At 63.4% G+C, this 56,941-nt stretch carries 47 protein-coding genes and 1 pseudogene (1 of these 48 running past the window's edge); 30 read left to right on the plus strand and 18 right to left on the minus strand.

The genetic code is table 11. The features are described from left to right. Positions 1-611, plus strand: the final stretch of a protein-coding gene (locus LXM55_RS25075; protein ID WP_233322846.1) for a D-arabinono-1,4-lactone oxidase. 784 nt of this gene lie to the left of the window's left edge; the window shows 611 of its 1,395 coding nt (coding positions 785-1,395); the start codon falls outside the window, past its left edge; its stop codon occupies positions 609-611. 85 nt (positions 612-696) lie between these two features. Next, complete coding sequence (locus LXM55_RS25080; RefSeq protein ID WP_233323003.1) at positions 697-1,905, plus strand: DSD1 family PLP-dependent enzyme; 1,209 nt, start codon at positions 697-699, stop codon at positions 1,903-1,905. Positions 1,906-1,967: 62 nt separating this feature from the next. Here LXM55_RS25080 and LXM55_RS25085 read toward each other — a convergent pair whose 3' ends face one another. Then, positions 1,968-2,912 carry a SphA family protein gene (locus LXM55_RS25085; RefSeq protein WP_233322847.1) on the minus strand — a complete coding sequence of 315 codons (945 nt, stop codon included), beginning with the start codon at positions 2,910-2,912 and terminating at the stop codon, positions 1,968-1,970. A 259-nt stretch (positions 2,913-3,171) separates the two neighbouring features. On the opposite strand from LXM55_RS25085, the gene LXM55_RS25090 reads away from it, so the two are divergent. The 3 genes and pseudogenes from LXM55_RS25090 (at position 3,172) to LXM55_RS25100 (ending at position 6,257) form a co-directional block, all read left to right on the plus strand. Then, positions 3,172-4,209, plus strand: coding sequence for an AraC family transcriptional regulator (locus tag LXM55_RS25090; protein WP_233322848.1), 1,038 nt, complete (start codon positions 3,172-3,174; stop codon positions 4,207-4,209). A 175-nt stretch (positions 4,210-4,384) separates the two neighbouring features. Continuing rightward, complete coding sequence (locus tag LXM55_RS25095; protein WP_233322849.1) at positions 4,385-5,272, plus strand: Dyp-type peroxidase; 888 nt, start codon at positions 4,385-4,387, stop codon at positions 5,270-5,272. A 17-nt stretch (positions 5,273-5,289) separates the two neighbouring features. Further along, positions 5,290-6,257, plus strand: a pseudogene (locus LXM55_RS25100) (Gfo/Idh/MocA family protein). A gap of 61 nt (positions 6,258-6,318) precedes the next feature. Here LXM55_RS25100 and LXM55_RS25105 read toward each other — a convergent pair. Further along, positions 6,319-6,675, minus strand: coding sequence for a type II toxin-antitoxin system RelE/ParE family toxin (locus tag LXM55_RS25105; RefSeq protein WP_233323004.1), 357 nt, complete (start codon positions 6,673-6,675; stop codon positions 6,319-6,321). Between the two features lies 1 nt (position 6,676). After that, the gene (locus LXM55_RS25110) at positions 6,677-6,967 is read right to left on the minus strand and encodes a type II toxin-antitoxin system ParD family antitoxin (protein ID WP_207166156.1); all 291 of its coding nucleotides are present in this window, start codon (positions 6,965-6,967) and stop codon (positions 6,677-6,679) included. A gap of 180 nt (positions 6,968-7,147) precedes the next feature. Here LXM55_RS25110 and lexA point away from each other — a divergent pair, with 180 nt between their 5' ends. From lexA to LXM55_RS25145, 7 genes are all read left to right on the plus strand, one after another. Beyond that, positions 7,148-7,765, plus strand: a complete 618-nt coding sequence (gene lexA, locus LXM55_RS25115; RefSeq protein WP_233322850.1) for a transcriptional repressor LexA — start codon at positions 7,148-7,150, stop codon at positions 7,763-7,765. Then, positions 7,765-8,382, plus strand: coding sequence for a translesion DNA synthesis-associated protein ImuA (gene imuA, locus LXM55_RS25120; RefSeq protein ID WP_233322851.1), 618 nt, complete (start codon positions 7,765-7,767; stop codon positions 8,380-8,382). The genes lexA and imuA overlap by 1 nt, the downstream gene beginning before the upstream one ends. A 7-nt stretch (positions 8,383-8,389) precedes the next feature. Further along, a complete protein-coding gene (locus LXM55_RS25125; RefSeq protein ID WP_233322852.1) occupies positions 8,390-9,805 on the plus strand; it encodes a Y-family DNA polymerase in 1,416 nt (471 codons plus the stop codon). Continuing rightward, complete coding sequence (locus LXM55_RS25130) at positions 9,802-12,879, plus strand: error-prone DNA polymerase (protein WP_233322853.1); 3,078 nt, start codon at positions 9,802-9,804, stop codon at positions 12,877-12,879. The genes LXM55_RS25125 and LXM55_RS25130 overlap by 4 nt, the downstream gene beginning before the upstream one ends. Before the next feature lie 277 nt (positions 12,880-13,156). Further along, complete coding sequence (locus tag LXM55_RS25135) at positions 13,157-13,816, plus strand: CsgG/HfaB family protein (RefSeq protein ID WP_233323005.1); 660 nt, start codon at positions 13,157-13,159, stop codon at positions 13,814-13,816. 28 nt (positions 13,817-13,844) lie between these two features. Next, positions 13,845-14,216, plus strand: coding sequence for a DUF4810 domain-containing protein (locus LXM55_RS25140; RefSeq protein ID WP_233322854.1), 372 nt, complete (start codon positions 13,845-13,847; stop codon positions 14,214-14,216). Next, a complete protein-coding gene (locus LXM55_RS25145; RefSeq protein WP_233322855.1) occupies positions 14,213-14,872 on the plus strand; it encodes a DUF799 domain-containing protein in 660 nt (219 codons plus the stop codon). The genes LXM55_RS25140 and LXM55_RS25145 overlap by 4 nt, the downstream gene beginning before the upstream one ends. 85 nt (positions 14,873-14,957) lie before the next feature. Here the strand turns inward: LXM55_RS25145 and LXM55_RS25150 are convergent, their stop codons facing one another. Beyond that, positions 14,958-15,101 carry a hypothetical protein gene (locus LXM55_RS25150; protein WP_233322856.1) on the minus strand — a complete coding sequence of 48 codons (144 nt, stop codon included), beginning with the start codon at positions 15,099-15,101 and terminating at the stop codon, positions 14,958-14,960. 30 nt (positions 15,102-15,131) lie between these two features. Here LXM55_RS25150 and LXM55_RS25155 point away from each other — a divergent pair, with 30 nt between their 5' ends. The 3 genes from LXM55_RS25155 (at position 15,132) to LXM55_RS25165 (ending at position 20,863) form a co-directional block, all read left to right on the plus strand. Then, the gene (locus LXM55_RS25155) at positions 15,132-17,246 is read left to right on the plus strand and encodes a hybrid sensor histidine kinase/response regulator (protein ID WP_233322857.1); all 2,115 of its coding nucleotides are present in this window, start codon (positions 15,132-15,134) and stop codon (positions 17,244-17,246) included. A 581-nt stretch (positions 17,247-17,827) separates the two neighbouring features. After that, the gene (locus LXM55_RS25160) at positions 17,828-20,494 is read left to right on the plus strand and encodes an ATP-binding cassette domain-containing protein (protein WP_233322858.1); all 2,667 of its coding nucleotides are present in this window, start codon (positions 17,828-17,830) and stop codon (positions 20,492-20,494) included. 135 nt (positions 20,495-20,629) lie between these two features. After that, positions 20,630-20,863: a DUF465 domain-containing protein gene (locus tag LXM55_RS25165; protein ID WP_233322859.1), complete on the plus strand. Its 234-nt coding sequence runs from the start codon at positions 20,630-20,632 to the stop codon at positions 20,861-20,863. Positions 20,864-21,010: 147 nt separating this feature from the next. Here LXM55_RS25165 and LXM55_RS25170 read toward each other — a convergent pair whose 3' ends face one another. Together LXM55_RS25170 and LXM55_RS25175 are read right to left on the minus strand one after the other, a co-directional pair. Further along, positions 21,011-22,114, minus strand: coding sequence for an SMP-30/gluconolactonase/LRE family protein (locus tag LXM55_RS25170; RefSeq protein ID WP_233322860.1), 1,104 nt, complete (start codon positions 22,112-22,114; stop codon positions 21,011-21,013). A gap of 25 nt (positions 22,115-22,139) precedes the next feature. Next, positions 22,140-23,315, minus strand: a complete 1,176-nt coding sequence (locus LXM55_RS25175) for an SRPBCC family protein (protein ID WP_233322861.1) — start codon at positions 23,313-23,315, stop codon at positions 22,140-22,142. Positions 23,316-23,469: 154 nt separating this feature from the next. On the opposite strand from LXM55_RS25175, the gene LXM55_RS25180 reads away from it, so the two are divergent. From LXM55_RS25180 to LXM55_RS25200, 5 genes are all read left to right on the plus strand, one after another. After that, on the plus strand, positions 23,470-23,943 hold the full coding sequence (locus tag LXM55_RS25180) for a hypothetical protein (RefSeq protein WP_233322862.1): 474 nt from the start codon (positions 23,470-23,472) through the stop codon (positions 23,941-23,943). Between the two features lie 82 nt (positions 23,944-24,025). After that, positions 24,026-24,394 carry a DUF3969 family protein gene (locus LXM55_RS25185; RefSeq protein ID WP_233322863.1) on the plus strand — a complete coding sequence of 123 codons (369 nt, stop codon included), beginning with the start codon at positions 24,026-24,028 and terminating at the stop codon, positions 24,392-24,394. Positions 24,395-24,695: 301 nt separating this feature from the next. After that, positions 24,696-25,256, plus strand: coding sequence for a fimbrial protein (locus tag LXM55_RS25190; protein WP_233322864.1), 561 nt, complete (start codon positions 24,696-24,698; stop codon positions 25,254-25,256). An 80-nt stretch (positions 25,257-25,336) separates the two neighbouring features. Further along, positions 25,337-26,068 carry a fimbrial biogenesis chaperone gene (locus LXM55_RS25195; protein WP_233322865.1) on the plus strand — a complete coding sequence of 244 codons (732 nt, stop codon included), beginning with the start codon at positions 25,337-25,339 and terminating at the stop codon, positions 26,066-26,068. Between the two features lie 58 nt (positions 26,069-26,126). Further along, the gene (locus tag LXM55_RS25200; RefSeq protein ID WP_233322866.1) at positions 26,127-28,592 is read left to right on the plus strand and encodes a fimbria/pilus outer membrane usher protein; all 2,466 of its coding nucleotides are present in this window, start codon (positions 26,127-26,129) and stop codon (positions 28,590-28,592) included. Between the two features lie 70 nt (positions 28,593-28,662). On the opposite strand, the gene LXM55_RS25205 is transcribed toward LXM55_RS25200, so the two are convergent. After that, positions 28,663-32,259 carry an ATP-binding protein gene (locus tag LXM55_RS25205; protein WP_267924572.1) on the minus strand — a complete coding sequence of 1,199 codons (3,597 nt, stop codon included), beginning with the start codon at positions 32,257-32,259 and terminating at the stop codon, positions 28,663-28,665. 10 nt (positions 32,260-32,269) lie between these two features. Beyond that, positions 32,270-32,893, minus strand: coding sequence for a response regulator transcription factor (locus LXM55_RS25210; protein WP_233322868.1), 624 nt, complete (start codon positions 32,891-32,893; stop codon positions 32,270-32,272). Between the two features lie 567 nt (positions 32,894-33,460). Here LXM55_RS25210 and LXM55_RS25215 point away from each other — a divergent pair. The 8 genes from LXM55_RS25215 to LXM55_RS25250 all read left to right on the plus strand — a co-directional run bounded on the left by LXM55_RS25215 (position 33,461) and on the right by LXM55_RS25250 (position 42,095). Continuing rightward, entirely contained in the window at positions 33,461-34,078 is a 618-nt protein-coding gene (locus LXM55_RS25215) for a fimbrial protein (RefSeq protein WP_233322869.1), read from the plus strand. Positions 34,079-34,327: 249 nt separating this feature from the next. Next, positions 34,328-36,781: a fimbria/pilus outer membrane usher protein gene (locus tag LXM55_RS25220; RefSeq protein WP_233322870.1), complete on the plus strand. Its 2,454-nt coding sequence runs from the start codon at positions 34,328-34,330 to the stop codon at positions 36,779-36,781. A 14-nt stretch (positions 36,782-36,795) separates the two neighbouring features. Continuing rightward, positions 36,796-37,530, plus strand: coding sequence for a fimbrial biogenesis chaperone (locus LXM55_RS25225; RefSeq protein ID WP_233322871.1), 735 nt, complete (start codon positions 36,796-36,798; stop codon positions 37,528-37,530). A 48-nt stretch (positions 37,531-37,578) separates the two neighbouring features. After that, positions 37,579-38,091: a fimbrial protein gene (locus tag LXM55_RS25230; RefSeq protein WP_233322872.1), complete on the plus strand. Its 513-nt coding sequence runs from the start codon at positions 37,579-37,581 to the stop codon at positions 38,089-38,091. Continuing rightward, positions 38,088-38,597 (plus strand): fimbrial protein, encoded by a 510-nt coding sequence (locus tag LXM55_RS25235; RefSeq protein ID WP_233322873.1) that lies wholly within the window; start codon positions 38,088-38,090, stop codon positions 38,595-38,597. Before LXM55_RS25230 ends, LXM55_RS25235 begins: the two co-directional genes overlap by 4 nt. 17 nt (positions 38,598-38,614) lie before the next feature. Further along, positions 38,615-39,484, plus strand: a complete 870-nt coding sequence (locus LXM55_RS25240; protein WP_442799786.1) for an MrpH family fimbial adhesin — start codon at positions 38,615-38,617, stop codon at positions 39,482-39,484. 285 nt (positions 39,485-39,769) lie between these two features. Further along, a complete protein-coding gene (locus LXM55_RS25245) occupies positions 39,770-40,729 on the plus strand; it encodes a fimbrial protein (protein ID WP_233322875.1) in 960 nt (319 codons plus the stop codon). A 190-nt stretch (positions 40,730-40,919) separates the two neighbouring features. Beyond that, entirely contained in the window at positions 40,920-42,095 is a 1,176-nt protein-coding gene (locus LXM55_RS25250) for an EAL domain-containing protein (RefSeq protein ID WP_233322876.1), read from the plus strand. Positions 42,096-42,117: 22 nt separating this feature from the next. On the opposite strand, the gene LXM55_RS25255 is transcribed toward LXM55_RS25250, so the two are convergent. Both LXM55_RS25255 and LXM55_RS25260 read right to left on the minus strand, forming a co-directional pair. Beyond that, positions 42,118-42,744 (minus strand): response regulator transcription factor, encoded by a 627-nt coding sequence (locus tag LXM55_RS25255; protein ID WP_233322877.1) that lies wholly within the window; start codon positions 42,742-42,744, stop codon positions 42,118-42,120. A 372-nt stretch (positions 42,745-43,116) separates the two neighbouring features. Continuing rightward, entirely contained in the window at positions 43,117-43,590 is a 474-nt protein-coding gene (locus LXM55_RS25260; RefSeq protein WP_233322878.1) for a hypothetical protein, read from the minus strand. A 201-nt stretch (positions 43,591-43,791) separates the two neighbouring features. Here LXM55_RS25260 and LXM55_RS25265 point away from each other — a divergent pair, with 201 nt between their 5' ends. Beyond that, complete coding sequence (locus LXM55_RS25265; RefSeq protein ID WP_233322879.1) at positions 43,792-44,697, plus strand: LysR family transcriptional regulator; 906 nt, start codon at positions 43,792-43,794, stop codon at positions 44,695-44,697. Between the two features lie 131 nt (positions 44,698-44,828). Here LXM55_RS25265 and LXM55_RS25270 read toward each other — a convergent pair whose 3' ends face one another. The 5 genes from LXM55_RS25270 to LXM55_RS25295 all read right to left on the minus strand — a co-directional run bounded on the left by LXM55_RS25270 (position 44,829) and on the right by LXM55_RS25295 (position 50,880). Beyond that, the gene (locus LXM55_RS25270; protein WP_233322880.1) at positions 44,829-46,187 is read right to left on the minus strand and encodes an OprD family outer membrane porin; all 1,359 of its coding nucleotides are present in this window, start codon (positions 46,185-46,187) and stop codon (positions 44,829-44,831) included. A 116-nt stretch (positions 46,188-46,303) separates the two neighbouring features. Continuing rightward, a complete protein-coding gene (locus LXM55_RS25275) occupies positions 46,304-47,653 on the minus strand; it encodes a citrate-proton symporter (protein WP_233322881.1) in 1,350 nt (449 codons plus the stop codon). Positions 47,654-47,740: 87 nt separating this feature from the next. Then, positions 47,741-49,135, minus strand: a complete 1,395-nt coding sequence (locus LXM55_RS25280; RefSeq protein ID WP_233322882.1) for an amidase — start codon at positions 49,133-49,135, stop codon at positions 47,741-47,743. Between the two features lie 853 nt (positions 49,136-49,988). Further along, on the minus strand, positions 49,989-50,258 hold the full coding sequence (locus LXM55_RS25290) for a hypothetical protein (RefSeq protein WP_233322884.1): 270 nt from the start codon (positions 50,256-50,258) through the stop codon (positions 49,989-49,991). Between the two features lie 349 nt (positions 50,259-50,607). Next, a complete protein-coding gene (locus LXM55_RS25295) occupies positions 50,608-50,880 on the minus strand; it encodes a hypothetical protein (RefSeq protein ID WP_233322885.1) in 273 nt (90 codons plus the stop codon). A gap of 199 nt (positions 50,881-51,079) precedes the next feature. Between LXM55_RS25295 and LXM55_RS25300 the strand changes: the two genes are divergently transcribed. Continuing rightward, a complete protein-coding gene (locus LXM55_RS25300) occupies positions 51,080-53,713 on the plus strand; it encodes an MGH1-like glycoside hydrolase domain-containing protein (protein ID WP_233322886.1) in 2,634 nt (877 codons plus the stop codon). A gap of 50 nt (positions 53,714-53,763) precedes the next feature. Here LXM55_RS25300 and LXM55_RS25305 read toward each other — a convergent pair whose 3' ends face one another. The 3 genes from LXM55_RS25305 to LXM55_RS25315 all read right to left on the minus strand — a co-directional run bounded on the left by LXM55_RS25305 (position 53,764) and on the right by LXM55_RS25315 (position 56,816). Then, positions 53,764-55,482, minus strand: a complete 1,719-nt coding sequence (locus LXM55_RS25305) for a hydrogenase maturation protein (RefSeq protein WP_233322887.1) — start codon at positions 55,480-55,482, stop codon at positions 53,764-53,766. A gap of 257 nt (positions 55,483-55,739) precedes the next feature. Further along, positions 55,740-56,054: an SCP2 sterol-binding domain-containing protein gene (locus tag LXM55_RS25310; RefSeq protein ID WP_233322888.1), complete on the minus strand. Its 315-nt coding sequence runs from the start codon at positions 56,052-56,054 to the stop codon at positions 55,740-55,742. 51 nt (positions 56,055-56,105) lie between these two features. After that, the gene (locus LXM55_RS25315; protein WP_233322889.1) at positions 56,106-56,816 is read right to left on the minus strand and encodes a histidine phosphatase family protein; all 711 of its coding nucleotides are present in this window, start codon (positions 56,814-56,816) and stop codon (positions 56,106-56,108) included. Between the last annotated feature and the right edge of the window lie 125 nt (positions 56,817-56,941).

The following is a 56,941-nucleotide window of genomic DNA, read 5'->3' on the forward strand; positions in this document are numbered from 1 at the left end:
AAACGACTGAGCTGCCGACCCCGCCCACCGACCCGGCCGAGGAGGGCGGCAACGAGTTCGTCAGCCTGATCGAGAACCTCGACAAGTACGTCAGCGACTTCCCCGAGACCCGCAGCCACCTGCTCAACAGCCTGCGCTGGCTGGCCCGGTTTGATCCGCGAGTGGGCGATTCCTATCAGGTCTACGCCAATGTGCGCAGCGTGCGCTTCAACGAAATGGAGTACTCGGTGCCGGCGCACCTGGGGCCGCAGTGCCTGCGCGAGATCCTCGCGCTGATCCGCGACAAGGACCTGCGCACCTGGTTTCCCATCGAGTACCGCTACGTCAAGGCCGACGACATTCCCCTGAGCATGTTCGAGGGGCGCGACAGCTGTTCGATCTCGGTGCACCAGCACTACAGCATGGACCACCACAATTTCTTCGCCGCGGTGGAACCGATTTTCTGGAAGTACCAGGGGCGTCCGCACTGGGGCAAGCACCACAGCCTCAATGCCCGCACCCTGCAGGGGCTGTACCCGCAATGGCAGGCTTTTGCCAGGGTGCGCCAGGCGCTGGACCCGCAAGGCAAATTCATCAACGCCCACCTGGCCTCGGTGCTGGGCGTGGCGTGAACAGGAGATCAGACACATGAACCGTCGTCATTTCATGGCCGGCACCCTGGGGGCCGGGGTATTGCTGGCCGGTGTCGGCGCCTGGCTGCGGCCCGGCGACCGGGGCGCGCCCTACAACGCGTATTTCGCCGGGCTCAATCGCGAGCTCAAGGCCAACGGGCCGATGCGGCCGGTGATGCTGATCGACCTCGATCGCCTGGATCACAACATCGATGTGGTGATGCAATCGGTGCGACGCGGCGGCAAGCACCTGCGCCTGGTGGAAAAATCCCTGCCGTCGCCGGGGTTGCTGGCCTACATCGCCCAGCGTGCCGGCACCCGGCGCCTGATGTCGTTCCACCAGCCGTTTCTCAACCACGACGCCGAGGTGTTTGCCGACGCCGATATCCTCCTGGGCAAACCCCTGCCGGTCCGCGCCGCCGAGCTGTTCTACCAGCAGCTCAAGGGCCCGTTCGACCCGCGCCGGCAACTGCAATGGCTGCTCGATACCCCAGAGCGCTTGCAGCAGTACCTGGCGCTGGCTCAGGGCCTGGGCACGCGCCTGCGCATCAACATCGAACTGGATGTGGGCCTGCACCGTGGCGGCGTGGCGGACAACGCCGTGCTGGGGCAGATGCTGGCGCTGATCAGCGCCCACCCGCAGCACCTGGAGTTTGCCGGGTTCATGGGCTACGACCCGTTTGTCGACATGGGCGTGCCGGGGATTCTGGGCTCGCCGCAAAGCCTGTTCGAGCAGGTCATGGCGCGCTACAACGGCTTTGCCGATTTCACCCGCCAGCAGTACCCGGCGCTGTGGCACGCCGACCTGACCCTGAACACCGCTGGCAGCCCCAGCTATCGCCGGCACGAACAGGAACGCCTGAGCAGCGAGGTGTCGGTGGGTACTGCGCTGCTCAAGCCCAGCCACTACGACCTGGCGTCCCTGGAGCAGCACGTGCCGGCGGCGTTTATCGCCACCCCGGTGCTCAAGAGCACTGGCCCGGTGCGGATCCCGGCCCTGGACGACAAGTCGCGGCTGTTGTCCTGGTGGGACCGCAACCAGCGCCAGACCTTCTTTATCTATGGCGGCCACTGGCTGGCGGATCTCGAAGCGCCGGCGGGCTTGCAGAGCAACGACCTGTTCGGTCGCAGTTCCAACCAGGAGATGGTCAACGGTTCCCGCGCCGTGGGCTTGCAAGTGGACGACCAGGTGTTCCTGCGCCCGCAGCAGAGCGAAGCGGTGCTGCTGCAATTTGGCGACCTGCTGGCGCTGCGAGGCGGGCGCATTGTCGAACGCTGGCCGGTGTACCTGTAGCCGCTGCCGAGCCCTGGCGGTCTCCCGCCGAACCCGCAGCGGCGTCTAGACGGCCGCAGGCCTCACAGGGCAAAGGGAATGGTCAGCTTGGCCCAGAGCATGTCGCCCTCGGGGCGGTTTTCCACGTCGAACTCCTTGGCCCAGCGGATCTCGGCGCTGGCGTATTTGAGGAAGCGCAGGTGCAGCGCCGGGCCGATGGCGAACACCTGCCCGCGCACCCCGTCACTCACGTCCTCGCCCATGAAGGTCACGGTCTTGCCGTATTGCTTGTCGTCGGTGGTCTGCTTCAGGTAGTAGCCGTTGAGCCCCAGGCTCAGGTCGTCGGTCAGGCGGTAGCTGGCCGAATAGTCGAAGTGGAAGATCTGCCCGGAACGGTAGTGGGTATCGCGGTTTTCCTGGTTGAAGCTGTAGGTGCTCTTGAACGACAGCTCGGTGCGTTCGCTGGGCAGCCAGGTCATGGAAAACAGCGGCTTGTAGGTGGTGAAGTTGTTGCTGGTGTTGGCCAGGCGGTCGGCATCGTACTGGCCGGTGGGCAGGGTCACTTCCACGGCCGCGCCGAGGGTCAGGTTGGGGCCCATGTCCCAGAGGATGATCGGCGCGAAGGTGGTGTCGCCCATGCTTTCGCGGCGGTCGCTCTGGCCGTACAGCGACACTTGCTGGCGCAGGTAGGGCTGGGCCACGTAGCCCCCCAGGCGCCCGCCCAGGACCCGCAGCGGGCTCAGGTAATCCAGGCGCGGGATGATCGCGTCGGACGTGATCCTGACCTCCTGGACCTTGCCGCCCAGGGAGCTGATATCGAGCTTCCTGGCCTGGTAGTGGTTGTAGTAGAGGTTGAAGGCGAACATGTGCTCCGGGAGCTGGTCGGGGCTCAGGGGCAGCACGTAGAAGCCGTCGGTGCCGGGGCCGATATTGTCGACCCCGGATTCGCTGGCCAGGGCATTCAGGCTGGCGCAGGTGGCCAGGGCCACGCCCAGGGGCAGGGAGCGGGTAAGGCGGGTAGGGTGCATGGTTGGGCTCATTCTTATTGTTAGTGGGGGCGCGGCGGCAGGGGCACCGCCCGCGCCATAGAAATAAGCCCTGGGCCGGGCACGGGGCAGGGTATTGGCGGACAGGGAGGGGGACTTTGTCGGACACTTTGCAATGCTTTGTTACATTCCCCCGTAAAACCCCAGGCATCGGGATATGCTTGGGCCACCGGTGAAGCCTTGGCGCCGGTGCAGGCAGACCATAAAAACAGCCGCCTAAGCGGCCCGGAAGCCCACTCCCATGCAGATCAAAGCCGCCGACCCCCACGACCAGCTGGCCCTGGTTTCACCCTTCCTGTTGCAGACCCTGGCGGACGTCGCCGAGGCCAAGGGCGTCAGCGCCGAGCGCTTGTGCCGTGGCCTGGGCTTTACCCTGGACGACCTGCAGGACCCGACGCTGCGCATCTCCTACCGCCAGGCGGTGGCGATGATCGAGCGCGCGCTGGCGGCGCTGCCGCAGCAGGGCCTGGGGCTGTGGGTCGGCAGCCGCAATGTGCTGGGCACCCTGGGCCTGCTGGGCCATGCGCTGTCGTTGTGCCGGACCCTGGGCGACGCCTTCGAGCTGGGCATCCGTCACCAGCACACCTCGGGCACCATCGTCACGGCCGATGTCGGGCGTCAGGGCGAGGAGTTCTTTGTCGAGCTGCAGTGCCGCCTGCCTTACGGCGAGGTGCAGATCTTTGCCGCCGAAGAGTTCTTCGCCAGCCTGCTGATCTACGGCCGGGCCCTGGTGAGCCCGGTGTTCCAGGCATTGCGCGTGGAGTTCATGCACGCCGCGCCGGCCTACACCGAGCTCTATCAGCAGTTGCTGGGCCCCCAGGTGCGCTTTGGCTGCCTGCACGCACGCATGGTGATCGAGGCCCGCTGGCTGCAGATGCCCTTGCCCAACCATCACCCGGTGGCGCTGCGTCAGGCGCTCAAGCTGCTGGAGCTGGAAAGCGCCCAGGTGCACCAGAAGATGGACCTGATCCAGGCGGTGGAGCGGGCCTTGTCCCGGGACCTGCGGGCCGGCAGCCATATCGAGCAGGTGGCGGGGGATTTGAACATGAGCGGGCGCACCCTGCGCCGGCGCCTGACCGAACACGGCCTGACCTTCGAAGCCCTGCTGGAGCGGGTGCGCCAGGCGCGGACCCTGAACCTTTTGGGTAACCCGGAGCTGTCCATCGAGCGCATTACCGAAGAGGTCGGCTACAGTGATGTGCGCAGTTTTCGCCGGGCCTTCAAGCGCTGGACCGGGCTCAGCCCCAGCGCCTTTCGCGAAGAGTCGGTGGCGCATTGAGGGCCGTGCCTCCCTGTCGCCGCTGCCGAGCCTCTGGCGTCCTCAAGATCCCTGCGTCTGCTGCGTCGGCCCAAGCCGTTCGCAGCCTGCGGCAGCGGCGACAAGGCTTGTCTGTATCAACGCTGACGCCGGCAGCCCACAGCGGTAAACTCCCTGCCTTTATTCAGGAGTTCCCATGAGTTACTACCAGCCCGGCATCCTTGCTGCACCCGTTCCGTCCCAGGCCCGTCACCTGTTCTTTGCCCTCGAATCCATCGAGGCGTTGCCCCAGGCACTCGACCAGTTGCTGGCGCGGGTGGATGGCGCAACGGCGGTGGCGGGCCTGGGGGCCTCGCTGGTCAAGGCCCTGGGCGCCCGGGTGCAAGGGCTCAAGGCGTTCCCGGCGCTGACCGGCGTTGGCGTCGACAACCCGTCGACCCAGCACGCCCTGTGGGTCTGGCTGCACGGTGATGATCGCGGCGAGCTGCTGCACCGCAGCAACGAATTGGCGGCCGCCCTGGCCCCGGCCTTGCGCCTGGTGGCGATGAACGAGACCTTCCGCCACAAGACCGGCCACGACCTCACCGGTTACGAAGACGGCACCGAAAACCCTGAAGATGAAGCCGCCGCGGCCGCCGCCCTGGCCGAAGGCGAAGACGGCCTGCGCGGTGGCAGCTTTGCCGCGATCCAGCAGTGGCAGCACGACTTCAAGGGCTTTGCCGCGATGCACCAGCAAGAGCGCGACCACATCATCGGCCGGCGCCTGAGCGACAACGAAGAGCTGGATGACGCGCCGGAGTCGGCCCACGTCAAGCGCACCGCCCAGGAAAGCTTCACCCCGGAAGCCTTTATCGTGCGCCGCTCGATGCCCTGGGTCGAAGGTGAGAACGGCGGCCTGATGTTCCTCGCCTTCGGTCACACGCTGAACGCCTTCGAAGTCCAACTGCGGCGCATGAGCGGCCTGGAGGACGGCATCGTCGACGGCCTGTACCGCATGAGCCGGCCGATCACCGGCGGCTACTACTGGTGCCCGCCGCTGCACAACGGCCAGCTCGACCTGCGCGCGCTGCAAAGCGCGAAATGAACAGCGAGGCCGGGCCGCTGACGACCGTGCGCTGGGGCATGATCGGGTGCGGCAGCGCACGATGCGCAAGAGCGGCCCGGCCTTCTACAAGGTCCCGGGTTCGGCGCTGGTGGCGGTGATGGGCCGCCGCGCCGAGGCGGTGCGCGACTATGCCCGGCGCCACGGCATTGCCCGCTGGTAGACCGATGCCCAGGCCCTGATCGACGACCCCGAGGTGGACGCGGTGTACATCGCCACGCCCCCCGACAGCCATTACGCCTACAGCCTGCAAGTGGCCGCCGCTGGCAAGCATTGCTGCGTGGAAAAGCCCATGGCCCTGCATGCCGGGCAGAGCCGGGCCATGCAGCAGGCGTTCCAGCAGGCCGGGTTGCACCTGTTCGTTGCCTATTACCGGCGTTCCCTGCCGCGCTTTGCGCAGGTGCGGCAATGGCTGGCAGATGGCCGCATCGGTGAGGTCCGGCACCTGCACTGGAGCCTGAGCAAGGCCGCTTCCGAGGCAGATCGCAGCGGCGCGGCCAACTGGCGTACCGACCCACGGATTGCCGGTGGCGGTTACTTCGCCGACCTGGCCAGCCATGGCCTGGACCTGTTCCAGTACCTTGTGGGCGACATCGTCGAGGTGGCCGGCATCAGCACCCGCCAGGCCGGGCTGTATGCCGCCGAGGACGCGGTCAGCGCCAGCTGGCGCTTCGCCTGCGGGGCACTGGGCAGCGGCGCCTGGAATTTCGTCGCCGACCGCCGGGTGGACCGGGTGGAGATCATCGGCAGCCGGGGGCGCATCACCTTTTCCGTGTTCGACGAGCATCCGCTGCAACTCGAAGCCGAAGAGCCCCTGAGCCTGGTCATCGAGCACCCCGAGCACATCCAGTGGCATCACGTGCAGGGCATGAACGCCCATATCCGCGGCGACGCAGTGCACCCGGCCCAGGCCAGCGAGGCGCTGAAGACCGATTGGGTCATGGATCGGATTCTGCAGCGCGGCTGATCCAATGGCGGCGGTCTTTCGGGCGGCTTTGCCGGCAAGCCGGCTCCTGCGGGGGCGCCGATCATTGGGCAGGCAGGTGCAACTGAACGTCCATGGCGTCATGCAGCAACCTGACCACTTCGATCAGGCGGTCATCGATCACTCGATAAAACAGGACATGTCGTGGCTTCTTGACCTGGGTTTGAGGGGGGCGGGAGTGTTGGCGGGAATAGAACAGGTGGTAGCTGCGAAGGCCCGGTGCGATGTCGTCACGCTCGTGGCTACCAACGTGCCGAGGGTTGCTGGCGAGATCGTGCAGGGCTCGCAGGATCAGGGCCTGATAGCGGACCCGGGCCGCTTCGCCAAAGTGCTTTTGGGAAAACCGCAGTGCGTCGACGATGTCGGTTCGGGCTGCATTGGAAATCCGGTACTGGACCACCTCAGTGTTTCTCTTGATCCGTGGCGACGGCTTCCAGTCCCAGCTCATCCAGGTAGTGCTGCAGGTTTTCTTCCCGCACCTGGCTGAAGCGTCCTTGTTGCAGGTCCGCGATACCGATCGCAGCGGCTTGGCGCAATGCCTCGATTTTCGCGGCTTCCTCGGCAACCCGTTGTTCCAGCAGACGCAAACCTTCGCGCATGACCTCGCTGGCGTTCTGGTAGCGACCGGATTTGACCAGGTTGTTGATGAGCTGCTCTTGATGGGCGGTGAGGACAACGTTTCGCGTTGGCATGCCGTGCTCCTGGGCTGGGCGTGTGAGGAAAGGCGTTGGCATATTATGCCAACTGGCAGCCGGATTCAGCCTCGAAGGGGGCTTGACGACAAGTGGCTGTGGGCGTTCATCGACATCGACGATGGTTTTCTGGCAGGACTGATTGGCGGTTCTTGTCAGATAAATCCGAGAGGAGTACAAATGTACTCCATGACGACTTTATCTCCCCGCCGCAGTGCCATCCTGACCTTTATCCGCGAACGCATCGCCGATCACGGCCAGCCCCCGAGCCTCGCTGAAATCAGCCAGGCCTTCGGTTTCGCCTCGCGCAGCGTGGCGCGCAAGCATGTGCTGGCGCTGACCGAGGCCGGGTTCATCGAGGTCAACCCGCATCAGGCCCGGGGCATTCGCCTGCTCAATCAGCCGCGGCGCCCGGAGCTGCTGGAAATCCCGGTGCTGGGGCGGGTGGCCGCCGGTGCGCCGATTGGCGTCGATGCCGACATACACGGCCAGTTGTGGCTGGACCCGGGGATGTTCTCCCGCACTCCGGATTACCTGCTGCGGGTCCAGGGCGATTCGATGATCGATGACGGCATCCTCGACGGTGACCTGGTGGCGGTGCGCCGCAGCAGCGAGGTGCGCAACGGCCAGACCGTGATCGCCCGCCTGGACGGCGAGGTGACCATCAAGCGTTTCGAGCGCAAGGGCCAGAGCATCCGCCTGCTGCCGCGCAACCCGGCCTACCAGCCGATCGAGGTCAGCGCCGACCACGAGCTGTTCATCGAAGGCGTGTTCTGCGGCCTGGTGAGGCCCGGCTGATGGGCGCCGTGGTCGCACTGGATACCTTGTTCAATGGCGGACAGGTATGGAAAGGCCGCCCGGCGGCCGCGCCGGCCAGCCTGCAGCCGACGGGGCACGCCGCCCTGGATGCGGTGCTGCCCACGGGCGGCTGGCCGGAGGCGGCGCTGACGGAAATCCTCATCGCCGCCCAGGGCCTGGGCGAGCTGCAGTTGCTGTGGCCGAGCCTGGCGCGGCTGACCGCGGCGGGGGAGCGGGTGGTGCTGGTGGCGCCACCCTTCGTGCCCTATCCCCAGGCCTGGCAGAACGCCGGGGTGGATGTGCGCCAGCTGTCGATCATCCAGGCCGGGGAGCGCGATGCCTTGTGGGCCGCCGAGCAGTGCCTGCGTTCCGGCAGTTGCGGCGCGGTGCTGTGCTGGCCGCAGCAGGCTGACGACCGCGCCCTGCGGCGCTTGCAGGTGGCGGCGGAAAGTGGCCAGACCCTGGCCTTCGCCTACCGGCCCCTGGACGCTGCGCACAACCCGTCGCCGGCGGCCCTGAGGATCAGCGTGCAGGGCCGCCCCGTGCAGTTGCGGGTGCTCAAGTGCCGGGGCGGGCTGGCCCATCCGGCCCCGATTGCCTGGCCCGCCGGGCACTGAGGTTGGCATGCGTTGGGTGTGTATCCTGTTCCCGCAATTGGCGCTGGACGCGGTGCTGCGTCAGCGCGCCGAACCCGAGGCGCCCCTGGCGCTGCTCAGTGGCACCCCGCAGCGCCGGGTGATCCAGGCGGTGAATGGCGCCGCCCGCGAGCTGGGCCTGCGCCCGGGGCAATCGCTGACCGCCGCCCAGGCCCTGACCAAGGCCTTTGCCAGCGCCGAATACGACCCCCGGCAGATCGAGCACTGGCAGCAGTTCCTCGCCGCCTGGGCCTATGGCTTCAGCTCCCAGGTCAGCGTGGCCTACCCGCGCACCCTGGTGCTGGAGATCGAATCCAGCCTGGGGTTGTTCGGCCCCTGGCCGCAGTTGGAGGCGCGCCTGCGCCGGGAGTTGCAGGCCCTGGGCTTTCGCCACCGGATCGTCGCCGCGCCGAACCCGGCGGCGGCACGGGTCCTGGCCAATGCCTATGACGGCTTGGCGGTGGTCGATCCCCAGGCCCTGCAGCAGGCCCTGGGGCCGATGCCCATCGAGCGCCTGGGGCTGGCGGCGGAGAACGCCACGGCCCTGTCGCGCATGGGCGTGCGCAGCTTCGAACAGCTGCGCGATTTGCCTCGGCAAAGCCTGGCCCGGCGTTTCGACGGCGCCTTGCTCAAGCACCTGGATACCCTGCTCGGCGAGCGCCCGCTGGGGCTGGCCTTCTACCAGCCGCCGGACCGTTTTGACCTGCGCATCGAGCTGAATTTCGATGTGCTGTCCCATCAGGCGCTGCTGTTTCCCCTGCGCCGGCTGACCGCCGACCTGGCGGCCTTTCTCTGTGGCCGTGACAGCGGGGTGCAGCGTTTCGCCCTGCACCTGGAACATGCCGAAGGCGCCGACACCCTGATCCCGGTGGGGCTGCTCAGCGCCGAGCGCGACCCGGCGATGCTGTTTGAGCTGGCCCGTGGGCGCCTGGAGCAGATCCAGGTGCCGGCGCCGGTGCGCAACCTGCGGCTGGTGGCCGAGGACCTGCCGCTGTTCGTGCCCCAGCACACTGAACTGTTCGACCCGCGTCCGCAGCAGAACCTGCCCTGGGAACAGTTGCGCGAGCGCCTGCGGGCACGCCTGGGAGATGACGCGGTGCAGGGCCTGGGGCATCGCGCCGATCACCGGCCGGAGCACAGTTGGCAGGCCCGGGCGGACGCGCGACCGTGCCCGGCCAACCCCGGGCTGCGCCGCCCCGGCTGGCTGTTCACTGAACCCCAGGCCCTGAACGAAGGGGCGGTGCGGATACTCATGGGCCCGGAACGCATCGAGTCCGGCTGGTGGGACGGCGCCGACGTGCGCCGCGACTACTACCTGATCGAAACCGCGGCCGGTCAGCAGGGCTGGGCCTATCGCCAGGTGGGCGAGCCCGGGCCCTTGCTCCTGCAAGGCTGGTTCGCATGAACGGTTACGCCGAGCTGCACTGCCTGTCCAACTTCAGTTTTCAGCGCGGCGCCTCCAGTGCCGCCGAATTGTTCCAGCGCGCCACGGCCCTGGGCTACCAGGCCTTGGCGATCACCGACGAATGCACCCTGGCGGGAATCGTCCGCGCCTGGCAGGCCTCCCGCGACAGCGGCCTGAAGCTGATCGTCGGCAGTGAAATGCAGGTCGAGGACGGCCCGCGGCTGGTGCTGCTGGTGGAGGACCTGGCGGGTTACCAGGGCCTGTGCCGGTTGATCACCCGGGCCCGGCGCCGGGCCGAGAAGGGCTGTTATCGCCTGCTGCGCGAGGACTTCGCCGAACCCTTGCCGGGGTTGCTGGCCCTGTGGCTGACGGGCACCGGCGAGCCGCAGGCCGAGGGCCGCTGGTTGCAGCAGGTGTTTCCCGAACGCCTGTGGCTGGCGCTGGAGCTGCATTGCGGCCAGGACGATGCCCGGCACCTGCAACAGCGGCTGGCCCTGGCCCGGCAACTGGGGCTGCCGGCCGTGGCCTGTGGCGATGTGCACATGCACGTGCGCGGGCGCCGGGCCTTGCAGGACACCATGACCGCGATCCGTCATCACCTGCCGGTGGCCGAGGCCGGGCAGCGCCTGTTCGCCAACGGCGAGCGTCACCTGCGCCCCATCGAGGTGCTGCAAGGCCTGTACCCGCCAGCCCTGCTCGACGAGTCGCTGGCCATCGCCGGGCGCTGCGCTTTCGACCTCGGCCAACTGCGCTACCAATACCCCCGGGAGCTGGTGCCCGACGGCCATGACGCTAGCTCCTGGCTGCGGGTGCTGACCCAGCGCGGCATTCTGCGTCGCTGGCCCGGCGGGGCCCGGGCCGAGGTGCTGCAGCAGATCGAGCATGAGCTGGCGTTGATCAGCGACCTGGGTTACGAGAGCTACTTTCTCACCGTGCACGACATCGTCGATTTCGCCCGGCGCCAGCACATTCTCTGCCAGGGCCGGGGTTCGGCGGCCAACTCGGTGGTGTGTTTCGCCCTCGGTATCACCGAGATCGACCCGGACCGCTCGACCCTGCTGTTCGAGCGCTTTTTGTCGCGGGAACGCAACGAGCCGCCGGACATCGACGTCGACTTCGAACACGAGCGCCGCGAAGAGGTGCTGCAGTACGTGTTCCAGCGTTACGGCCGGCACCGCGCGGCGCTGACCGCGGTGGTCAGCACCTACCACGGCGCCGGGGCGGTGCGCGATGTGGCCAAGGCCCTGGGCCTGCCGCCGGATCAGGTCAACGCCCTGGCCGACTGCTGCGGCCACTGGAGCGACACCCCGCCCAGCGTCGAGCGTCTGCAGGAGGCCGGCTTCGACCCCGAGAGCCCGGTGCTGCGCCGGGTCCTGAGCCTGACCGGGCAGTTGATCGGCTTTCCCCGGCACCTGTCCCAGCACCCCGGCGGCTTCGTGATTTCCGAGCAGCCCCTGGACCATCTGGTGCCGGTGGAGAACGCGAGCATGGCCGAGCGCACGGTGATCCAGTGGGACAAGGACGACCTGGATATGGTCGGCCTGCTCAAGGTGGACATCCTCGCCCTGGGCATGCTCAGCGCCATCCGCCGCTGTTTCGACCTGATCCATGGTTACCGCGGCCAGCGCTACAGCCTCACCAGCATTCCGTCCGAAGACCCGGCCACTTACCAGATGATCGGCCGCGCCGACACCATTGGCGTGTTCCAGATCGAGTCGCGGGCGCAGATGTCGATGCTGCCCCGGCTCAAGCCGCAGAATTTCTACGACCTGGTGATCGAGGTGGCGATCGTGCGGCCTGGGCCGATCCAGGGCGGCATGGTCCATCCCTACCTGCGCCGGCGCAATCGCCAGGAACCGGAAACCTATCCGTCTCCGGAGCTGAAGGGCGTACTCAAGCGCACCCTGGGGGTGCCCTTGTTTCAGGAACAAGTGATGCAGATCGCGATTGTCGCCGCCGACTACACCCCGGGCGAGGCCGACCAGTTGCGCCGCTCCATGGCGGCCTGGAAGCGCCACGGCGGCCTGGAGCCGCACCGCGAACGGCTGCGCCAGGGCATGCGCAAGAACGGCTACAGCGACGAATTCGCCGCGCAGATCTTCGAGCAGATCAAGGGCTTTGGCAGCTATGGCTTTCCCGAATCCCACGCCGCGAGCTTCGCCTTGCTGACCTACGCCAGTTGCTGGCTCAAATGCCATGAGCCGGCGGCCTTCGCCTGTGCCCTGATCAACAGCTGGCCCATGGGCTTCTACAGCCCGGACCAGATCCTCCAGGACGCCCGGCGCCACGGTTTGCAGATCCGCCCGGTGGACGTGGGCGCCAGTGACTGGGATTGCAGCCTGGAAGTCATCGCCGGGGCTGGCCAGCCGGCCCTGCGCCTGGGGCTGCGCATGATCAAGGGCTTTCGCCAGGAGGACGGCCTGCGCATCGAAAGCGCACGCCGGCAGCGGGCCTTTGTCGACATTGCCGACCTGGCCGAGCGGGCGCGGCTGGATGTCCGGGCCCAGGAGCTGCTGGCGGATGCCGGGGCCTTGCGCGGCCTGGCCGGGGATCGCTACCGGGCGCGCTGGGAAGTGGCCGGGGTGGAAAAGCAACTGGGGCTGTTCGCCGATCTGCCACGCCAGGAGGAAGCCCCGGTGAACCTGCCTCGGCCGAGTGTCGGCGAAGACCTGCAGGCCGATTACCACAGCCTTGGCACCACCCTGGGGCCCCATCCTTTGGCGCTGCTGCGGGCGCAGCTCAAGGCCCGGCGCTGCCGCAGCTCGCGCGACCTGCTGGCGGTGGAGCACGGGCGTTCGGTGAGCGTGGCCGGGCTGGTCACCGGGCGCCAGCGCCCGGGCACCGCCAGCGGGGTGACCTTCGTCACCCTGGAAGACGAGTTCGGCAACGTCAACGTGGTGGTCTGGCGCGATCTGGCCGAGCGCCAGCGCCGGGTGCTGGTGGGGTCGCAGTTGCTCAAGGTCGACGGCACCCTGGAGACCGAGGGCGAAGTGCGCCACCTGATTGCCGGGCGCCTGACGGATCTGAGCCCGTTGCTGGCTGGCATCAGCGTGCGCAGCCGGGATTTTCGCTGAGGGATCAGGCACTTGCCCGAAGTGCTTGGGTGGGCCGGGGAATCAGGCAGTCAATGAACTGGCGCCAAGGGTTTTTATTCCTTTTCGGTCTGATGGCGCTTTGGCATAATCGCCGCCGATGATGCCCCCTGCATCAAGTTTCAGAACACCCCGCCGACGCTTTCCGAGCCCGCACCGACCGGGGCCGGGGGCGTATGGCAGGGCGAAAATGCATCTAGACGGTGCATCTAAATGGATACTCAAAAAGGAACCTAGAGTGAGAGTGATCTCGAAGTTGATGTTGTCCGGCGCAGCACTGGCCGTGCTGACGGGCATGAGCGGTTGCGCCACTGAAAGCTCGCGCGCCTTGCCGGTGGAAAAGGTCCAGAGCGCCAGCCAGGTGTGGACCGGGGCCCGGGTGCCCATGGCCGTGGGCAAGTTCGATAACCGCTCCAGCTACATGCGCGGGATTTTCTCCGACGGCGTCGACCGCCTCGGCGGCCAGGCCAAGACCATCCTCATAACCCACTTGCAGCAGACCAACCGGTTCAACGTGCTGGACCGCGACAACATGGGCGAAATCCAGCAGGAAGCGGCGATCAAGGGCCAGGCGCAGAAGCTCAAGGGCGCGGATTTCGTGGTCACCGGCGACGTCACCGAGTTCGGCCGCAAGGAAACCGGCGACCATCAGCTGTTCGGCATTCTCGGCCGCGGCAAGACCCAGGTGGCCTACGCCAAGGTGGCGTTGAACATCGTCAATATCAGCACCTCCGAAGTGGTCTATTCGACCCAGGGCGCCGGCGAGTACGCCTTGTCCAACCGTGAAGTGATCGGCTTCGGCGGCACCGCTTCCTACGACTCGACCCTCAACGGCAAGGTGCTGGACCTGGCCATGCGCGAGGCGGTCAACCGCATGGTCGAAGCCATCGATACCGGGGCCTGGAAACCCGGCCGCTGATCAACACTGCTAACAAGGAGACGTAAGCATGTTCAAGACCCTCACCGCGCGGCCACTGCTGGCCGGCGCCTTGCTGGGCTGCGTAATGCTGGCCGGTTGCAGCGGGCCGAAGACGCTGTACCAGTGGGAAACCTACCAGACCCAGACCTACGAATACTTCAAGGGCGAGGAAGCCCGCGAAGCCCAGGTCGAGGCGCTGGAGCGCGACCTGCAGAAGATCAAGTCCACCGGCAAGGCCGTGCCGCCGGGTTACCACGCGCACCTGGGTATGCTCTACGCGGGCCTGGGCAAGGATGACCAGATGGTGCAGCAGTTCAATACCGAGAAGGCGCTGTTCCCCGAGTCCGCCTCGTACATGGACTTTCTGTTGAAGAACGCCAAGCAGGGAGCCGCAAAATGAACTTCACCACCTTGCGCAACCTCCTGGGCCTGTTGACCGTCAGCCTGCTGGTGGGCTGCGCCGCGCCCAAGACCGTGGACTACTCGGCCTACAAGCAGGCCCGGCCGAAGTCGATCCTGGTGCTGCCGCCGCTCAATGAGTCGCCGGACGTCAAGGCCACCTACAGCATGCTGTCCCAGGTGACCTTTCCGCTGGCCGAAGCCGGTTACTACGTGATGCCGATTGCCGTGGTGGATGAAACCTTCCGCCACAACGGCCTGACCAACCCGGCGGACATCCATGGCCTGTCGCCGGCCAAGCTCAACGAGATCTTCGGCGCCGACGCCGGGCTGTACATCACGGTCAAGGAATACGGCACCAGCTACATGCTGATCAGCAGTGAGACGGTGGTCACCGCCAGCGCCACCCTGGTCGACCTCAAGACCGGCACCACCCTCTGGACCGGCAGCGCCCGGGCTTCCAGCGAGGAGGGCAACAACGGCAACAACGGTGGCCTGGTGGGCATGCTGATCACCGCCGCGGTGAAGCAGATCATCAACACCAGCACCGACGCCGGGCACCCGATCGCCGGCATCACCAGCCAGCGCCTGCTGTCGGCCGGGCAACGCACCGGCCTGCTGTACGGTCCGCGTTCGCCGAAATACGGCACCGACTAAGGGCCCGACAGAGGATCAGGGAGCGGGCAATCCGCTCTTTTCCAGGCGCCGCGCATCGGCGCCCGCCTGGACGTCCTGCCATCGCCTATTCTGTCTTTTCAGTCGCGCCGATGGCGTGCCCGGCCAACGCGCGCGCCACGATAGCGGCGCTCCAAAGCCCGGTGAAACCATCCGCGTGCGCGGTGCTCAAAGGCTCTGGAGGCTGCTTCGCCGCCTCTTGAAAATCCATGCTGTGCCACGTGTTGCGTAGAGTCCGTTCATGCCGTTTTTATCAGATCATCACGGGTGCCAGGGGTGGAAGGGCGAGATGGCCGAGCGCATCCGTGCCTTCGACTGGAGCGGTACCAGCCTCGGGCCGTTGCAGCACTGGAGCCACAGCCTGCGCAGCACGGTGCAGTTGATGCTCGGCTCGCCCATGCCGATGGTGATGCTCTGGGGCCCCCTGGGCTACATGATCTACAACGATGCCTATGCCGAGTTCGCCGGGGGCCGCCATCCCTATCTGCTGGGGTGCGCGGTGGAGCTGGGCTGGCCGGAGGTCGCCGAGTTCAATCGCGGGGTGATGAACACCTGCCTCAGTGGCGGCACCTTGTCCTATCGCAGCAAGGAGCTGGTGCTGCTGCGCAACGGGGTGCCGGAAGATGTCTGGATGGACCTCTACTACAGCCCGGTGGCGGGGGACGACCAGGCCCCGGCCGGGGTCATCGCGATTGTCGTGGAAACCACCGCCCATGTGATTTCCGAGCGCCGCCGGCAAGCCGCCGAGGCCGCCTACCGGGCGGAGAACGAGCGGGTCCAGCTGGCACTGAACGCCGGGGCGCTGCTGGGCTCTTTCGTCTGGGACGTCCAGGCCAACGTGCTGTCCAGCGACGAGCGTTTTGCCCGGACCTTCTGCTACCCGCCAGACCAGCCCCTGGACAACCTGCCGATCGACATCACCGAGAGTCGCATCCACCCCGACGACGTGTCGCGGATCAAGGAGCTGACTCACTACAGCGTGACCCAGGGCGGGCCCTACAATGCTGAATACCGGGTGCGCCGGGAGGACGGCAGCTACACCTGGGTGCTGGCCAGCGGCCGCTGCGAATTCGATGACAGCGGCCAGGCGTTGCGTTTTCCCGGGGTGCTGATCGATATCCAGGAACGCAAGATCGCCGAGGAGGCCCTGCGCCAGCTGACCCGCAACCTGGAGCAGCGGGTGCTGGAGGAGGTCAATGCGCGGCTCAGCGCCGAGGAGCAATTGCGCCAGGTGCAGAAGTTGGAGGCCATTGGCGGCCTGACCGGGGGCGTGGCCCACGACTTCAACAACCTGTTGCAGGTGATCGCCGGCAACCTGCACCTGCTGGCCCGCCACGAAGCGGACAACGCCAATGTGCAGCGGCGCAGCGCCGCGGCCCTGGCGGCCGTCGAGCGCGGGGCCAAGCTCTCGAACCAGTTGCTGGCCTTTGCCCGGCGCCAGCCGCTGTCACCGGCCAACTACCACCCACGGCACCTGCACGAGGGGCTGGGCGAATTGCTGCAACGGGCCCTGGGGGAAACCATTCACCTCGAGGTGCAATTGCCCGCCGACCCCTGGTGCATCCATGTGGATCGCAACCAGTTGGAAAACGCCGTGCTCAACCTGGCGATCAATGCCCGGGATGCCCTGGGCGGCGAGGGGCGGATTCTCATCAGTGCCGAGAACCAGGTGCTGGACCCGCGCTTCTGCGCCGGCAAGGGCATCGGCGCCGGGCAATACCTGTGCCTGAGCGTGGCCGACAACGGCCCGGGCATGTCCGCCGACGTGCTCAAGCAGGCTTTCGAACCGTTTTTCACCACCAAGGTCGACGGCCATGGCACCGGCCTGGGGTTGAGCATGGTGTTCGGTTTCGTCAAGCAGAGTGGCGGCCATATCGAGATTCTCAGCAGCCCGGGGCAGGGCACCCGGGTGCAGATGTACTTCGCCCGCAGCGTTGCGCCGCAGCCGCCCGCAGCGGCCCCGGCCCAGGGCCCGCGCGCGGGTACTGGCGAGGCATGCATCCTGGTGGTGGAGGACAACGCCGAGGTGCGCAGCGCCGCAGTGGAAATGCTCGAACACGAGGGTTACCGGGTGCGCACCGCCGCCAGTGGTGATGCCGCCATGCAACTGCTGCTGGAGGGGCTCAAGGTCGACCTGATCTTCACCGACGTGGTCATGCCCGGGCTGATCAAGAGCACCGACCTTGCCACCTGGGCCAAGACCCAGGCGCCGCCGATCGCGGTGCTGTTCACCTCGGGGCATACCCGCGACATGATCTCGCGCAACCACCAGCTCAACCCCGACACCCACTTGCTGAGCAAGCCCTACGGGCCCGCGGACCTGAGCGCCATGGTGCGTTCGGTGCTGGGGGCTTGAGCGAGCTGCAACCCCCGTGTGACGCCGCGCATGAAACTCCCCCGTGGTTGACGTCAAACGGGCGTCACACTTCTACGCTGCATGAAATTGAATGAACATTTACGATTTTCCTGCTGACCAATGACAGGGGCATCGACCGCCTGATCCCACAACAACCCACGTCGTCTTGCGCGGTTTTTCTCTCAACCTCTTTCTGGATGCTCCGCCGTGATCTCCACCGGCGGCCGGCGAACAGGTGGCCGCCAGTGAGGAGCAGAACCCTCTGATAAGCGCGTCGATCCTGCAAGCGGGCTTGCCGTGCCCGCTCAAGTGCATGGCCTTGTCTTGTGGCGAGGGAGCTTGCTCCCGCTGGGGTGCGCAGCGCCCCCGTCTACGGCCCGTGATTGTTTTCAGACATAGCGCGCCAGCAGGCTCTGCGCTTGCTGCGCACCGGAGCGCCGGCCGAGCGAACGGGAGCAAGCGCCCTCGCCACATGTTCCGTTCGCCCGTTCCAGTGTCCTGCATGGGGCTTGCCTTGGCCCTCGGACCTTGTGTGATGATCGCGCTTCGACAGTTCGCGGTTCTCGACATAAGGCTGGTTCATGACTTCTTCGCGTAGCCCATCCGATGCTTCCCCGGCGAGCCCTTCGTCCTTTCCAACCAGCGGTTTTGTCCGGGTGCGTGGCGCCCGCGAGCACAACCTGAAGAATGTCGACGTGGACATCCCGCGCGATGCGCTGGTGGTGTTCAGCGGGGTGTCGGGCTCGGGCAAGTCGTCCCTGGCGTTCTCCACCCTGTATGCCGAGGCCCAGCGGCGCTATTTCGAATCGGTGGCGCCCTATGCCCGGCGCCTGATCGATCAGGTCGGGGTGCCGGATGTCGACCGCATCGACGGCCTGCCACCGGCAGTGGCCCTGCAACAGCAGCGTGGCACCCCCAGCACACGTTCGTCGGTGGGCAGCGTGACCACCTTGTCGAGCCTGGTGCGCATGCTCTATTCCCGGGCCGGCAGCTACCCGCCGGGGCAGCCGATGCTGTATGCCGAGGACTTTTCACCGAACACGCCCCAGGGCGCCTGCCCGCAGTGCCACGGCCTGGGCCGGGTGTATGAGGTCGATGAAGCGAGCATGGTGCCCGACCCTTCGCTGAGCATCCGCCAACGCGCCGTGGCCGCCTGGCCCCTGGCCTGGCAGGGGCAGAACCTGCGCGACATCCTGGTGACCCTGGGCTACGACGTCGACATCCCCTGGCGCCAGTTGCCGAAAAAACAGCGCGACTGGATTCTCTTCACCGAGGAAACCCCCACGGTGCCGGTGTACGCCGGGCTGACCCCGGAACAGACCCGCGAGGCCCTCAAGCGCAAGCAGGAGCCCAGCTACATGGGCACCTTCAGCGGCGCCCGGCGCTATGTGCTGCACACCTTCACCCACACCCAGAGCGCGCTGATGAAAAAGCGCGTGTCGCAGTTCATGCGTGGCAGCCTGTGCCCACTGTGCGAGGGCAAGCGGCTCAAGCGCGAGGCCCTGGCGGTGACCTTTGCCGGGCTGGATATCGGCGAGCTGGCGCGCTTGCCGTTGCTGCAACTGGCCGAGGTGCTGCGGCCGGTGGCCGCCGCGGCTTACCTGGAACAGGCGGCCGTCGATGCCCCGGTGCTGAGCCATGCGCAGACCCGCGCCGCACGCCAGCAGCGGCATGCCCAGGGCGCCCCGGAGCATCGCGGCGCGCCGGATGTGCGGCACACACCGAACCTGTCCCTGGAAAAACGCCTGGCCGCGCAGCGCATCGCCCAGGACCTGCTGGAACGGGTCGGCACCCTGACCGATCTGGGGCTGGGCTACCTGGCCCTGGAGCGCAGCACGCCGAGCCTGTCCAGCGGCGAGTTGCAACGCCTGCGCCTGGCGACCCAGCTGGGCTCGCAGCTGTTCGGGGTGATCTACGTGCTGGACGAACCCTCGGCGGGCCTGCACCCGGCGGATGCCGAGGCCCTGTTCGACGCCTTGCAGCGGCTCAAGGCCGCCGGTAATTCACTGTTTGTGGTGGAGCACGATGTGCAGACCATGCGCCGCGCCGACTGGCTGGTGGACGTCGGCCCGGCCGCCGGGGAGCGCGGTGGCCAGGTGCTGTACAGCGGGCCGCCAGCGGGGTTGGCCGGGGTGCCGCAGTCGCAGACCCGGGCCTACCTGTTCCCCGACCAGCCCCCGGCCCGGCGTACCCCGCGTTCGCCCCAGGGCTGGCTGCGCCTGGCCGGCATCCGCCGCAACAACCTCAAGGACCTGGACGCCGCGTTTCCCCTGGGCTGCTTCACTGCGGTGACCGGGGTTTCCGGCTCTGGCAAGTCGAGCCTGGTGAGCCAGGCCCTGCTGGAGCTGGTGGGCGCGCACCTGGGCCAGGCGGCGGGCCGTGACGAAGCCGTGGAGTTGGACCTGGAAGACGACGCGCCGCAGAGCAGTGGCGGTCGGGTCGTGGCCGGCATGGAGCAGATCAAGCGCCTGGTGCAGGTGGACCAGAAACCCATCGGTCGCACCCCGCGTTCCAACCTGGCGACCTACACCGGGCTGTTCGATCAGGTGCGCAAGCTGTTCGCCGCCACCCCCCAGGCCCGGGAGCTTGGCTTCGATGCCGGGCAGTTTTCCTTCAACGTGGCCAAGGGCCGTTGCCCGGCCTGCGAGGGCGAGGGGTTTGTCAGTGTCGAGCTGCTGTTCATGCCCAGCGTGTTCGCCCCGTGCCCGACCTGCCATGGCGCGCGCTACAACCCCCTGACCCTGGCCGTGACCTGGCAGGGCCTGAACATCGCCCAGGTGCTGCAATTGAGTGTCGAGCAGGCCTTGCCGGTGTTCGCCGAGCACGCGGGCATCCGCCGCGCCCTGCAAGTGCTGCATGACATCGGCCTGGATTACCTGCGCCTGGGCCAGCCGGCCACCGAGCTGTCCGGCGGCGAAGCGCAGCGCATCAAGCTGGCCACCGAGCTGCAACGCAATGCCCGGGGCGCCACCCTGTACGTGCTGGACGAGCCCACCACCGGCCTGCATCCACGGGATGTCGAACGCTTGCTGGAACAGTTGGACAGGCTGGTGGCGGCGGGGCACAGCGTGGTGGTGGTCGAGCATGACATGCGCGTGGTGGCCCAGGCCGACTGGGTCATGGACATCGGCCCGGGCGCGGGCGACCAGGGCGGCACCCTGGTGGCCTGTGGCACGCCGGAGCACGTGGCCCGGCAGCGCAACAGCCGTACCGCCGCGTTTCTGGCCCAGGCCCTGAGCGGAAATTGATCCAGGGCAGGGGCGGGCGACGAACGGTTACCGCTGGTCTGATTGGCGGTCGACAGACCCGGGGGGCGAAGGCCATTCTGAGCATCGGCAGGGGCGTAACCGCGTCCTTGCTGCCATCAACCACGGAGGTGTTCCATGCCGGTGACCCACGACCTTTACCAGGACCTGAGCTGCAGTAAAGAAGACATTCAACAGCGCCGGGCCAGTGACCCGCACCTGAATGCGCTGTTCGACAAATACAGCCTCGTCGACGACCAGGTGCTCAAGGCCGAAGCTGCCGCCGCCGCAGACGACGAGTTGAAGAAACTCAAGGAAAAGCGCCTGCTGATCAAGGATGAAATCTCCGAGAAGCTCACCGCCCGCTCCTGACCTCCCCTGTGACAACGGCCCCTCGCCGTAGCCAGGACAGTTCGCTGTGCCAAGGAAGCGGGTTGTGGCGACTGAGCTTGCTGTGGCGAGGGAGCTTGCTCCCGCTGGGCGGCGCAGCCGCCCTAACCCCCGCCAGTAACCCCATCCTCAAGGCGCCAGCGCCTCCTTCAGCGACAGCCGCGCCATGTGCCTGGCCGTCAGCGACCCCAGGTACAAGGCATCGCCATATTCGCGCACCGTGGTAATCGGCGAGTAGTTGCCGCTGCTGGCGTCCTGCAGGTTGGCGATCACCCGGCCCTGGGTATCCAGGCCCAGCACAAAACCGCGCTTCTCCACCGGCTTGGGCAATACCGTCATCGCCCGCACCAGCATCTTGCGGACCAAGGGGTAGGGCGCCGTGCCGTCGAGCAACGGGTTGCGCGGCGCATACAGGGCCACCCAGAAACGCTCGGCGCCATTGAAGCTCAAGTTGTCCGGCAGCCCCGGCAGATTGTCGATGAACAGGTCATGGCTGCCGGCCTTGTCGCCCTTGAGCCAGTAGCGGCTGATGCGGTAGGCGCCGGTTTCATTGACCAGCACATAGGCCTCGTCCGGCCCCAGGGCAATGCCGTTGGCGAACTCCAGGCGCTCCAGCAGGACCTCGGTCTTGCCGCTCTGGAAGTCGTAGCGCAGCAGGCGGCCATCGGCGCCGTGCTCGATCACCGCTTCGCCGTCATGGCCGTAGCCCCAGCGGCTGCTGGCGTCGCTGAAGTAGGCGTAGTGGCCGGCGGCGTCCACCGCCACATCGTCGGTAAAACCGAATGCCAGGCCATTGGCCGCGGTGCTCAGGGTCTGCAACTGGCCCTGGCTGTCCAGGGCCAGCAGGCCCTTGATGGCGTCGGCGATGATCAGGCGCCCGTCCGGGTGCCGGGCCAGCCCCAGGGGCCGGCCGCCGGTATTGACCAGCACCTTGAGGCTGCTGCCGTCGAGGCGGGTCTGGATCACCCGGCCGTCATGCAGGCCGCTGATCAGTTGGTCCTGTTCCAGGATCAGGGCTTCGGGGCCGTCGATATCCCGGGCACCCACCGGTTGCAGCGCCTTGAGTTTCTGGTTCTCGGCGAACGCGCCCTGGCTCAGGGACGGTGCCGGCGCCGGGTGCCAGGCCACCGGCTGGACCCGGGTCGGCATCAGCAGCAGGAAGGCCAGGATGGCCAGCAGCACCAGCAGGACAATCCGCGTGGCGCTGAAACGTCGAGGGGCAATCTGATTCATGCAATGACTCCTGTCAGGGTCGGCTTCAGGACGAACGGGGGGCCGCATCGGCGGCGTGCAGCGGGATGGCTTGCTGGGCCATTTTGCACAATGCCAGCAAGGACGCGGCAGATTCCCGTTCTATCCGTCGCTTGAATAGCAGCTGATTGCCCAGGCGCATCAGGCGGTTGTCAAAGCGATATTCCAGGGTCCGCACAAAGCGCGTGCGCGCGGCCCCGAGCGGCTGGCACTCATAGCTCAGCTGCAAGTGCAGGCCATGCTCGCCCCGGGCGCTGGCGCGCCAGCGATGCCCCGGCAGGTACTCCTCGACCCGCCAGCGCAGGTGACCGCTGCGCCCGCCGGCATGGATGTCTTCCTCGAAACCCTGCCCGGCGAACAGCGGCCCATCGTCGCCCAGCACCTGCAACGAGGACGGATGCCATTGCGGCCAGCAGCGTGGACTGGCGGCATAGGCCAGGGTGGCCGCGGCGCTGCGAGGGATATCGACCTGATGCTGCATGCGGGTCATGGACCTGGTCGGGTCGAAGGCGGCCGCCGCGAGCGATGATTCTTCGGGTTGCCAGTACAAGGTGCCGAACAGCCAGTCCATCAGCGGCAGGACAATGTTGAAATTGCGCTCCTGCATCAGCTCGCGGCGGTGATGCAGCTCGTGCAGGCGGCGCATCTGCCGCACCCAGGGCAAGCGCGCCAGGGGGTGGTCGGCGGGCAAGTGCTCGCAGGCATGGAAGGCTTCATAGGCCAGGTAGCCGATCAGGGTGCAACTGGCGAACAGCGCCGCCACGTTGCCGTTCCACAGGCGCAGCAACGCCCACAGCGGCAGGGCGAAGAGCAGGCTGTGAACCACGATCAGCCAGGCCGGAAACAGGATCACCCGCCAGTCCCGGTAGCCTTCGTAGGCCATCAGCCCGGGGGCGAAGAAACTGTGGTGGTCGCCGGTATGGCGGGCATAGAACAGCCGCGCGAAGCGGCGCTTGTGATGCCCCAGCCAGCGGTGCACCACGTAGATGCACAGGTTGAAGAACAGCAGCGCCAGCGGCACCGCCAGCCATTCCAGAGGCTGCACCTGGCGCAGGGTGCTGCACAGCAGGGCGATGCACAGCAAGCCATAGGCCAGGACAAAACCGCCGTGCAGCCAGGGGTTGTAACGCGGATTGACCGCGGCTCGGTAGTGCTCGCGAAAGTGTTCGATGGTGTCTCGCACGACGCTGTTCCTGTTGTTGTTTTTGTCGGCTGCAGCGTAGCCGTCGTCCCTTTATCCAGCCAATGGGCAGGGGGCTATGGGCAAAAACTCATGAGGCAAGAAGACCGATAGCCGTGCACAATCGCGCCTTTTTACGCTTGCAAGGGCCTGCGCCATGACTGAGGTTCGTTACCCGCGCTTCAAGGTGTTGATGATTTTTATCCTGTGTCCCCTGGTGCCGGGTTTTGTCGCCGGGCTGATCAATAGCGTGCTGATGGTGGCGCACATAGCGACTCATCCGCGGCTGATCGGCGAGGTGCATGGCGCCGAGATCCTGCTGATGCCGTTGCTGACGCCGCTGGTGGCGGTCCTGGTGTTTTTCCTGCCGTTGCTCGGGCTGGCGTTGGGAGTGTCCCTGCTCAAGGTCAGGCGCTCGGCGCGCAGCTGCAATGCCCTGGCGCTGCTCGGCGCTGTGCTCGCCACCGGCTGGGTATCGCTGTTTATCCGTGAGGTGGTCACGCACAGCGAAAGGGCCCGCTATGACGACTACTGGCTGGGGTTGTTCCTGGTGTTCCTGGCCGCGCTCGTCACCTGCTGGTCGACGGCGCGGCTGTTTCTGCCGCAGCGCCTCCAGGAGCCACGTTCATGAGCCTGGCCGGGCAAGGTCGGTTCCGGCGTGCCAGTGCCAAGGTGGGTCAATGGAATGTCTTTTTTCAATGGAGTGATAACCGATGAAGAACCTGTCGTTGATCGTGGAAGCGCTGGGGCAGGAACAGGCCACCCGGCTGGTCTGTACGCTGGCGATTGGCTTGTTGACGGCGTTTCGCCGCGAGTCCATCACCCTGGATGAGGCCGAGTGGATCCTGTTCCGGCCGGCGACCGCGCACACGCTGCAGCTCAAGGGGCTGTCGCCCGAGCTGTGCAGCCTGATCATGGAAGGCTGCGAACTGGAGGACACGCAGAGCCTGTGGCCAGAACGCCTGGACGCCACTGCGCAGGGCTTGATCGAGCGCTTTGCCGCGATCCTGCAAAGCGATCCGGGCTATGCCCAGAGGGCCAACGAAAAACTTCAGCGGGAACGTCTGTACCGCATCCGTTAGTCCGCTTCCCGCCATCCCCTCGTGACCTGTCGACCACCGCTGCGATGCGGGTATGAAGCGCAAAGGCTCTGCCCCCATGAAAAAAGCCACCGGTGCGGGCTTCTGAGTTGTTGCAGGCCCCGTGGGCCAAGGCTTTCGGGCCGATCGAGGCGGGTGGTCTTGGTGGCTGTCCGGCTGGTAATCAAGAACCCTCTTGGTCGAGGCTGAGAGCTGTCCTATCTCATTCATGCGTTAGCGTTTGTAGGCTTTCTGAGCCTTGAGGAATAAGGCAAATGTCAAACACGAGATAGGTATAAAACTAATGAAATTCATCAAGTCTGCATTGGCTGTCGCCGTGTGTTGTGTCGCTGTCCAGGCCATGGCGGCAGACGGCGAAATCAACTTCACCGGTTCGATCACTGCCAATACCTGTTCGGTGAATGTCGGCGACCTCAACGGTGGTGCCGGCACCAATGTTTCCCTGGGCAACGCGCCGTCCCTGTCGCTGAAAAAGGCCGGTGACACCGCCGGTGCCGGCTCCTTTGCCCTGACCCTGAGCGCGCCCGCGGTGGCCGAAGGTGGAACCGACCACTGCGTGCTGACCGGCAAGACCGCCACCGTGCGCTTCCTTAGCATGCACGGCGCGGCCGGCCCGAACGGCGAATGGCTGGCCCTGGAAGGCGCAGGCGGCGCGGGCGTGGCCAAGAACGTCGCGGTACAGATCCGTGACGCCAAGGGCATGGATGTGCAACTGGGCCGGGCTTCCAGTGAATACGCGGACCTGACCCAGCCGATGCGCTTCACCGCGAACTACATCGCCACCGGCGAAGCCACCCCGGGTACCGCCAACGCCAAGGCGTCCTTCAGCGTCGACTACAAGTAAGCGCGTACCCACCGGGGCCCGGCCGCACAGGCTGCGGCCGGCCCCGGCATGCCCCGTCTCCTCCCAGGTTCTAAGCCGATATGAATATTCCCCTTCGCTTGCGCGGTGCTTTGCTCTGCGCGTCTTTGACCCTGCTCTGGCCGCTGCCCCAGGCATCCGCCGGGATCATGCTCAACGGTACGCGGATCATTCTCAATGCGGATGAACGCAGTACCTCGACCGTCGTTTCCAACCTCACCAGCAGCGATTACGCGGTGCAGACCTGGGTCAATGACGCCGCGGACAGCAAGGAGCGGCTCAGCCCCTTTATCGCCATGCCCGCGCTGTTCAAGGTGCGCGCGGGGGAGGAACAGGTGGTGCGCATCATCAAGACCCCCGGGCAACTGCCGGAGGACCGGGAGTCGGTGTTCTATTTCAACGCCCAGGAAATCCCGGTGCTGCAGCAACAGCAGGAGAACGCCCTGAAGGTGGCGGTGCGCACTCGGGTGAAGCTGTTCTACCGGCCCGGCAACTTGCCGGGAACTGCCCAGCAAGCCCCCGGCCAGCTGTCCTGGAAACTGCTGAAACAGCCTTCGGGAACGGTCTTGCGGGTCACCAACCCGAGTGCCTACCACGTCACCTTCATTGGGATCCGGGTGATGGAGGGCGGCAGCGCCATCGAATTGCAGGACGTCGACATGGTGGCCCCCAAGTCCTCCCAGGACTACCCGCTGAACCACAGGTTCAAGTCCGGCACGGCGACGGTCGAATTTTCGATCATCAATGACTACGGCGGTTACAGCGACCCGTTGAAGTCCAGTGCCACGTTCTGAGTCGATGGCGTATCCAGGGAATGCAAGGCGCGCAGCCACGGAGAGTGTCGAGGTCAGGATGTGTGTAGGTTTTAGAACGATAGCCAATGGTTTTGCCGGGTCACTGTTGCTGGTGACCCTGAAGAGCGCCGAGGCCGCCGCCGCTCAGTTCGACACTGGGTTCGTCGCGGATTTTGCCGGCGACGCCGCGCTCAAAAGCGACCTTGAAGCCATGCTTCATGAGCAGGACGTCGGCCCGGGCCGTTACCTGGTGGGGATCAACCTCAATCGCGACTATTTCGGCCAGCGCGAAGTCAGCTTCGTCGCCGGGGACGCCGCGCTCAAGGCCTGCCTGCCGCAAGCGCTGCTCAGCGAAATGGGGGTCAAGCTGCCTCCTTTGCAAACCCCGGGCATCGATGAGCAATGCCTGGACCTGCCGGCACTGGTGGAGGGCGCCACGGTGCGGTTCGACAGCCGGCAACTGAAGCTGGACATCAGCGTGCCGCAGATCTCCATGGACCGTGATGCCCGCGGCTACGTGGCGGCCGAGGAGTGGGACAGCGGGGTCAATGCCGGCTTTCTCAACTACCAATTCTCCGGCTCCCAGAGCAAGAACCCGCAGCGCAGTGCGGCCAACTACAACCTCTACCTCAATGGCGGACTCAACCTGGGGGAGTGGCGCCTGCGCTCCAGTTCGTCGTATCGCAAGGACGGCACCTGGGAGCGCGCCGCGACCTATGTGCAGCGTGATTTGCCGGGCACCCTTGGCAGCCTGACCCTGGGGGAAAGCGTGACCCCGGGTGACACCTTCCAGAGCGTGCCGTTTCGCGGCGTGCAACTGGCCAGCGATACGCAGATGCTGCCCGACTCGCTGCAGGGCTATGCGCCGGTGATTCGTGGCGTGGCCCAGACCCAGGCGCGGGTCGAGGTCCGCCAGCACGGCTATTCGCTGTACAGCACTTTCGTCTCCCCAGGGCCTTTCGAGATCCGCGACCTCAACGCCGCGTCCGGCAGTGGCGACCTGGAGGTGATCATTACCGAGGCCGATGGCACCGAGCGGCGCTTCATTCAGCCTTACGCAACCCTGGGCAACCTGCTACGCGACGGCACCTGGCGCTACAGCGTCAGCGCCGGCCAGTACCATGAGCCTAACGTGCAGATCGACCAGCCGACTTTCACCCAGGCGTCCCTGGCCTATGGCTTGCCCCGGGACTACACGCTGTCCCTGGGCGGGCTGCTGGGGGAGGGCTATCGGGCCTATCAAGTCGGCGTGGGCAAGGGCCTGGGCAGCTTCGGCGCTTTGTCCCTGGACGTGACCCAGGCGGCCACCGATACCCGCCGGGAGTCCGTCAGCGGGCAGAGCTACGGCCTGCGCTATGGCAAGGCATTCGCCACCGGCACCAACCTGCGCTTTGCCGGCTATCGCTATTCGACCCCGGGTTATCGGGATTTCAGCGAGGCCGTGAGCCAGAGCACCTGGAGCAGTGATATCGGTGAATACAGCGCCTATCGCCGGGTCAGCCGGCGCAGTCGGCTGGAGGCCAACCTTTCCCAGGCTTTTGCCGACAGCACATCGCTGTACCTGAACCTGTCGCAGCAGGATTACTGGAACTCCTCGCACCAGCAGCGCCAGTTGCAGTTCGGCATCAGTGGCCAGGTGCAGCGGGTCAACCTGTCGCTGTACGCCAGCAAGAGCCTGAGCGCCAGCGATAACGAAGGCGTGCAGCTGGGCCTGAGCCTGAGCTTCCCGCTGGGCCGGCAGAACGCCAGCGTCAGCCTGGAACGCAACGCCGACGGCAGCCAGGATCAGCGCCTGGGCCTGAGCGGCCTGGCGGGGGACTACAACAACCTCAACTACAACCTGGACATGCTGCGCAGCGAGCGCTCGGCCAACACCGGCTCGGCCTCCGTCGGCTATCGCGCGCCCTGGGCCAACATCAATGCCGGCCTGAGCAGCAGTAGCGCCTACAAGAGCGCCAACGTCGGCATTTCCGGCTCGGTGCTGGCCCATGCCGGCGGTGTGCAACTAGGCCAGAGCCTGGGCGAAACCATGGCCCTGGTGGAGGTCAAGGACACTCCCAATGTGGGGGTCAACAACGCCCCGGGCACCTTTACCAATGCCCAGGGCTACAGCCTGGTGCCCTATGTGCAGCCGTACCGGCGCAACCGCATCAGCCTGGACACCAGCAAGCTGGACGCCAACACCGACATCGACAGCGGCGTGAGCACCGTGACCCCGCGGCGCGGCGCGGTGGTGCTGGCGCGCTTCAAGGCCCGGCACACCGAGAAGGTGCTGGCCAGCGTGACCCTGCCCGGTGGCGCGGTGGTGCCTTTCGGCGCGGCGGTGTTGGAGGCCGGGCAGAAGGTCAACGCCGTCGGGCCGGCGGGCCAGGTGTTGCTGTCGGTGGGCGAGGGGCGTGACTTCCGCCTGGTCTGGGGCAACGGGCCGGATCAGCAGTGCCGCTTCACCCTGGACCTTGAACAGGCCCGGGAGCAGGAAGGGTTCAAGGTGGCGGATGTGCGCTGTACGGTGCCGGCCCGCTAGTTGCCCGTGCCGTGGATCGAAACAGCCCGCCAGCGTACGCTTGCGGGCTTTTTCGTGCTGGCGCCAAGGCTCAGTGCGGGTGGGCGGAGGCCGCCAGGGTGGTGTTGAGTTTATCCATCAGCTCGCGCAGCTGATTGCACAGATGGCTGAGGGTGCCGGCGCTGGCGTTGTCGGCCAGGGCTTGTTCCAGGGTTTCGCACAGCCGCAGCAGGGCCTCGGACTGCATCATCTGCGCCGAGCTTTTCAGCTTGTGGGCCAGGTTGGCCAGGTGCTTCAGGTCGAGGCGGGCCATGGCGTCCTCCAGGGCCTGCACATCCTGCTGATTGCACAGGATCAGGTTGCCCAGCAAGCTGCGGCGCTTGGCTTCCGGCAGGTTGAAGCGCTCCAGCGCCGCGCCCCCGTCCTCCATCGCCTCGCGCACCGGGCTCTCGGTGAACACCGGCACGTAGCGGGCCAGCTTCGAGACGCTCAGGGGCTTGAGCAGGCACACATTCATCCCGGCGCCGAGCGCCGCCTGCATGTCTTCGCTGCGGGCGCTGGCGGTGGTGCCGATGATGGTGCACGGGCGCATGCGCATGTGCTGCTCCAGGCGGCGGATCTCTTCGGTCAGGCCGATGCCGTCCAGCTCCGGCATGTTGCAGTCGGTGATGATCAGATCGACCTCGCTGTCCTCCCAGATGAACAGCGCCTCAAGCCCATCGTGGGCCAGGATCGGCTGATGCCCGAGCAGTTCGATCTGCTCCTTGAGCAGGGTCAGGCTGGGCAGGTGGTCCTCGACAATGAGGATGTTCAGGCGCCGCTGGCTGGGCGCCGCCGGTTCGCTCGCCGGCAAGGGCTGCGGGGTTTCGCCGGCCGTCGCCTCCTTGGCGCAGGCGGTCAGGGTCATGGTGGTGCCTTGGCCCGGGGTGCTGTCCACCAGCAGGTCGCCGTCGATGATCCGGCTCAGTGACTGGCAGATACACAGGCCGATGCCAGCGCCACTGTTGCGGTTGGCGGTGACCCGCGAGAACGGCGTGAACAGGCTGGCCATGTCGGCCGGATCGATGCCCGGGCCGGTGTCCTGCACGCTGATGGAGAAGGCGAAACGCTGTTCGCCCAGCGCCACGCCCTGGACCCGCAGGGTGATACCGCCACTGTCGGTGAACTTGATCGCGTTGCTCATCAGGTTGGACAGGATCTGCTTGATCTTCAGCCGGTCCAGGCGCAGCGGCAGGTCGGCACAGGCATCGAAGTGGGTGCTGATCGACAGCCCCTTGCGGCTCGCCAGGCTGTCGAAGATCGCCAGGATCGCGGTCACGATCTGCCGCAGGGTGCAGGTTTCCAGGTGCACGCGGGTCTGCCCGGATTCGATGCTGGAAATGTCCAGGATGCCCCCCAGCAGTTCCAGCAGGCTGACGGCGGCCTCATGGGCGAATTGCAGCGATTCGAGGTTCTTGTCCTGGGGCGCCTTGCGGGTCAGCACCAGCTCCAGCATGCCGATGATGGCGTTCATCGGGGTCCTGATCTCGTGGCTCATGGTGGCCAGGAAAGTCGACTTGGCGCTGTTGGCCCGGTCCGCGGCTTCCTTGGCCTGGCGCAGCTCTTCGAGGATGCGCAGGCGGTCGCCGATATCCAGCCAGCCACAGACCACGCCGAACACCTGCTGCTGGTCGTCGCGCAGCGGCTGAACCCAGTGGTAGATCTCCAGGGTCTGGCCGCCCAGGGGCAGGGCCTGGTCGCGGGCAATGGCGCTGCCGGTCTGCACCACCTGCTCATAGTCCTGCTGCCATTGATTGACCACGCTGCGGCCGAGCAGCGCGTCGAGGACCTGGCTGTTGGTGCTGGACGTGGCGCCCGGGGCGAAGGTCTGTGCGTAGGGGGTGTTGAACAGCAAGAGCGCGCCTTCACGGTCACGCACATAGATCGGGTGGGGAATGCTGTCGACGATGTTCTGGATCAGGCTCAGGCGTTCCTGCAATTGCTTGCGCACGATGGATTTCTTGAAGATCAGCTTGCGCAGGTAGAGGATCCAGATGCAGGTGGCCAGGAGCAGGATGAACGAGACGCTGAGCACCTGGTAGACCCGCAGGGTCACCTGTTCCCAGTACACGTTGTCGGTGGCGGCGTTGGCCCGCCAGCGCCCGGAAATGGCCGCGGTCTCGCTCGGGGAAATGCGCAGCAGGGCCTTTTCGATGATGGAGATCAGCACCTGGTTCTGTGGCTGGCCGGCGATGCCGATCCGGGCGTTGATGCCCTTGAGCAGGCCCGAGGCTTTCAGGGCGTCTTCGTACTTGTACGACAAGTAGTATCTAGCTTGATTGGTCGAAGTCAGGGTGAAGTCGCTGTCACCGTCGCGAACCATGTTCAATGAGTCGGCAAGGTTGTCAGTGACATGGATTTTCAGGTGGGGATAGTGCTCGCGAATATGTTCGAGTAGAGCATCGGATCGGGGTAGGGCGATGCTTTGGGATGCATCGTCACTGAGGGTAAAGTCCTCGGTGCCTTCGTTCTTGGTGATCAGTAAGTAAGGGGTGGTGATGATCGGTCGGGTAAACAGGTACTTGCGATCTCGCGAGTCGGTCTCCGACATGATGCCCAAGTCGACTTCGCCCTTGTCGAGTAACTCTATGGCCTTGTGCACCGAGCGAGTGCGAATGATCTCCAGGCGCAGCCCGGAGTTGAGGCGCACCAGTTCCAGAATGTCTGACATGGTGCCGCCGAATTGGCCACTGTTGTCGAATAGCGCATAGGGTGCCAGGTCTTCGCTGACGGCGATTTTGAACACCTGCTTGCTGCTCAACAGTTCTTTTTCTTCGCTATTGAGCACGCTGATGAACTCGTCATCACTGCACTTGAGGGTCACCACCCACCAATTGACCATCCTGATGATCTGGCAACGACTGCGTGATTGCAGTTGCTGATTGAGAATGGAGGCGAGGTGAGAGTTCTTTGGCGTGAAGGCAAAGCCTATGTGCGCTTCTATGCCGTTGACACTGATGTTGGTGACCAACTGATTGTTGAAACTCTGGTTCAGCAGATAGTTGGTGCTGACGGTATCCCCCAGATAGGCCTGCGCCTGTCCTTTCAGTACCGCGGCAATAGCGTCATATGGGGACTGGTAGTTTTTGATGGTCGCGCTGCGAAATATCTTGAAGGTGTTCTTGTCAATGAAGCCGTCATCGGTGGATGAAATCTCAGACGCCGGGTCACGCAAGTCGATTTCCAGCAGGCTGCCGGTTGTGGAGTACAGCGCAACTTGGGTGTAAGCGTAGGCCGCGGTTACCCCCACTCCATACCCTTGCGCCTCTGGTTGGGTCGTTGCGTCAACCAGGTCGATTTGTCCGTCCTTGAGTGCCTCGAATGCGCGCTTGCGGTCCGGGTAGCGAATAATCTCGAACTTGATGTTCAACGCTTTTTCCAGCGCCAGCAGGTTTTCCGCCAAGATGCCCTGCAGCTCGTTCTTCTCCATGAATATGGTCAGCGGCGGGTAGTCGGGGCTGGTAATGCCAAGTCTTATGGCCTTTTTTCTAGCCAGCCATGCTTGATCTTCGGGGCTGACCTTGGCGGTAAATTGCAGTTCTTGGCCGCGAGAGGATAAACGTAAAGTATCAGTGTCTTGAGCAAAACCGCTGGAGGAAGCGAGTGCGACACAGAGCAGTATGAAAACAGTCAGCAGGATGGATTTCATATGGCTGGAGTTAGACCAGATTCATTTCTTTGGCGATCTCGGCTAGTTCGAATGTGGTACGTACTCCCAGCTTGCGCAGGAGGTTGATCTTATGCCCACTGACGGTCTTGTTGCTCAAGTGCAAGCGCTCGCCGATGGCTACGTTATTGAGCCCCTGAACCAGTAGTTGCAGGACTATCACCTCTTTGTTGGTCAGCCTTTGCGCGTGGGATTCATTGCCGTGGCCGTACTCCATATAGTGGGCTAGTACTTCCTTGGGGAAATACAGGTAACCATCATTAATCGTATTCAAGCCCTTTATCAGTTCATCCATGTTTGCGCTTTTATTGATGAAACCAGAGGCTCCGGCTTGCATGCAGCGTGCCGCATAGGTGCTGGCCAACTGCGAAGTGAAAACCAGGGTCTTGACCTTGAGACTCTCCGAGTTGATGCGTTGTAGCACCGATAGTCCATCTAGGCTGCCGAGACCGATGTCCAGCAGGAGGTACGCCGGGGCAAGACTGCGTATTTTAGCTAGTGCGTCCAAACCGTCGATTGATTCGCCGACTACCTGATAGCCGTTTTGCTCTAGCGTGGCTCTAATCGCACCACAAATGATGGGGTGATCGTCCACGATGAGTACAGTTTTGCTCATGGCTTCCTCATTCTGATCATTAATTTTGCGCGCTTATAACTTTACGCGATAAGTGACTAGTTCAGAGCGCAGATTATACCCTCGGAGGGCTTCTGACCGGTGATTTGGCTTGGGGCTCAAGCAATTTTTAAGAATGTTCTTGGTTTTGTGTGGAGATCTTTCGCAGGGAGGATGTTCAGGGTTTTGCGTTTCTAGTGGTGTTTCGATTTGCCTGAATAGAATAAGAAAGTGTGTTTTACAGGACATGTTCACTGGTTGTTAGTTTGGTTTTTATTGCGGGTTGGAACGTTCTTAATATTCTGGCCGATCGCTAATGACCTGGCTGCGTTGTTGCCCCGCCAATGATTGCTGTTCTGAGTTCAGTACACTGGCAGCATCAGTGCTTGGAAAGATTCATGTGACAGGCGTGAAGTTTTATTTCTATTTCCTTGCATACCTTGTGGTTTCTCTTTGGTTGGCCAATAACCTTGCACTTTTTGTGTCTTAATCGGTCTTGGTGGGTATCAAGAAGTTTCTTGATCGTCTTCGGGACGCGCCTTAGATGAATGGGAGAGTTTCCTCTGGACAATGAATGCCGATGCCGTCAAGCAGAGTGTTTCAAGAATTTTGCGTGCATTGGATTTTTGTTGTTTTCGATTACCAAAACAAGGAAAAGAAATGAACTTCAAAAAGTTGTCATTGGCTGTTGCTGGCGCATTTGCACTTTCTATTGGCAGTGTGGCTGTGCAAGCAGCAGGAGGCGGGAAAGTTAACTTTGAAGGTTCGGTCATTGATGCTCCTTGCTCCCTGAGTGCAAAAAGCGTGGACCAGACTATTCGCCTGGGTCAGGTCTCTAATAAGGCGCTGGCTAATAATGGCGTCTCGGAAACTGAAACCTTCAATATTGAACTGCTGCAGTGCGATATCGCCACGTTAAAGAAGGTCAGGGTGACGTTTGGCGGTGATATCGATACCACCGATCCTACCTTGCTGGCAGTTTTGGGCAAGGTCAGTGGCGCGGGCATTGAACTGACCAAGGGTAATCAGGTGGTCAAGCTTTACGAACCACTGTCTGCGCAAACATTGATGGCGGGGGATAACACCCTCACCTTTGGTGTGCGCCTGAAAGGTACTGCTGCCAAAGATGAGTCGGTTACAACCGGCAAGTTCACGGCGACGACCAACTTTCAGTTGGCCTATGAGTAAATACCCGGAAACGTCACCTAGGGGCTGTCTTTTAGTGTCGGCTGTATCGGCTCTGAATATTGATACGACTGAAAACTCAGCCCAGGTGGGTTTCTGATTTTAACGCTGCCCTCCTTAATTGTTTTTGTCGAATAGACGCAGTGTATTTGGGGAGGGCGGTGCTTTGGGCTGGCAGAAATATCAACCTGAGTCTGGTCCTGGGCGGTCGATACAGGGTTTTCATCGACTGACCTTTGGTATTGGCAACCTATGAACGCTAGCAAGACAGCATTGTTGGCGACTGCGGTGACAATCTGTTTTTCTTATTGCGATGTTTCGTTGGCAGTCGATTTCAACCTTGAAGTAATGGATGTGGACGATCGGGGGAAAATAGACTTATCGCACTTCAGTGCGGCGAATTATATTCCTCCTGGCAAGTACATCATGAGCATACGAGTGAATGATCGGAAGCTCGCGGAGCGGAGTTTGAACTTTTATCCCGCAACAGAGGATGAGAGAGCAACGCGCGCCTGTGTTCCAGCCGAGCTCGTAAGCAAGTTGGGTCTGAAACAGGATGCTCTGGAAGCGCTAGGGCACTGGCATCAGCAAGAGTGCGTCGACTTGGAGAGCCTGTCTGGAGTGACGCTAAGGCCGGATATGCGCAATTCAACGTTGCTGATCACTATCCCTCAGGCCTGGATAGAGTACTTCGACCCGAACTGGAGTTCGATGGATGAGTGGGACAACGGCATTGCCGGTGCCTTGCTTGATTACAGCGTCAATACATCCATCAGCAAGCACCAGGGTTCTGGAGGCTCCCAACAAACAAGTGGTAACGGGACGGCGGGCGTCAATATCGAAGCCTGGCGGTTGCGAGGGGATTTTCAGGGCAGCCACCAACGCAGCAATGGCTATAGCTCAAGTGATTTTACCTGGACCAATCTCTATGCCTTTCGTCCCATTCCCAGTCTTGGGGCGAAGTTGCAGGTCGGTGAGAACCAGCTGAATTCGAATCTGTTCGACTCGTTTCGCTACATGGGGGTCAATCTGGTCACTGACGATCAAATGTTGCCGCCCAACTTGCGTGGTTACGCACCGGAAGTTTCCGGGGTGGTGGACACCAGTGCGCGCGTCACCGTGAAGCAGGGCGAGCGAGTGCTATATGAAACGATCGTGCCGCCAGGCCCGTTTCGTATCCGCGACCTCAACAGTGCGGTGAGCGGCAAGCTGGATGTGGAAATCACTCAAGACGACGGTCGGGTTCAGCGCTACCAGATGGAAACCGCCAACCTTCCGTACCTGAGCCGTCCTGGCCACTTTCGTTACAACCTGACGATGGGTCGGCCCTCGAACCATGACCGGGAAATGACCGATCCGCTGTTTCTCAACGGTGACCTGTCGTGGGGACTCAACAGCGACTGGTCGGTATTTGGTGGCGCGCTGATAACCAGCGGTTACACGGCTCTGGCCACTGGCCTGGGGCGAAACCTGCATCAATTCGGAGTTGTTTCGCTGGATATCACCCACGCAACCGCTGAAGTGCCCAAGGCGGGGCGCTACAACGGCAGTTCTCTGAGGCTCAACTATGCGAAGAGGTTCGACGAATACAACAGCGAGATTACCTTTGCCGGTTACCGTTTTTCGCAACGAAACTTCATGAGCATGGATGAGTTCATCCGGTCTCGCGACGAACACATGACGATCCGCAACAGCAAGGCTGTCTATACGGTATTGGCCAACAAATCCTTTATCGACCTCGGGTTCAGCGGTCACCTTTCCTACACCCGCGAGGATTACTGGGAGCAGAAATCCACCGAGCGTTTCAGCACTTTTCTAAGTCGCTACTTCGACATAGGCAGGATGAAGGGGGTCTCCGCGACACTGGCGCTCAGTCATTCCCGGTCATCTCTGGAAAAAGACAGCAGCCTGTCTTTATCGGTATCCGTGCCCTTCGGCAACGGCCAACGCATCGGCTACGACACGTTTGCCAGTCGGGACAGCATTCGGCACGGCGCCAGTTATTCAAAGTATGAGCGGGAGCGGAACTACCTGGTGAGTGCCAATACAGGAGGTGGCGGCGACGGTGTCCAGGGGTATTTCAACCAGCGCGGATCAATGGCGGATGTCAGCATGAACGGTAGCTACCAGGAGCAGGGCGGGCAAAGCCTGGGGCTTTCCCTGCAGGGGGGCGCCACTGTCACGGCGCAGGGCGCAGCCTTGCATCGGTCAGCCTTCAATGGCGCCTCGCGGATCATGCTCGATACCGATGGCATTGCCGATGTGCCATTGCAGAACGGTTCGACCTACACCAACGCCATGGGCATCGCGGTGCTACCGGTGGTCAACGATTACTACCGCACCGACGTGCGCATCGATATGAACAAGCTGGCAGACGACATGGAGGCCCGCAAGTCGGTGACCGAAGCCACCTTGACCGAGGGAGCCATCGGCTATCGAAAACTCTCGGTGATCCAGGGCGCCAAAGCAGTAGTCACTATGAAAATGCCCGACGGCAGCTATCCGCCCTTCGGTGCAAGTGTTTATGACGCACAGGGGCGCGAAGTGGCGATCGTCGCCGACAACGGTTTTGCCTACCTGACGGGGATCACTGCTGATTCGGTGTTTGAAGTCAGATGGGGGGCAAAGAAACAATGCCAGGTGATGGCCCCGAAACAACTGACAGCCGAGCAGCGCTATGAATTGTCATGCACTCCCTTCCAGTAAATAGAGCACTTGTCATGTATATGTTTGGTTTTAGTTATGTACTCCTGATCGCCCTGTCGATGCTGCCTTTTTCTCCGGCGCAGGCGGCGGTGTCACTTGATCGAACCCGGGTGATTTTTGATGGGGGTAATAAGTCAGTCAGCTTGAATATTCGAAATGATAATAAGGAAATGCCGTATCTGGCCCAGGCTTGGGTAGAAAATGAGCATGAGAAAAAAGTCTCGGGACCGATTATCGTCCTGCCTCCGCTACAGCGTCTGGAGCCGAACTCGGGTGGTCAGGTAAAGCTGGTAAAGTCCCCGGAGATCGAAAGCCTGCCCAAGGACCGCGAGTCGCTGTTTTACTTTAACTTGCGAGAAGTGCCGCCGCGCAGTGAACAAGCCAATACCATGCAGATTGCATTGCAGACAAAAATCAAGCTGTTCTACCGGCCCGCAGCGATAACTCCCCGTGAGGGCGAAGTGTGGCAAGAAAAATTGAACCTTATCAAGTCTGCGGGGCATCTTCGTCTGGAGAACCCGACGCCTTATTACGTAACTATTGTTGATCTGCGAGATGCTGCAACCCGGCCAGGGACCACTGAGTTTTCCGCTGTCATGCTGGCACCTTTCACCTCTCAAGAGTTAAAGGCGCCAGGTGCGGCAATTACCCATCCGGTACTGACTTATGTCAGCGACTATGGTGGCTATCAGGAACAGAAGTACGCATGCGCTGCATCAACATGCCAGATGCTGACGGGCAAACAGTAATCTCATTATCCCGGGCAGACCCTGTCCTGCTTTATCAAGGTTGATGTAATGAAACTTACAGCTGGGCAGGCGTTATTTGGTATTGGCTTGTGCGCTTTTAGTCTCCTGTCTTGTGCCGAGGATTTGATCATTGATTTTTCTGGTGTACTGGTGGCACCCACCTGCGAGTTGATCATTGAGAATGCAGAACAGACCGTGGTCCTTGGGGAGTACAACAAGAGGGAACTGCTGGGAATGGAAAGAACCGCTGGAAAGCCTTTTCATATTGATATTCAGACCTGCCCGACTGCCAGTAAGGTGAGTCTGGTTTTCAAGGGGCTGGAAGCGTCGCAGTTACCCGGTGCCCTGGCTGTTGGAGGAGACGCCTCGGGGATTGCCATCGCAATAGAAAGTACTGCGGGTGAGCAGATAAAGATCAACTCCGACACTATCGAGTACGTTGTGGTTGGCGGCGCGAGTGAGCGATTATCCTTTAATGCTTATCTGTTACCGCTTCAAGGGCAAACGATCACAGTCGGTCAATTCTCTTCTTTTGTAAGTTTCGAGTTGACCTACCCATGAGTACCGAGAACAGGCGGCGTAGCCATTTTTGGGGCGGTGTTCTGGGCATGGCCTTGTGCCTGTTGCCGGGCGCTCATGCAGGGGCCGTTGAGGTGGGCAGGTCGGCAGTGACGATCTCTGGAACCATCATGAAGCCGGCCTGCAAGATAAACTCCACTGGAAATAATATTAATTTCGAACGTGTGGATGTATCAAAAATCTCCCAGGGAGAATACAAACAGGCCATCAACATGGATATAAAGTGTGGCAGTGGGGAAGTATCAATTTTGTTGACGCTAACCGCCGTCAACGGGTTTTCATCGGATGTTATTAAGACCAGCGTCGACGGTCTTGGGATCAAGATAGTTCGGGTTCGCTCTAACCTGGTATGGCTGCCCAATAGCAGTGTTGAATCTTCTACTTCTGCCAATAATTCAATTGAAGCGGAATTGGTCGCGCAGCCTGGCGTTGAATTGAAGTTGGGTGGGTTTTCTGCAGTTGCGACTATTTCTGCTGTGTACCATTGAACGTGGGAGTGGTTGATATGAAAGCGTTAAGGGCTGCATTGTTGCATGGGGTGGGCCTGGTTTGCGCTTTCTCCGCGTTTTGGACGACGGTGGCCAATGCTGCCCTGTTTATTGAGTATGAAGAGCGAGATAAGGCTTACGCTGTAAAGGGCAATATTGATGAGGGGGTGTATACGGTCACCTGGGAAAGCAAAACGACTATTCCATACTCGCGAAATATTATTTGGCCGACTCGTGACGGCGTTTATATGATCGTTACCTATATGGAGATTGGCGGAAACTTCTTTCCCTCGTTCGATCCGGTTTTTTTACGCAAAAGTCTGGCTCAGACTGAGGTCCCGGACGGAAAGTTGCCAGCGATACTGAATGAAAGTTTCGAGCTGTTTGGTGGTGGTTATACGCTGAAATTTCTGGAAGGTAATCGCGTTGATACCGTATCGTTCATGGTCTGTGACTATAGAAGAAATAAAGCAACCTGGCCCTGTAAGGGCGCAAGATCTGGCAGTGCTGGCATTACCTTGCCGCCGCCTGTTGTACCGGCATTGACTTGTAGTATTTCAAGCTCCATTGAGTTGCAGCATGGAGATCTTTCCATGGACTCAGTGGAAGGAGATCGCTCAAGCACTACAGCGTATGTTTCATGTAATCGCGAGGCGAAGGTTTCAGTTGCTGCCGCGCCTCATACTCAGGGAATTGTCGAGTTGACGGGGGTTAGCGGGTTGCGCTCGGAGCTGAGCATAAATGGTACGGGGGGTGGGCAGAAAGTCTCGATGACGGCCAATACATTTTCTACAGCAGTGCGTGTTGAGCCGGTGCTGCACACAGATGGCGCTGTTACTGCCGGAGTCTTTCGTGGCGGTTCGTATCTGGTACTTTCAATTCCTTGAGGGCAGGTTAAGTCAGTACTTGATGTGCATAAAGTATGTTCTTGAAATATACGCCTTGGTCTTGCCTACCTGCTGAATGAATTTCGAGAGGGTTCTTGATTTATACGGGAATGTTCTTGATTTATAATACTTGCGATTTTGCTAGGCTGGTCTCCGTTAAAGCTTTTAAAGAGTTGGTGGGGGCGGTTAGTGCACGGAAAAATACTCTTTTTGTTTATCTTAATAAGCTCTCGAGCCTTGGCCGATTGCACGGGGGGGGACTCTAGTGTTTATCCGGATTTCGACATGGGCACCCATTATGTTCCGCGAGATGCCCCCATCGGTTCGGTGATTGGCACGGCCAGTGTCAGCTATAGCTATCAACACTCCAGCGACATCACCTGCCTGCTGAATGACACCTGGGAAGCCCGGGCCAGCAGTTGGCCCAAGGTGAGCGGTATCAGCCTGCCGCCGATTGCGGGGCTGGAGATGGGCAATGCCAGCATCGCCAAGACCAACGTGCCTGGCGTGGGGGTGGTTATGGTTGCCCCTGGCCGTAACTCAAGCCAGTGGACCACCTATTCTGGGGTGCAACCCTATGTACCGTTCAAACTGACCAACATCTCGTCCTTGCGTATCGTCAAGCCGGTGGAAACCCAGTTCACCCTGATCAAGATCAGCGACGAGATTCCCATGGGCAGTTCCGCGATCAAGAACAGCACGGCGGCGGTGGGTTTCTGGTCCGGCAGCCGCCGGTTCCACAGTGTGTTCCTGACCGGCACCGTGGTCCGCTCCGAGTGCTCCCTGGCCGGTGGCGCCAACACCTACATCGAAGTGCCCATGGGTGAGGTCATGCGCCGCCAGTTCAACGGCAAGGACAGCCATATGGACAGCAAGGAGGTGGTCATTCCCCTGACCAACTGCACGGCGGGCACCTACCCGACGGACCAGGGCTGGAACTTCTACCAGAACGCCAATGCCCACCTGCGCCTGGACGGTGCGCGGGGCTCGGCCATTGTCGATGCCGAGCGGGGCATCCTCGGCCTGACGACGGACTCCACGGCCAAGGGGGTTGCGGTGCAGGTGCTGCGCAAGGATGGTGTCACGCCCTTTACCCTGGGCCGGGAGGTGTCGATGGCGCGTTTGAGTGGTAGCAGCATGAACATCGAGCTCAAGGCCCGCTACATCCAGACCTCCGATACGGCAGCCGGCCCCGAGCCGGGCAAGGCCAATGCCCGGGCGGCGTTTACCCTCACTTACAAGTAGGGGCGAAGGGGTTTGGCAACGAGGTGATGAGCCTCAGAAACTTCCCGCCTCGATTGAGGAAGCATCCTGAATTCAGCTGAGCCTGATTTGGCTAGCATGATTTTTTCTCCGGAGCCCGCAGGTCATGTCGACGCTGAGCGTACTGTTGTTGTGTTCGAACGCTTTTCGGGTTCGACGCCTTTCAAGAATAATGGCCGCCTCGGGTTTTGCCCGGGTCCAGGTGATCAGCCAGGATGCCGAGTGGACCCAGTTTCCGCCCGAGCTGGGCGAACTGGACCTGGTGATCTGCGACTCTGTGCACTCCCTGACGGCCATTTATTACCTGCGCCGGCTCTGCGAGCACTACGGCTTTTTCTCGATGATCGAATGCGAGGCCCTGGACACGCCCATCCGCTGGGGCCTGGCGAACTTTCGCGTGCGTTCCGGCAAGTACAGCGTGGGCAGCTACAGCGAGCTGGACACGGTGCAGATCAGCGCCTTGCTGCTCAAGGCGCTGACCGTCAAGCGCACGGTGCGCAACCATTCTCGCGGCCATGCCCAGGCGGCAGGCCGGCAGCGCCCTGCCAGCAATGACTGGATCGCGCAGCTGGATGTTTCCATGGCCCTGGAGCAGCAACAGATCGTCCCGTACTTCCAGCCCCAGGTCTGCATCAAGACCCGGCGCATTACCGGCGTCGAGGTCCTGGCTCGCTGGCGGCATCCCCAGCAAGGGGTGTTGGGGCCGCAGTTCTTCCTCGATCTGTTCGACAGCCCGCAGCGCCATCGCCAGCTCTTCGAATGCCTGTTGCTGCAGGGCCTGGCGCTGCAGCGGCAGTTGCGCACCCGCACCGGCGGCGCGGCCCTGGTGTTTTCCTACAACATCGAAGCCGGCCAGCTGACCGACCCGGAGTTCGCCGCCCGGGTGCTGCAGCAGATCGACGAGGCCGGGGTATCCAAGCAGCAGGTGACCCTGGAGATCACCGAGCGCCAGGCGCTGATCCTGAACATGCAGAGCATCGAAAGCATCAGCGTCCTGGTGAAAAGCGGGGTACGCCTGTCGCTGGATGATTTCGGCACCGGGCATTCGTCGATCATGCGCCTGGCGGACATCCCCTTTGGCCAGATCAAGCTCGACTCGGGCTTTGTCGCCAACGCCCTGGGGGCCAAGGAAACCCGGATCATCGAGGCCGTGGTCGGCTTGGCGCGCTCGCTCAATCTGGAGCTGGTGGCCGAAGGCATCGAGACCGAGAAGCAGCGTGCGCACTTGCAGCGCCTGGGGGTCGATGCGGCCCAGGGCTATCTGTTCCACAAGCCCATGAATGCCGCGGCGCTGCTCCAGGTACTGGCTGCCCACCCCTGTGCCCTGGGGTTGCTTGGCCAGGGCTAGTGGCGCGGCGGGTCGGCGACCGTCACAGCAGGTCCATCTGCCTGGCGATGGTGGCCAGCTCGATGGTGGTGCGCACCCCAAGCTTCTTCAGCACATTGATCTTGTGCCCGCTGATGGTCTTGTTGCTCAGGTTGAGCTTGTTGGCGATCTCAAGGTTGCTGTAGCCGTTGGCCAGCAGCTGCAGGATCACCAGCTCCTTGTTGGTCAGGCTGCTCAGCACCTCGTTGGAGGCATGGCCGGTTCCCCGGTACATCTCCAGGACTTCCTTGGGGAAATACAGATAGCCGTCGGCCAGGGCGTTCAGGCCCTTGACCAGCTCCTGCAGGCCGGCGCTCTTGTTGATGAAGCCCATGGCCCCGGCCTGCATGCAGCGCACGCCGTAGGTGCTGGCGCGATTGGCGGTGAACACCAGGGTCTTGACCTCAAGGTGGTCCATGGCGATTCGCTGCAGGACCGAGAGCCCGTCCAGGTTGTCCAGGGTGATGTCCAGCAGCATGTAGTTGGGGCGTAGCTTGTGGATCTTTTCCAAGGCGTCGAAACCATCGGCAGACTCACCCACGGGCTCGTAGCCATGCTCTTCGAGCAACTCGCTGACGGCGGCGCAGATAATCGGGTGGTCGTCGACGATCAGGACGCGTTTGTTTTTCATTGATCCCTCGGAAGGTACGCAAGGGAAAGTGGTTTGCGGGCGTTGTGGAAAATGGGTCACTCGACGGTCACTGTCTTTGTTAGGGAGGTCATGGCCTTATGACTCGCTGCGTGGGGTTGAGGATGGGTTTCCAGGCCGCGAAGACGGCGGGTAACCCCTGCAAAGCCAGGGCTTTGCAAGCGGCGTCAGCATGGTAGTTCAGAAAAAGGGCCAATTGATTCGTGCAAGAAGCGCCTTGCAAACTTCCAAGAAGCTTCTTGCTACAGGTTTCGCGCTGTCCTTGAGGGCTGGGTTCAAGTGGGAAGTTTGCGCCGTCCGACCTGGTGCTCAAGCCAGGCCGGATACCTGTTCGGGCGTGCGCCCGGCAGGCTGTTATGGCGCCTTCAGCAGCACATAGGCTTCGCCGCCACGGCGATCGTGCATGAGGATGAAGGTCTGCCCGTCGAGGGTGATCTTGGTCGGCACGCTCTGTGCCAGCGGGGTGCTGGAGAACTTGCCGGCCATGCTCAGAAACTGCTGGGTCAGCGAGCTGTCGTTCTGGCTCGGGGTGGTGATCGCGCACTCCTTGTTGGCCTGCACCTGGACCCCCAGGGTCTGGTCCTGGTTCATGCCCATCTTGGCAAAGCCGGCATCGCTCAGTTCGCTGATGCCGTGGTTGCGTGCGGCGGTTTCGGCGCCGGCGAAGGTCGGCGCGGACTTCAGGCAGATATCACGAAAGGCCAGGATCCCGGCGGAGGTGATGGTGGGTTCCTGCTTGATGTCCCGGGTCACGCTGGAACAGGCGCTGAGCAGCGCCAGAGCGGCGAGAAGTGTGGCTAGGGGTGCGGTGCGGGGCAGAATGTTCATGGAAATTCCTTGCAAACGGGCCGGCCAGGGCGCGGGGAATGGTGCTTGCCGAATGAGAGCGTCGGCGCTCTAGCAGGTTAGGCAGGGGCACCGTGCAGATCAATCTTTTGTGTGACATCCGCGCGGCCAGGACCGATTGGCCAAGGGCTGGCGCAGTAATTGCGTGCCTGCTGGATCCGTTCAGCGAGGGGGCCTGTGGCCATGCAATTACGAGCGTTGCGTTACTTCCACGAGGTGGCCCGGTGCGCCTCCCTGCGTCAGGCGGCCGAGCGCCTGTACGTGACCCCCACCGCGGTCAGCCGGCAGATCGAGCAGTTGGAGCACTTCTTCGGCACCGCGCTGATCGAGCGCGGCCCACGGGGCATTCGCCTGACGGTCGAAGGCGAGTGCCTGGCCGAGCAGGTCACCTCGACCTTGCGCGGCTTCGACCAGGTGCGGGATGTGATCGCCAGCCGGCAGAGCCAGGTAGCGGGTAACGTCAGCATCCATGTGTCGGAAAGTATCGTTTCCAGCGTGCTGGCGCCGGTGCTTGCAGCGTTCAACCGGGCCCATCCGAAGGTCACCTTCAATATCGTCATCGCCAGTGCCGGCGCCACCCTGGATGCCCTGTGCAGTGGCGAGGCCGACCTGGGGCTGGCCTTCTACCTGCAAGAGCGCGCCGAGGTGGAAGTGACCGCCCATTGCCAGTTGTGGCACCGGGTACTGGTGAGTGCCGAGCACCCGTTTGCCCAGTGCCCGAGCATTCGCCTGGAGGACCTGCAGGGCCAGCCCCTGGCCATTCCCGATTCGGCCTACGGCGTGCGCCAGGCCCTGGAAGGGGCTGCGAAGAAGCGTGGGGTAACTATCCTGCCGGTGTTCACCACCAGCTCCCTGGAGGTGCAGAAAAGCCTGGCCCGCCAGCGCGCGGCGGTGCTGATCCTGCCCCAGGTGGATGCCGAGGCCCGGGACCTGGGGGATGGCCTGGTGGCGGTGCCGATCGACGACGAACACCTGGAGCGGATCCGCGTCGACCTGTGCGTGGTGCGCAACCGGCCCCTGTCGGTGGCCACCCTGAAATGCCAGGACATGCTCGCCCGGGCGATGCAGCACTACGCCCTGGTTGATTGACGGCCTGGAGGAGGGGCCGTGTTGCCTGGGGACCGCCCGCCGGCTGCCCACGGCCTTGAGAGCGCCGCGTCTGCTGCGCAGCCGTACGCAGCCTGCGGCAGCGGCTACAGGGGCTCGCGTTGCACCGTGTTTCAGAACAGGTTGAACGGAAAGTTGCCCACCAGGCGGAACTCGTCATAGCTGCCGTCGATCTGCCCGCCGCTGGCGCGGTGGTTGTAGACGATGGTGCGCAGCACTGCATCCTTGAGCCGCCCGGATTGCACCACATACGCCAGCATCAGGCCGTTTTCGTTGTGCTTGGCGCCGTCCAGGCCACGCACGTTGTAGCCGCGGTTGCGGCCGTTGCGATCACCGTCGTAGTGCGTGCCATCGATGTCCCAGCCCTTGGCGTGCCACAGGCTGGCGCTCAGCCCGGGCACGCCGTAGGTGGCAAAATCCAGGTCGTAGCGCAGCTGCCAGGACTTTTCGTTGGGGCCGTTGTAGTCCGAGTACAGGGAGTTGGCCATGTAGTTGCCGGTGGACTCCCAGACATAGTCGAAGTACTCGTTGCCGAACACCTGTTGCCAGGCCAGGGTCAGGCTGTGGGCCTGATGGCTGCCGGTGACGGCCAGGCTCAGGGCGTCGTTGTCGATGTAGCCCAGGCGTTGCTGGCCCTGGTCTTGGGTGTGGTAGTAGTTGAATGCGGTCTTCAGCGCCAGCTGGCTTTTGTCCCCGGCGCGGTGGGTCAGGCCCAGGTAGTACTGGTCCCACATGTTCTCGAAGCGCGAGGCGTAGAGGCTGCCTTCCAGGCCCAGGCCGGGTTTCACGGTGGCCCCCAGGTAGCTGATGCGTTCACCGCTGTAGGCGCGGTTGCCGAAGGTGGTGGTCAGGCGCTCGCTGCCGGTGCCGGTGCGCGGGATGGCCCGGTCGAAGCTGCCGGCCTGCAGCGCCAGCCAGTCGGTCTCGTTGCTGTACAGGCCCACGCCTTGAAAGCTTGAGGGCAGGGCGCGGTTGTCCTTGAAGCGCAGCACCGGGTTGTCGGTCATCAGGCGCCCGGCCTTGAGCTCGGTGTTGGACAGGCGCAAGCGCACATCGCCGATGCCCAGGCGGCTCCAGGTGGGCAGGGCGTCGCCGTCGCTGTCCACCAGCACCCGGTCGCCGCCGTTGGCCACCCGGCCATGACCGCGCTCCAGGTTCACCGCGCTGAACAGCGCGGCATCCACGCCCAGGCCGATCAGCCCCTGGGTGTAGCCCGAGCTGTACTTGAGCATGCCGGCCTGCACCCAGGTTTCCCTGACCCGGGTACGTTCGATGCCGTCGGGCTTCTTGATGCTCAGGTAGGTGTCGCGCTGGGTGTGCTGGTTGGAATAGTAGTGACGCAGGTTGAGGTCCAGGTGGCTGCCCTCGATGAACCCCGGCGCCTGCTCCTGCTGGCTCGGGCGCGGGTTGTCCTGGGCGATGACGGCGCTACTGGCCGCCAGTGCCAGGGTGAACAGTACAGGCTGTTGCATGGTGCTTCCCCACAAATCAAAGGCGTCGGTCCACCGCCCGACCGCGGTCATGCGCGGCCGGCAGGGTAGAGAAAAACGCGGTGCCGTAAAAGGGTGTCGGGCCGTGAGGCGAATGCTCAGCGGGCGCGGGCTTCTGCGAGCCGTTGGCCGGGGTGGCTGCACCCGGGTGATTGCGGGCGGGTTTCCTTGGCGAACCAGGCCGCGGTCAGGCACACCAGGTTGGCCACCAGCAGGTAGCCCACCGGCGACATCGGGTTGCCGGTGGTGCCGATCAGCCAGGTGATGATGATCTGCGCGGTACCGCCAAAAGCCGCCACGCCAAAGGCGTAGACGATGGAGAAACCGGTGGAGCGCACGGCCTTGGGAAAGCTCTCCACCAGCAGCACGATCAGCGCTGCGCCGCTCATGCCATGCAGGCCGGAGAGCACCGCCAGGGTCAGCAGGAAGGTCGCCGGGCTGGGGTGTTCGGTCATCAGTTGCAAGGCCGGGAACAGCACCAGCAACAGCACCACCCGCGGCGCCATGAGGATGGTGCGGCGGCCGAAACGGTCGCAGAGCATGCCGCCGGCAATCGCACACACCGCCATCGCCGCGCCGGCCACCAGGGTCGAGAGCATGGAGATGCTGGTGGGCAGCTTGAGCTCGGTGAGGGCGAAGGTGGTCATGTAGTTGATGAAGTACTGGGTGATGGTGCTGCCGGAGAGAATCAGCAACCCCAGCACCAGGGCCCGGCGATGTTCGCCGAACACCTGGCGCACCAGGCTGCCGGTGCTGGCCTGCTCACCCTGGCCGTGGAAGGTTTCCGCCAGGTTGCGGCGGATGTAGATACCGATGGGCAGCACCAGGAGGCCGAACACGAACGGCACGCGCCAGCCCCAGGTATTGAGATCCTCGGGCGACAGCACCTGGGTCAGGGTGTAGCCCACGGTGCCGGCGGCCATGGCGGCCACGCCCTGGGCCACCACCTGCCAGCAGGCGTAGGTGCCGCGCTTGTGCGCTGGCGCGGCTTCGAGGATGTAGGTGGTGGCGGGGCCGGCCTCGCCGCCCCAGGCCAGGCCCTGGATCAGCCGGGTGAGCACCAGCAGGATCGGCGCGGCGATGCCAATGCTCTCGTAGCTGGGCAGGATGGCGATGCTGCCGGTGCCCACGGCCATCATCACCAGGGTCAGGAGCATCGCCGGCTTGCGCCCGACGCGGTCGGCGTAGGCACCGATCAGCACCGCCCCCAGGGGCCGCACGATAAAGCCGACGCCGAAGGCGGTGACCGACAGCATCAGGCTGACGAAGGCGCTGTCGGAGGGAAAGAAAGTGTGGCCGATCATCACCGCGAAGGTGGCGTAGACCCCGAAATCGAAGAACTCCACGGCATTGCCGAGGATCACCGCGAACACGCTGCGCTTGCCCCCCGCCGCGTTGGGCGTTTCAGGCTCGGGTGTGGTGGATGGATTGGACGCTTGGCTGTGCATACTGGCCCCTCGAATTTTTATTCATAGGTTGCCCAGGCCCCGGGCGGCGAGGCCCGGGGCTGGGGTGAAGGTGGCAGTTTCGGTGTGTCAGTGAGACGGCGGATTCGGCCAGCTGTGGATTGCTCCGCGCCAGCTCTCATAGGTCTTGGCCACTTGCAGCAGCCATTGATCGGCAAAGCGTGGGGCGATCATCTGCAGGCCGATGGGCATGCCATCGGCGGCAAAACCGCAGTTGATCGACAGCGCCGGTTGTTCGCCCATGTTCCAGGGCAGGGTGAAGACGATGTGCTCGAACGGCTGTTGCGGGTCGTTGCTCGGCGACGGCCACTGCGCGGGAAAGCTGTTGATCTGGTTGGTCGGCGACAGCACCAGGTCGAACTCGCTGAACACCTGGGCGGCGCGCCGGCGCATCTCGAAGGTCTGGTTGAAGCCCTGCACCGCCTCGACCCCGGACAGCTCGGCGCCCGGCGCCGCCCAGTCGCGGATATACGGCAGCACCTTGGCAAACTGCTCGGCGCCCAGGGCCGAGAGTTCCGCCCATTGCCGGGCGCGCCAGAAGCGGTCCAGGCCGTCCAGTTGCGCGCGGTCCATGATCGGCGCCAGGGGGCGCACCTGGGCGCCGTGGCTTTCGAACCATTTCGCGGCGCGCTCCACCGCCTCACAGACAAAACCTTCCGGTTGCAGCCCGGCGCCGGGCTCCAGCATCAGGCCGATCTTCAAGCCGTTGACCGACACCGGTTCATCGCTCCAGTCGCCGGTCAAGGGCGGCAGGCTGGTGGCGTCGCGGGCGTCGGGCTTGGCCAGGTAGCGCATCAGCAGCACCGTATCCTCGACACTGCGGGTCATGGGCCCGGCGCAACGCCCGGTGTAGTACGGGTCGATGGGAATTCGCCCCAGGGTCGGCTTGAACCCCACCAACCCGCACCAGGCGGCCGGCAGGCGCACCGAGCCGCCGATGTCGGTGCCGATGTGCAGCGGTCCATACCCGGCGGCCGCTGCGGCCGCTGCCCCGGAACTGGAGCCACCGGTATTGCAGGCAGTGTTCCAGGGATTGCGGGTAATGCCGTGGAAGCTCGACAGCCCCGAGGACAACATGCCGAAATCCGGCACCGTGGTCTTGGCCAGGATGATCGCCCCGGCCTCACGCATCCGCGCGGCCGGTGGCGCATCCTGCAGGGCCGGCTTCAGGGTGGTGGCCGCGCTGCCCAGGGGAATCGGCGTGCCCTGGGTGGCGATCAGTTCCTTGACCGTCACCGGAATCCCGTCCAGCGGGCCGTTGGGCGTGCCCTTGTTCCAGCGCTCGGTGGAAGCCCGGGCCAGCAGGCGTACCTGCTCCGGATCGAAGGCGTAGAGCGCACGGATATGCGGCTCCCAGCGCCCGATGTGGGCCAGCAGATGTTCGTAGTAGTCCAGGGGCGAGAGCTGGCGGCTGGCGAACTGCGCCAGCAGCTGAGTGGTGGATAGATCGTGCAAATCAGTCATCGAACGCATCCTTGTGTCGGGCGTCAGTCGGGTTGCTGATGACCCGACTGTAGCGCCTCCCACCCGGCCCAACCATCACAAAGAACGCAGCCTGGTGTTGCGTTTTTGTGAGCACTGCAGCGGTGTCTCCCCCTGCATCATTCATTGCGGCCCCGCGCATCCCACGTAATGCCGGAACCTTGTGTCGGAGCGGGCTTGCCCGCGAAGGCGGCCTCAGGGTTTGCACAAGGCTCGCGGGCCTCTTCGCCGGCAAGCCGGCTCCTACCGGTTCAGTGGGGCTGTGCTTGCAGTGAAGGAAAAATTTGCCCTGGTAACATTGGAATTGAGTTAATGCGAAAACTTCGAGTCAAAACCCAACTATTGCCGCCGCCGTCCAAATGAAAAATCTATTTTTTGTATTGTCTATTCTGCTAGTCGCTTATCTATACATCGGTTTCTACGAAAAGATGGAGGATGCCTATCCGGAAAAGGTGTTTTTCATCAAGAGGTATCCCTCTTTTCAGATGGCGTTTGAAAACATCTTTGCCTATGAATCAGACGATAAGACGCTCTCTGAGTTAAGCGACTTGGAGAAGCGAAAAGTCATTGCCTACTGTAAATATCGGTTGGGTTTAACGACAGCATTAACCACTCAAGATGAGTTGGATAACTGTAAGGCCAGATAAGGTATGCCCTGATACCGGCTAGTGTTTTGCAAACCTGTCATCCGACTCAGGTCTTCGCCTGCAAACGGAGCCTCGACAGTTCCAGTGCACGCAAGGCTTTTCGTAGGAGCTGGCTTGCCCGCGAAGGGGGCCGAAAGGTCTACACGTGGCTAACGCTCCCCTACGCCGGCAGGCCGGCTCCTACAGGTTCAGCGCGGCTGCGCTAGCAGCTGGCGACCCAGCACATCCAGCACATCGCAGCCATCGCGCAGCGGGATGGCGCAGATCAGCGCCAGCTCTTGCAGCACCACGGCATCGCCGGGGATGTCGGGGCGGGCGGCGAAGTTTTCCAGCAGTTGAGTGACGGCGCGGATGCGATAGGCGGCCGCTTCGTACAGCACATCGGCAGGGGCCTGGGTATCGATCAGCAGGGAAGGAATGGTGCAGTCGTGGCCGGTGATCGGCATGTATCTGTTCATAAGTAACGCCTCGGTCGGTTGAGAGCGCCACTGGATCGTCGCCAAACGAAAGGTGGCAGCTGTACGCAGGTTGGCGAACCGGGACCGGGGAGCCGGCAGACCCGAAGGTCTCCCGCGTACAGCCGCCATATAGGCAGCGTTACGGATGCGAAAAGCCCTGCAAACAAGCACAGGGCTCTCGCACACGGTCATCGGGTCGCCAAACCCGATCGTCATCAGGACGACCCGGGACTATAGGCATGTCCCCCAAAACGGAACAAGGCACTGGCAGGGCAGGACTTTCTGAGTTTGCTGTAGGACTCAGGAGCGCGAGTGTGGATCAAGCGTGCCACAGGTTCAATGGCAGGGCTCAGTCGAAGCCGACGCTTGCGCTATGGCGGGTTTCGCGGTCGTGCAACTGGTCGATATTGGTTTCGTAGGTGCATTGGCCGCTGCAACGGTGCTCGTAGCTGATGGCCGGCTTGAACTGCAATTTGAGCTTCGGCGTGTCGCTCTCCGGTGCCGGCGCCTGAGCGGTGGCCGGCAACGGAGGCTGCGGGTAGCTCAGGTCAAGGCCTGCGGCCTGGGCCGAACAGGTTGCCATCAGTAACAGGCAGGGGAAAAACGCTTTGCAACTGAACATCATCGAATCCGCATGCCCATAAAAGGGTTGCCGATTATAACGAGCCAGGGGCGAAAAATTTAACCGCACAAGCTCTGGAACGGGCTTTTCACGCGGTTTTCGCGGCCTTGGGCGTTCGCACCGTGAAACATTTGTCACGGGGCAGGGAGACCGGGCGCTCCTACACTGCAACTCACCTTCGTGGCCAAGGACACCTCCCATGCCGGCAAAGTCTGCAACCCGCCTTCTCGACACCCTTGAAGGCCAGCGCCTGCAAGGCAGCGAGGCCGAGCACTGGCGCCAGTGGGGCCCGTACCTGAGTGAGCGGCAGTGGGGCACGGTGCGCGAGGACTACAGCGCCGATGGCGACGCCTGGAGCTACTTCCCCCACGAGCATGCCCGCAGCCGCGCCTACCGCTGGGGCGAGGACGGGCTGGCGGGGTTCTCCGACAAGGCCCAGCACTGGTGCCTGGGGCTGGCGTTGTGGAACGAGCACGACAGCATTCTCAAGGAGCGTCTGTTCGGCCTGGACAATGCCGAAGGCAACCACGGCGAGGACGTCAAGGAGCTGTATTTTTACCTCGACGGCGTGCCCAGCCACGCCTACATGCGCATGCTCTACAAGTACCCCCAGGCGGCCTTTCCCTATGCCGACCTGGTGGCGGAAAACGCCCGGCGCGGCCTGAATGATGCCGAGTACGAGATCCTCGATACCGGGGTTTTCGAGGACAACCGTTACTTTGATGTGACGGTGGAGTACGCCAAGCACACGGCCGATGACATGTTCATGCACGTCACCGTGCACAACCGTTTCCACCAGCCGGCGCGGCTGCGGGTGCTGCCTCAGGTCTGGGCGCGCAACACCTGGAGCTGGGGTGGCGACGAGCCGCGACCCAGCCTGCGTCTGGAGGGCGACAGGGTGCTGGCGCGGCATGGGCACCTGCCCGAGCGGCAGATCACCGCCTGGGGCGCTGAGCCTTGCCAGTGGCTGTTCTGCAACAACGACAGCAACTTCCCCAAGCTGGACGGGCTGGCGACGCCGGGGCCGTTCAAGGACGGCATCAACGACTACCTGGTGGACGGGCAAGCCAGTGCGGTGGCCTTCGATGGCGGCACCCGGGTGGCGGCGCATTTCGTCCTGGAGTTGGCGGGCGGCGAGAGCAAGCGGCTGTTCCTGCGCTTTGCCCCGGCCGGCAGCGAGCCGGTCAGCGCCCGCAACCTGTTCGAGCAGCGTCGGCGCGAGGCCGATGAGTTCTACGCGGCGCTGCAGCAGGGCATCGAAAGCGCGGACGCGCGTAATGTGCAGCGTCAGGCCCTGGCCGGGTTGCTGTGGTCCAAGCAGCTGTATGACTTCGACGTCAACCGGTGGCTGGACGGCGATCCCGGGCAGCCGGTGCCCCCCGGCGAGCGCGAGCACCTGCGCAACACCCATTGGCGCCATCTGTCCAACTGCGACATCGTTTCCATGCCCGATACCTGGGAGTACCCCTGGTACGCCTCCTGGGACCTGGGCTTCCAGGCGGTGGCCTTCGCCCTGATCGACCCCGGCTTTGCCAAGCAGCAACTGCTGTTGCTGGTCAAGGATCGGTTCATGCACCCCAACGGCCAGCTGCCGGCCTACGAGTGGCGCTTCGATGACGCCAACCCGCCGGTGCACGCCTGGGCTTGCTGGCGGGTCTATCAGCAGGAAAAGGCCCTGACCGGCGTGGGCGACCTGGACTTTCTCGAACGCATCTTCCACAAGCTGCTGCTGAATTTTTCCTGGTGGGTCAACCGCAAGGACGCCGAGGGCCGCAACCTGTTCCAGGGCGGTTTTCTCGGCCTGGACAATATCGCCCTGTTCGATCGTTCCGCGCCGTTGCCTGATGGTTTCACCCTGGATCAGGCCGACGGTACGGCCTGGGTCGCGGCCTACGCCCTGGACCTGATGCGCATCGCCCTGGAGCTGGCCAAGCGCAATGGCGTGTACGTGGACATTGCGGTGAAGTTCTTCGAGCACTTCCTTTATATCGCCGGGGCCATCAACCGCGTGGATGAAAGCGCCGAGGGGCTGTGGGACGAACAGGACCAGTTTTTCTACGACGTGCTGCACCGCCCCGATGGGCAGAACGAACCCCTGCGCTTGCGCTCCATCGTTGGCTTGATGCCGCTGTTCGCGGTGCAGGTGCTGGAGCAGCACGAGCACGAGAACCTGCCGGGGCTGGCCCAGCGCCTGCTGGGCTTCTTGCATCACCGTCCGGACCTGGCGAGCCTGGTGTCGCGCTGGTACGAGCCGGGCAAGGGCAACCGCATGCTCCTGGCGCTGTTGCGGGGCGAGCGCACCAAGGACCTGCTCAAGCGCATGCTCGATGAAAGCGAGTTCCTCTCGGACTTCGGCATCCGCTCCCTGTCCAAGGCCTTCGAGCAGCCGTTCGCCATGCAGGTGGACGGCAAGCAGCTGTGCGCCCGCTATGAGCCGGCAGAGTCCGATTCACGGCTGTACGGCGGCAACTCCAACTGGCGCGGGCCGCTGTGGATGCCGATCAACTACCTGCTGATCGAATCCCTGCGCGAGTTTCATCGCTACTACGACGTCAACTTTTCGGTGGAGTACCCGCGGGGTTCAGGGTATCTGGCGTCTCTGGAGGAAGTGGCCGACGGCTTGAGCCAGCGCCTGACGCGACTGTTCCTGCTGGACGAGGAGGGGCGCAGGCCGTCCATGAGCAGCTATCCGCAGTTGCAGGTGGAGGCCGAGGACCGCGCGTTGGTGCTGTTCCATGAGTACTTCCATGGTGAAACCGGGCGTGGGTTGGGGGCGTCCCATCAGACGGGGTGGACGGCGCTGGTGGCGTTGCTGTTGCAGCCACGAGGCTGAAGGCGTCGCCCGGCGAGCCGGGCGACGGTTGCGGAAGGGAAGGCTCTGGATCAACCCACCAGGGCGATGTCCTGGGGCTTGGCCCAGGCTTCGATCAGCCTCTCTGGTGTGCAGCAGGTCTTGCGCTTGTAGACGAAGTTGCTGCACTTCTCGGCGAAGCCCTTGCGGTTCTGCACCATGTCCATGTGCATTTCTTCCAGCTCGGCGTTGCGGCAGTGCTGCATCAGTTGCGGGTCGGCGTCCAGCTTGCGCTGGCGCAGGTGCTGGTAGCGCGGGTCGGTGAGTACGCCATTGGCCCGTTGCAGCAGCCACAGGCCGAACTCGTCCGGGCAGCGCGGGCCGATCTCTTGCACCATGCCCATCTGCAGGGCCTGGAGGGCGCTGATGGGCAGACAGGCTTCGGTCAGCTGCTTGGCCATGGCCTGGCCGACGGCGCGGGGCAGGCTGTAGGTCCAGTACTCGGAGCCGTACAGGCCCATGCTCTTGTAGTGCGGGTTGTACACGGTGTCGGCGCGGGCCAGGACCACGTCCGCAGCCAGCGCCAGCATCAGGCCACCGGCGCCGGCATTGCCGGTCAGGCCGCTGACCACCAGTTGGCGGGCGCTGAGCAGTTCCAGGCAGACGTCGTCGATGGCCTGGATGTTGGCCCAGGCTTCAAGGCCGGGCTCCGGGGCGGCCTGGATCACGTTCAGGTGCACGCCGTTGCTGAAGGCGCCGCGGCCGCCGCGTACCAGCAGCACATGAGTATCCCGAGCCTTGGCCCAACGCAGGGCGCTGACCAGGCGCTGGCACTGTTCGGTGCTCATGGCGCCGTTGTAGAACTCGAAGGTCAGCTCACCGACTCGGCCGGACTCGCGGTAGCGGATCGGCTGGTAGGACTCGGTGCTGAACGGGCTGCTGGATACCGACCAGTCCAGCACCGGAACCTCGGCCAGGCGCTCGCCGAGCACGTGGCGGGCCGGGCGCTTGAAGGTTTCCTCGCCAGGTTGGGGCTTGAGGCGCAGGGCGCCGATCCACAGGCTGTGGTCGCCGCAGGCCACCAGTACCGCATCGTCATGCACCGCCAGCAGTTGCCCGGGCATGCCGGTGCGTGAATCCAGGTGAGCGTCGTACACGTAGTACTGGCCGCCGGCGAGGCTGGCCAGGACGCCGGGCTGGCCGTCGGCGGCGTCGATGCTGCGCTTGATGAACTGCGCGCTGTCGTGCCAGCTGAAGGTACGGTCGCATTGCTTCATGTTCGGCTGCAGGCGGCCGAGCACCGCGGGGTTTTCGTAGTCCAGAGGGACGGGGGCAAAGCCGTTGCGGAATTTTTCCACCACGTCGCGGATACAGCGGATGGCCGCGTCGCTGACCAGGCCGTTGTACAGCTCGGACTTGCGCAGGCCGGTGGGCAGGTTGAATTCGTGGGTCGACCAGATTGGCCCGGCGTCCATTTCTTCCACCGCCTGCAACGCGGTGACGCCCCAGCGCTTGAGTTCCTGGCTGATGGCCCAGTCCAAGGCGCTGGCGCCACGGTCGCCGACGATGCCCGGGTGGATGATCACCACTGGACGCTTGGGGTGGCTCCACAGCTGCTGCGGCACCCGGTCCTTGAGGAAGGGGCAGATCACCAGGTCGGCCTGGGCCTCTTCGATCTGCCGGCAGACTTCTTTTTCGCCGGTGAACAGCACCACGCTGGGGCGGTGCCCGGCCTGGCGCAGGTCGAGCCAGGCGCGTTGGGTCAGACCGTTGAAGGCGGTGGACAGCAGGATGATCTTCAGTGATCGCATAAGCAGACTCTTCCTTGAGTGATAGCGGTGTGGCAAAGGGCTCCGGCTGTGCCGTCCCTGGCCGCGATGGAGGCGCAAGAGTAGAGGGGGGCTGCCGGGGGAGAGCTGACCGAGATCAATCAAGCGTGTGGCCTGCGGGTTGAGCCGCCCAGTGGTATTGACCCAGGGCGAACAGGCGGGCTAGAGCGTTGCGTGGCCCAGAAACGACGAATCCCGCCACAGGGGCGGGATTCGGTGCAGCCAGACCTGGCGAGGTCTTAGGCTGGGAACAGCTCGCTCAGCTTCATGGCCAGCATCATGTCGCCTTCGGCGCGCAGTTTGCCGCCCATGAAGGCTTGCATGCCGTCGGTTTCGCCGCTGACGATGCCGTTCAGGGTTTCGCCGTCCATCACCAGGGTGACCTGGGCGTCTGGGTTCTCGCCTTCTTTGAGTTCGCAGGTGCTGTCCTTGACCACCAGCGAGAAGTGCTTGGAGTCATCGATGCGGAAACCGAAAACCAGGTCCAGGCCGGCAGCGGCAGCTGGGTTGAACTTGGCTTTCATGGCTTGTACGGCGTCAGCTACGGAGGTCATGGTTCGATCCTTTTATGGGGTGGTTACAGCAAGGGTCACAGTAAGCCGGGCTCAACGGAAGGTGATGAGCTCCGGGGCCTTCAACAGTTGCAGATGGGCATGACCGTTGAAGGAAGCCAGGGACACCTCGCGACCGCGAAACTTCAGCTGGTTGAGCGAGGTGTTGACGATTTGCCAATTCAGTTCGAATGCCTGCTGCGCGGGCATCCGGGTGATCAGGTGGAGCAGGGCGGTGATGGTGCCGCCGGAGGTGAACACGGCGATCTTCTGTTGATTGTTGGCCGCTTCGAGAATCCGCTGCAGGCCGCTCTGGACCCGTTCGACAAAGCCCAGCCAGCTTTCCAGGCCCGGCGGGTCGTAGGTGCCGGCCAGCCAGCGTTGGATGATCAAGGCGAAAATACGTTGGAACTCGGCGCGGTTCTGCGCGGCGTTGCGCAGGATGTTCAGCGCTTCGGGTTCCTGGGGCAGCAGATCGGGCAGCAGGGCGCGGATAATGGCATCGGCGTCGAATTCGTTGAAGGCGGAATCGATTTCCAGTGACGGGCTGGCAAAGCCTGCCGCGCTCATCTGTTCCAACGTGGCCTGCGCGGTGTGCTGTTGGCGCCGCAGGTCGCCGGACAGGCAGCGATCGAAGCCGATGCCCAGCGCAGCCAGATGCTCGCCGAGCACGGCAGCCTGGCGAACGCCGGTAGCCGACAGCACGTCGTAGTCGTCTGCACCGAAAGAGGCTTGGCCATGTCGAATCAAGTAGATGCTGCCCACGTCCGCGTCATCCCGGTACGTTGAAAGTTTTGCGAGGTTATGAGGATGCCGATGAGCTGTCAATGAAAAAACATACGCTTGTTTGAAATGATTGTTGGAGCTTGGTTACACGAGGTTTCGCGACT

The sequence above is a fragment of the Pseudomonas sp. Au-Pse12 genome, assembly GCF_021341665.1.
GTDB lineage: Bacteria > Pseudomonadota > Gammaproteobacteria > Pseudomonadales > Pseudomonadaceae > Aquipseudomonas.

Bases quoted from the DNA above. Each gene is read 5' to 3' on its own strand.
- LXM55_RS25230 (WP_233322872.1), top strand. From the start codon at position 37,579: ATGAAACTTACAGCTGGGCAGGCGTTATTTGGTATTGGCTTGTGCGCT.
- LXM55_RS25160 (WP_233322858.1), top strand. From the start codon at position 17,828: ATGACTTCTTCGCGTAGCCCATCCGATGCTTCCCCGGCGAGCCCTTCG.
- LXM55_RS25200 (WP_233322866.1), top strand. From the start codon at position 26,127: ATGTGTGTAGGTTTTAGAACGATAGCCAATGGTTTTGCCGGGTCACTG.
- LXM55_RS25255 (WP_233322877.1), bottom strand. From the start codon at position 42,744: ATGAAAAACAAACGCGTCCTGATCGTCGACGACCACCCGATTATCTGC.
- LXM55_RS25135 (WP_233323005.1), top strand. From the start codon at position 13,157: ATGTTGTCCGGCGCAGCACTGGCCGTGCTGACGGGCATGAGCGGTTGC.
- LXM55_RS25155 (WP_233322857.1), top strand. From the start codon at position 15,132: ATGCCGTTTTTATCAGATCATCACGGGTGCCAGGGGTGGAAGGGCGAG.
- lexA (WP_233322850.1), top strand. From the start codon at position 7,148: ATGTACTCCATGACGACTTTATCTCCCCGCCGCAGTGCCATCCTGACC.
- LXM55_RS25280 (WP_233322882.1), bottom strand. From the start codon at position 49,135: ATGACTGATTTGCACGATCTATCCACCACTCAGCTGCTGGCGCAGTTC.
- LXM55_RS25140 (WP_233322854.1), top strand. From the start codon at position 13,845: ATGTTCAAGACCCTCACCGCGCGGCCACTGCTGGCCGGCGCCTTGCTG.
- LXM55_RS25250 (WP_233322876.1), top strand. From the start codon at position 40,920: ATGGCCGCCTCGGGTTTTGCCCGGGTCCAGGTGATCAGCCAGGATGCC.
- LXM55_RS25170 (WP_233322860.1), bottom strand. From the start codon at position 22,114: ATGAATCAGATTGCCCCTCGACGTTTCAGCGCCACGCGGATTGTCCTG.
- LXM55_RS25130 (WP_233322853.1), top strand. From the start codon at position 9,802: ATGAACGGTTACGCCGAGCTGCACTGCCTGTCCAACTTCAGTTTTCAG.
- LXM55_RS25210 (WP_233322868.1), bottom strand. From the start codon at position 32,893: ATGAGCAAAACTGTACTCATCGTGGACGATCACCCCATCATTTGTGGT.
- LXM55_RS25145 (WP_233322855.1), top strand. From the start codon at position 14,213: ATGAACTTCACCACCTTGCGCAACCTCCTGGGCCTGTTGACCGTCAGC.
- LXM55_RS25290 (WP_233322884.1), bottom strand. From the start codon at position 50,258: ATGAACAGATACATGCCGATCACCGGCCACGACTGCACCATTCCTTCC.
- LXM55_RS25125 (WP_233322852.1), top strand. From the start codon at position 8,390: ATGCGTTGGGTGTGTATCCTGTTCCCGCAATTGGCGCTGGACGCGGTG.
- imuA (WP_233322851.1), top strand. From the start codon at position 7,765: ATGGGCGCCGTGGTCGCACTGGATACCTTGTTCAATGGCGGACAGGTA.
- LXM55_RS25245 (WP_233322875.1), top strand. From the start codon at position 39,770: ATGGGCACCCATTATGTTCCGCGAGATGCCCCCATCGGTTCGGTGATT.
- LXM55_RS25240 (WP_442799786.1), top strand. From the start codon at position 38,615: ATGAAAGCGTTAAGGGCTGCATTGTTGCATGGGGTGGGCCTGGTTTGC.
- LXM55_RS25090 (WP_233322848.1), top strand. From the start codon at position 3,172: ATGCAGATCAAAGCCGCCGACCCCCACGACCAGCTGGCCCTGGTTTCA.
- LXM55_RS25150 (WP_233322856.1), bottom strand. From the start codon at position 15,101: ATGGATTTTCAAGAGGCGGCGAAGCAGCCTCCAGAGCCTTTGAGCACC.
- LXM55_RS25205 (WP_267924572.1), bottom strand. From the start codon at position 32,259: ATGAAATCCATCCTGCTGACTGTTTTCATACTGCTCTGTGTCGCACTC.
- LXM55_RS25305 (WP_233322887.1), bottom strand. From the start codon at position 55,482: ATGCGATCACTGAAGATCATCCTGCTGTCCACCGCCTTCAACGGTCTG.
- LXM55_RS25085 (WP_233322847.1), bottom strand. From the start codon at position 2,912: ATGCACCCTACCCGCCTTACCCGCTCCCTGCCCCTGGGCGTGGCCCTG.
- LXM55_RS25190 (WP_233322864.1), top strand. From the start codon at position 24,696: ATGAAATTCATCAAGTCTGCATTGGCTGTCGCCGTGTGTTGTGTCGCT.
- LXM55_RS25260 (WP_233322878.1), bottom strand. From the start codon at position 43,590: ATGAACATTCTGCCCCGCACCGCACCCCTAGCCACACTTCTCGCCGCT.
- LXM55_RS25185 (WP_233322863.1), top strand. From the start codon at position 24,026: ATGAAGAACCTGTCGTTGATCGTGGAAGCGCTGGGGCAGGAACAGGCC.
- LXM55_RS25220 (WP_233322870.1), top strand. From the start codon at position 34,328: ATGAACGCTAGCAAGACAGCATTGTTGGCGACTGCGGTGACAATCTGT.
- LXM55_RS25300 (WP_233322886.1), top strand. From the start codon at position 51,080: ATGCCGGCAAAGTCTGCAACCCGCCTTCTCGACACCCTTGAAGGCCAG.
- LXM55_RS25275 (WP_233322881.1), bottom strand. From the start codon at position 47,653: ATGCACAGCCAAGCGTCCAATCCATCCACCACACCCGAGCCTGAAACG.
- LXM55_RS25270 (WP_233322880.1), bottom strand. From the start codon at position 46,187: ATGCAACAGCCTGTACTGTTCACCCTGGCACTGGCGGCCAGTAGCGCC.
- LXM55_RS25215 (WP_233322869.1), top strand. From the start codon at position 33,461: ATGAATGCCGATGCCGTCAAGCAGAGTGTTTCAAGAATTTTGCGTGCA.
- LXM55_RS25195 (WP_233322865.1), top strand. From the start codon at position 25,337: ATGAATATTCCCCTTCGCTTGCGCGGTGCTTTGCTCTGCGCGTCTTTG.
- LXM55_RS25095 (WP_233322849.1), top strand. From the start codon at position 4,385: ATGAGTTACTACCAGCCCGGCATCCTTGCTGCACCCGTTCCGTCCCAG.
- LXM55_RS25110 (WP_207166156.1), bottom strand. From the start codon at position 6,967: ATGCCAACGCGAAACGTTGTCCTCACCGCCCATCAAGAGCAGCTCATC.
- LXM55_RS25165 (WP_233322859.1), top strand. From the start codon at position 20,630: ATGCCGGTGACCCACGACCTTTACCAGGACCTGAGCTGCAGTAAAGAA.
- LXM55_RS25180 (WP_233322862.1), top strand. From the start codon at position 23,470: ATGACTGAGGTTCGTTACCCGCGCTTCAAGGTGTTGATGATTTTTATC.
- LXM55_RS25310 (WP_233322888.1), bottom strand. From the start codon at position 56,054: ATGACCTCCGTAGCTGACGCCGTACAAGCCATGAAAGCCAAGTTCAAC.
- LXM55_RS25225 (WP_233322871.1), top strand. From the start codon at position 36,796: ATGTATATGTTTGGTTTTAGTTATGTACTCCTGATCGCCCTGTCGATG.
- LXM55_RS25265 (WP_233322879.1), top strand. From the start codon at position 43,792: ATGCAATTACGAGCGTTGCGTTACTTCCACGAGGTGGCCCGGTGCGCC.
- LXM55_RS25295 (WP_233322885.1), bottom strand. From the start codon at position 50,880: ATGTTCAGTTGCAAAGCGTTTTTCCCCTGCCTGTTACTGATGGCAACC.
- LXM55_RS25235 (WP_233322873.1), top strand. From the start codon at position 38,088: ATGAGTACCGAGAACAGGCGGCGTAGCCATTTTTGGGGCGGTGTTCTG.